The organism is Streptomyces amritsarensis (assembly GCF_001953875.1).
Lineage (GTDB): Bacteria > Actinomycetota > Actinomycetes > Streptomycetales > Streptomycetaceae > Streptomyces > Streptomyces amritsarensis.
Genome location: NZ_MQUR01000024.1, coordinates 1 through 56517 on the forward strand (window position 1 = coordinate 1; position 56517 = coordinate 56517).

Consider the following 56517-nt stretch of genomic DNA (forward strand, 5'->3'; position numbering starts at 1 on the left):
GCGGTAGCGGGAGACGATGAAGAGGGCGTAGTCGATGCCGACCGCGAGGCCGATCATCGTGGCGAGGGTGGCGGTGGTGTTGCCGAGGTCCAGCACGTTGGCGAGCGCGGTGATGGAGGAGACGCCGATGCCGACGCCGATGATCGCCGTCAGCAGCGGCAGGCCGGCCGCGACCAGCGAGCCGAAGGTGATCACGAGGACGATCGCGGCGACGAGGATGCCGATGATCTCGCCGGAGCCCGTCTCGGGGGCCACCATCAGCGCGTCGCCGCCGATCTGGACGTTCAGGCCGGCGGCCTTGGCGCCGTCGCCGGACTCCTTGAGCGCGTCGCGGGTGGCGTCCTTCAGCTCCATGCCGCTGACGGTGTACTTGGCGCTGATGTAGGTGGTGGAGCCGTCCTGGCTGACCGCCTGCACCTCGTAGGGGTTGGCGACGGAGGCGACCTGCTCCGCGCCCGGACCGGTCTTCAGCCCGCTCACGATCTTCTCGACCTCGGCCTTGGGGCCGGGGTCGGTGACCTTCGCGCCCGCGGGGGCCTTGACGACGATGCGCGCGGTGGCGCCGTCGGCGGCCATGCCCGGGAACTTCTTGTCCAACAGGTCGAAGGCCTTCTGGGCCTCCGTGCCGGGTATCGAGAACGATCCGGAGGTCGGGGCGGCCGCGGTCGCGGCGCCGAAGCCGGCGGCGAACAGCAGCGCCACCCAGAGGAGGGCGACGAGCCCGCGGCGCCTGAAGGCGCCCCGGCCGAGTCGGTAGAGGAAGGTGGCCACGTCGTGGTTCTCCCGTTCAGGTCGTGGGATGGATCCGCAGGGATCAGGGCGTGGGGAGCCGGCCCGACGACGAGAGCGGCGTGTCAGGAGCAGCAGGGCGGCACGGAGTGCCGGGTACCGGGGACGGGGAGGTTCAGACGCCGAGGGCGGGGAAGACCACGGCGTCGATGAAGTCACCGAGGAACGCCCGGTCCACCGAGCGGTCCTCGATCAGCGGGAGCGCGATGAACGCCCCGATGAGCATGTGCGGTACGAAATCCAGGGCGGGGCACCCCGGGTCGATCTCGCCGCGGTCCACCGCGCGCTGCAGCATCACCTGCAGGCCGGTGATCTCCGGGTCGACCAGCAGGTCCCGAAGTGCCTTGTGGAGCTCCGGGCTCTCGTGGACGGCATGGGCCAGACCCCGCATCAGCGCGGTGTCCTTGGCCATCTGCGCGTCGTCCGAGTGCTCCACCATGAGCGCGAAGTCCCCGCGCAGGCTGCCCGTGTCGATCTCGCGCAGCGAGACGGGCTGCGTACATCGCAGGGCCTTGGCGACCAGCTCCGGCTTGCTCCCCCACTGGCGGTAGAGGGTGGCCTTGCTGGACTTCGTACGGGCGGCGACCGCGTCCATGGTCAACGCCTCGTAGCCGACGTCACGCAGGAGGTCCAGGACCGCCTCGTGCAGTTCGGCCTGCCGTTCGGGGGTGATCCGGCTGCGCCGGGCCGCCATCGCCTCGGTCATCTCCGTGCCCTCCATCCGAACGAAACTGTTCCGTACGCTCAAGACGATACCCCTCCGCCAAGCGAAACGAAACCGTTCCGTTTCGCTTGAGGGGGTGGCGTGGATCACCAGTACGAGTTGCCGGGGCCCCCTCACACGGAAAGCATTGGGGGGTGAGTCACGACGTCGCGTACCTCCGGTTCCCGCACCTGCACGACGACCTCCTGTGCTTCGCCACCGAGGACGACCTCTGGGTCGCCCCGCTGGTCCCCGACGGCCACACCCCCGGACGGGCCTGGCGGGTCACCGTCGACCGGACCCGGGTCGGCCACCCCCGCTTCTCCCCCGACGGCCGGCACATCGCCTTCACCACCTGGCGCAGCCTCGACCCCGAGATCCACCTGGCGCCCGTCGACGGCGGCCCCGCCCGCCAGCTGAGCCACTGGGGCGCCACCGACACCCGCGTCTGCGGCTGGGACCCCGACGGCAACATCCTCGCCGTCTCCTCGCACGAGCAGCCGTTCTCCTACTTCTCCTGGGCCTACAAACTCCCCACCGACGGCAGCCCCGGCGGACGCCTGCCCTGGGGGCCCGTCTCCGACATCCAGGTCGCCGACATCGACGGCGAGCACCGCAGCCTGCTGCTGACCGGCAAGCCCCCGCACGAGCCCGCCGCCTGGAAGCGCTACCGGGGCGGCGCCATGGGCCGGCTCTGGCTGCACGGGCGCCAGCTCCTGGAGGACCTCGAAGGGCACCTGGACGCCGCGATGTTCGTGGGCGGCCGGATCGCCTTCCTCTCCGACCACGAGGGCATCGGCAACCTCTACTCCTGCCTCCCCGACGGCACCGACCTGCGCCGCCACACCGACCACGACGAGTTCTACGCCCGGCACGCCTCCAGCGACGGCTCCCGGGTCGTCTACCAGTGCGCCGGAGACCTCTGGCTCGTCGAGTCCCTGGCCCCGGGCGCCGTCCCGCGCAAGCTCCAGGTCCGCCTCGGGGGGCCGCGCGCGGGCCGGCGCACCTACCAGGTGCCGGCCGCCAGCCACGTCGACTCCCTCTCCGTGGACGCCACCGGACGGGCCAGCGCGGTCGTGGTGCGCGGCAGCCTGTACTGGCTGACCCACCGCGACGGGCCGGCCCGGACCATCGCCGACACCCCCGGCGTGCGGGTGCGGCTGCCGGAGATGCTCGGCAGCGGCGGACAGGTCGCCTACGTCACCGACGCCGAGGGCGAGGACGCGATCGAGATCGCCTACCTGCCCCGCGCCTCGGGGGACCGGGAGCCGCGCCGGCTGGCCTCGGGCGCACTGGGACGCGTCACCGAACTGCTCGCGGACCCCGACGGGGAGCGTCTGGCCGTCGCCTCGAACGACGGCCGGCTGCTCCTCGTCGACGCCTCGGAGGAGTCCGACGGCGAGGTCACCGAGCTGATCCGGTCCATCAACGGCCCCGTCACCGACCTGGCCTTCTCCCCCGACGGGGACTGGCTGACCTGGTCGCACCCGGGCATCGGGCGCTCGCTGCGGCAGATCAAGATGGTCCGCATCTCCGGGCCCGGCGCGCGCAGCGTCGTCGACGTCACCAACGGCCGCTTCGCCGACGAGAACCCGGTCTTCACCCGGGACGGGCGCTACCTGGCCTTCCTGTCCTGGCGCGGTTTCGACCCCGTCTACGACGTGCACACCGGCGACCTGTCCTTCCCGCTGGGCTGCCGCCCGTACCTGGTGCCGCTGTCCTCCGCGACACCCTCGCCGTTCGCGCTCTCGGCCGAGGGGCGGCCCGCGGCGGGCGGCCTGGACCCCGTCGAGGGCGAGTCGGACAACTCGGGCGAGGGCGGCGCCGTGACCGTGGAGGTGGAGGGGCTGGAGAGCCGGGTCACCCCGTTCCCGGTGAGCGCGTCCAAGTACTCCGCCCTGTACCCGGTGCACGGCGGCGGCCTGGTCTGGCTGCGCTGGCCGATCTCCGGCGCGCTCGGCGAGACCTTCGCCAACCCCAACGACATCAGCGGCAGGCCCACGCTGGAGCACTTCGACCTGACCAAGGCCCGCAAGAGCGAACTGGCCTCGGGGCTGGACTGGTTCGCGGTCAGCGGTGACGGCACCCGGCTCGTGATCAACGACGACGGCGACCTGCGCGCGGTCCCCGCCACCGAGTCGGGCGACAGCGACTCGACGGTCTACCTGGACCTGCGCCGCATCCTGCACGAGGTGGACCCGGCGGCCGAGTGGCGCCAGGCCTTCGAGGAGGCCGGGCGGATCATCCGCGCGTACTTCTGGGAGCCGAACATGTGCGGCATCGACTGGGACGGCGTACTGCGCCAGTACCGGCCCCTGGTCGAACGGGTCGCCTCCCCCGACGAGTTCGCCGACCTGCTGCGCGAGGTCCTCGGCGAACTCGGCACCTCGCACGCCTACGTCTCCCCCGCCCGCCGCAACGAGGGCCCCCCGCACTACCAGCGGGCCATCGGCCTGCTCGGCGCCAACCTGGTCCCCCGGGACGGGACATGGGTGGTGGCCAAGATCCTGCCCGGCGAGTCCTCCGACTCCAAGGCCCGCTCCCCGCTCGCCGGCACCGGCATCCGGGAGGGCGCGGTGCTCACCCACGTGGACGGCCGCCCCGTGGACCCCGTCACCGGCCCCTACCCGCTGCTGGCGGGGGCGGGCGGCACCACGGTCGAGCTGACCTTCCAGCCGGCGGAGAGCTCGGGCCGCTCCCGCCGGGTCGCCGTCGTCCCGCTGATCGACGAACGGCCGCTGCGCTACCAGGACTGGGTGTCCAAGCGCCGGCAGGTGGTCCGGGAGCTGAGCGGCGGCCGGTGCGGCTACCTCCACATCCCCGACATGGGCGGCTCGGGCTGGGCACAGTTCAACCGCGACCTGCGCATGGAGATGTCCCGGCCCGCGCTGATCGTGGACGTACGCGGCAACGCCGGCGGGCACATCAGCGAACTGGTGGTGGAGAAGCTCACCCGCTCCATCCTCGGCTGGGACCTGACGCGCGACGCACAGCCCGTCAGCTACGCCTCCAACGCGCCCCGCGGCCCGATCGTGGCGCTGGCCGACGAGGCGACCTCCTCGGACGGCGACATGATCACGGCGGCCTTCAAACTGCTGGGCCTGGGACCGGTGGTGGGCCAGCGCACCTGGGGCGGGGTGGTCGGCATGACCGGCCGCCACACCCTCGGCGACGGCACGGTGATCACGGTGCCGATGAACGCCGCCTGGTTCCCGGAGTACGGCTGGTCGGTGGAGAACCACGGCGTGGAGCCGGACTTCGAGATCCTGCGCACCCCGCTCGACTGGGCGGAGGGCCGGCACGCCCAGATGGACGACGCGGTGCACCTGGCACTGGAGCTGCTCGAACAGGACCCGGCCGCGATGCCGCCCGGCTACACGGACGTACCGGACCGGCGCCGTCCGAAACTGCCGCCCAGGCAGTGAACGCCGACCGGGCGTACGGCCCGGCCCGGCCCGGGAAGGCCTGATCCGGCAGACCGGGCGGCCAGGCCGGGCAGGCCGCGCCGGTCAGGCCAGGCCGGGCCGGGCAGGCCGGGCAAGGGGGCGCGGCTGCCGGTGGCGGCCGCGGCCCGGCGTCGCGTCCCGGTCAGCGGCGCTGCGTGCGCTGCTGCTCGTCCGCGGCGCCGCCCGCCCCCACCAGGCCCCGGGAGACACCGGCCAGTCGGGGCTCGAAGCGCTTCACGTCGCGCTGCCCGACGGTCGCGATGATCCCGGGAAGGTAGCCGCGCACCCCCTGCATCCCGCGCAGCCACCACTGCGCGTACACGTGCGGCGAGCGCCGCTCGATGCCCGCGACGATCCGGTCGACGGCGGGCCCCAGCGGGTAGGTGCGGTTCGCCGGCCACGGCAGCCGCCGGCGCAGCTCCCGCATGACCTCGTCCTGGTCGGCGCCGCGCACCATGTCCGTGTCGGTCCACGAGAGGTAACCCACCCCGACGCCCACGCCCTTGTGGGCGACCTCGGCGCGCAGACAGTGGGCGAAGGCCTCGACGCCGGACTTGGAGGCGCAGTAGGCGGTCATCATGGGCGCCGGCGTGATGGCGGCGAGCGAGGCGATCTGGAGGAAGTAGCCGCGGCTCTGCGTCAGCACGGGCAGGAAGGCCCGGGCGGTGACGGCGCCGCCGATGAGGTTGACCTCGATCACCCGGCGCCAGGCGTCGGGGTCGGAGTGCGCGAACGGGCCGCCCGCGGCGACGCCCGCGTTGGCGACGACAATGTCGACCTTCCCGAAGCGCTCCTGGACCTCCTGCGCGACACGCGCCATCGCCTCGTGGTCGGTGACGTCCGCGTACCAGTGCTCGCTGTCGGTGTGCAGGCGCTCGGAGACCTCCTTGAGGGCCTCCGGTTCCAGGCCGACGAGCGCGATCCGCGCGCCGCGGGCCGACAGCTTGCGGGCGAGCAGCTCGCCGACCCCGCGGGCGGCGCCGGTGACGACGGCGACCCGGCCTTCCAGACTCCTGCGAGCGCTCACGGTGTCTTCTCCTTCTCGGTGGTGTTGTCGCGATCGTCGAGATGGCGCGCGGTCAGCTCGGACACGGCACGGGTGACGGCTTCGGGGGCCTCGACGGGGGTCATGTGTCCCACGCCGGTGAGCTCGGTGAGGCCCACGCAGTTCGGCAGCGCCGCCGCGAGCCCGCGGGCGTGGACGATCGGGGTGAGCCGGTCGGCGCTGCCGCCGATCACGGCGGTGGGGACGGTCAGCCGCGCCACGTCGGCGTCGAGGTCCAGCCCGGCCAGCACGTGGGACCATGCGCGGCGCACCCCGGTCGGGCAGGCGTGGACGATACGGGCGCACGCCTCGACCCGGTCGGGCGCCGAACCGGGGCCCATGGTGGCGTACTTCAGGACCGCGCGGGCGACGGGCGTGACCGGCCCGAGGGGGGCGCGCGATCCGAGGACCGCGCCGGTGATACGCGTCCGCACCCGCCCGGCGCGCCCCGGCAGCACCGTGGCCCGCTCGACCAGCCGTGAGCTTCCGGTGCTGCACAGCAGTGCGGCCGCGGCGTGCTCGGCGAACTCCGGCCGGGCCGCGGCCGCCATGATCGTCATGCCGCCCATGGAGTGCCCGGCGACGACCGCGCGCTCGCCCGGGGTGAGGGCGGCACCGAGCACGGCCACGAGGTCGTCGGCGAGCGCGGTGGTGCTGTGCTCGCGGGCGGCGGGGCTGCGCCCGTGTCCGCGCTGGTCGTAGGCGACGACCCGGTGGGTGGCGGAGAGCGCCCGTATCTGCGCGGCCCAGAACGCCGTGGAACAGGTCCAGCCGTGGGCCAGCACCACGGCCGGCGCGCCCTCGTCCCCGTGCACCTCGACGTGCAGGCGGGCCCCGTCGGCGGAGACGGCGACGAGTTCGCGCCGCGGGGCGGGCGGGGCGTAGGGGCCGGAGGTCACGTGCGCCGGGCGGCTCACGCGGCGCCCTCGGCCCGCGCGGCGAGCGGGGCGGCGGTGTCGGGGTCGGGGGTCGCGGCGGTTTCGGGGGCGGGGGCAGGGGCGGGGGTGGGGGCGTTCGCCACCGGGGCGGCACCGGACACCGGGGCCGCCGCGATCCGGGTGCGCTCACGCCCCGGTGCCCGCACCACCTCGTACTCCGCCAGGTCGACGCTGCGCGTCTCCCGGCGGAACTCCCCGGTCGTGCCGGGCCAGACCGTCGTGTTGCGGCCGTTCGCGTCCAGGTACCAGCTGGTGCAGCCGCCGGTGTTCCAGACCGTCCGCTCCATCCGGGCCTGTACCTGCCGGTTCCACTTGTTCACGGCGGAGGGGCGTGCGGCGAGCGCGACCTTCCCGCCCAGCATGCCCAACTGCCGCAGGTAGTCGGCCATGTAGTTCAGCTGCGACTCGATCATGAGGATCATCGAGCTGTTCCCCAGCCCGGTGTTCGGGCCGATGATCGTCATCCAGTTGGGGAAGCCGGCCGCGGTCGCCCCGCGCAGCGACTGCATCCCGTCCTTCCACTGCTCGGCGAGGGTGCTGCCCTCCGCTCCCACCACGCGGTCGGCGATCGGCATGTCCGTGACGTGGAAGCCCGTGCCGAAGACGATCGCGTCGACCTCGGTCTCGGTCCCGTCGGCCGCGACCAGGACCGAGCCCCGGATCTCCTTCAGTCCGGAGGCGACCAGGTCCACGTGGGGCAGGGCCAGCGCCGGGTAGTACTCGCTGGAGAGCAGGATCCGCTTGCAGCCGATCCGGTAGGAGGGCGTCAGCTTGGCGCGCAGCGCCGGGTCCTTGATCGACCGGGCCATGTTGGCCTTCGCGAGTGCCTCGATCAGCCCGAGCTGGTTCGGCCGCTTGGTGAAGGCGCTCACCTGGAGCTCCCGGATGCCCCACAACAGCCCCCGGCGTGCGGCGCGGGTGAAGGGGAGCTGCCGGTGCAACCAGCGCTCGACCGTCGAGATCGCCCGGTCGGTGCGCGGCATCACCCACGGCGGGGTCCGCTGGAAGAGCGTCAGGCGCTCCACGTCGGGGGCGATGGCCGGCACGATCTGGATCGCGGAGGCCCCGGTGCCGATCACGGCGACGCGCTTGCCGGCGAGGTCGTAGTCGTGGTCCCAGCGCGCGGAGTGGAAGACCTTGCCGGGGAAGCCGGCGAGTCCCGGTACCTCCGGCAGCTTCGGCTCGGACAGCGGCCCGGTCGCCGAGACCACCACGTCGGCGGTCAGCTCACCCTGCGCGGTCTCGATCTCCCAGTGCAGCGCGTCCGCGTCCCAGCGCATCATCAGGACCTCGGAGTCGAGGCGGATGTGGCGGCGCAGCCCGAAGGTGTCCGCGACGTGCTCCAGGTACTCCCGGATGGCGGGCTGCCCGGAGAAGGTCCGCGGCCAGTCCGGGTTCGGCGCGAAGGAGAAGGAGTACAGGTGCGACGGGACGTCGCAGGCGCATCCCGGATAGCTGTTGTCCCGCCAGGTTCCGCCGACGGAGTCGGCCCGTTCCAGTACGACGAAGTCGGTGATCCCCTCGCGCCGCAGCCGCACGGCGGCCCCGAGCCCGCCGAACCCGGACCCGATCACCGCCACTCGTACGTGCTCGCGCCCCTCGCGCCCGCCCATGCCGCCCATGCCCGCCGCCTTCCGCCTCATCCGCAGTTCCAGCCACGCAACGCCGCAACGCACCACACCATCGAAACACTGCCAGCAATCACTGGCACAATCGGGAGGGTAGAGCAGCCCCGTACTCATGGGTAGGGGTCGGACCCGGAAAGTTACCGCCGGTACACCCCAAGGCGCCTTGCCGATCACGCCGGGCCGACCGCACTAGGCTGCTTCTGTGGCGAAGGACGAGATGGAAGCGAAGCCGGTGCGCGAGTACCGCACCGAGGAGCTGGCCGAGGCGGCCGGCATCCCGGTGCGCACCCTGCGCTTCTACCGCGAGCGCAAACTGCTGCCGCCGCCCCGCCGCGAGGGCCGCATCGCCTGGTACGACGACCACCACCTGGCCCGGCTGCGCACCATCGCCGGCCTGCTGGAACGCGGCCACACCCTGGGCGGCATCGCCGAGCTGACCGCGGCCTTCGAGAACGGCCGCGATGTAGGGCAACTGGGTGAGCTGCTCGGCATCGGCTGGTCGGAGGAGACCCCGGTCCGGCTCACCCCGGAGGAACTGGCCGACTACTTCGAGGGCGAGGTCACCCCGGAGAACCTGGCGGCCTCCCTCGACCTCGGCTACCTCGCCGTCGACGGCGACGCGATCGTCCACGTCAGCCGCCGCCTGCTGGACGTCTCCTCGGCGCTGGTCCGCGAAGGGGTGCCGCTGGCCGCCGTCCTGGAGACGGGCCGCCGCGTCCGCGAGCACGCGGACGCGATGGCACTGCTGTTCACCGAGCTGATCTCGGACCACATCTCACCGGAGGCGCTCACCCGGCTGCGTCCGCTCGCCAAGAGCGTGGTCGAGGCCGAGCTGACGATGGCGATGGACCGCCTCCTGGCGTCCACCGCCCCGCCCTCCGGTCAGACGCCGAGCTCGTAGACGACCGTCACGGGCGCGTGGTCGGACCAGCGCTCGGGGTGCGTCTCGGCCCGCTCGACGAAGGCCTTCACGGCCTTCGCGGCCAGCCCCGGGGTCGCCACCTGGAGGTCGATCCGCCAGCCGGCGTCGTTGTCGAAGGCGCGGCCGCGGTAGGACCACCAGGAGTACGGGCCCTCGGTGTCGGGGTGCAGCTCGCGCACCACGTCGACGTAGCCGGCCTCCGTGTAGACCTTCCCCAGCCACTCGCGCTCCTCGGGGAGGAAGCCGGCGTTCCTGCGGTTGGTCTTCCAGTTCTTGAGGTCGGCCTCCTGGTGGCAGATGTTCCAGTCGCCGCAGACCACGACCTCGCGGCCGTCGGCGGCGGCCCGCACCTTCAGTTCCGCCAGGTACGTCAGGAACTCCCCCATGAACCGGTACTTCTCGTCCTGCTTCTCCGTGCCCGCCTCGCCGGAGGGCAGGTAGAGACTGGCCACGGTCACCCCGGGCAGGTCGATCTCCAGGTACCGGCCGGCGGTGTCGAATTCCTCACTGCCGAAGCCGACCCGCACCCGCTCCGGCGCCCGCCGCGTGTACAGCGCGACCCCGGCCCGGCCCTTCACGGCGGCCGGCGCGAAGACGGTGTGCCAGCCCTCGGGAGAGCGCGCCTCCTGCGGGATCTGCCCCTCCTCGGCCCGTACCTCCTGCAGGCACACCACGTCGGCGTCGGATCCCGCGAGCCACGCCACGAAGCCCTTCTTGGCGGCGGCCCGAATCCCATTCACATTCACGGAGGTCACAGTGAGCATCCCAGCACCATAGCGGGATGGTTCCGTACGATGTTCGGATGTCTCATGGGATCGAGCTCCGCACCGTGCCGTACGACCACCCGGACGCGGTCAAACTCAACGACCAGGTCCAGCTCGAATACCAGGAGCGGTACCAGGGCGAGGGCGACGCCACCTTCCTGGACCCGGCGATGTTCGCCCCGCCGCGCGGCCTGTACCTGGTGGCGTACGACCCGACCGGCGCCCCGGTGGCGACCGGAGGCTGGCGCACCCAGGAGCAGAACGACGAGGGCTACTCGGACGGCGACGCCGAGCTCAAGCGCATGTACGTCGTCCCGCAGGCGCGCGGCCTGGGTCTGGCGCGCCGCATCCTCGCGGCCCTGGAGGCGGACGCCCGCGCGGCGGGCCGCCTGCGGATGGTCCTCGAAACGGGCGACCGGCAGCCGGAGGCGATCGCCCTCTACCTGTCCGAGGGCTACACCCCGTCCCCGAAGTTCGGCTTCTACCGCTTCTACGACTCCAGCCGCTGCATGGCCAAGCCCCTCCACCCCGCGCGCCCCGCCGCCGTCTGAGACACGGCACCCCGGCGTCGGAGGCACGGCGGCCCGGGGGCGGCGGCCGGGGACAGCGGCCACCGGCAGCGGCGCCGCCCTACCGCGGGAGCCAGGCGGCCCGGTCCGTCCCCCAGCGGGAGGGCCCGCCGGGCCATTGCCCGAAGGGGCTGGCGGCGTGCCGCAGCACCCCGTACCCCGACCCGGTCTCCCGGAGCCACGGTTCCGCCTCGTACTCCCGGGCCCCGCCACCGTTTTCGGCCCGGGCGCCGGCCAGCCCGCGGACCAGCCACGACGCCGTCCCGGCCAGGGAGAACCGCAGCTGCCGCCCGCCGCCCTCGGCGATGGCCCGCAGCACGCCGGCCGCCACCAGGTAGCCCGTCCCGTGGTCCAGCGCCTGCGCCGGCAGCACTCCGGGGGTGCCGTCCGGCCCCGCGCACGCGGCGGCGATGCCGTAGCCCGCCTGCACCAGCGAGTCGAAGCCCCGCCGTCCGGCCCACGGCTGCGGCGCCCGCCACCCCCACGCGCACAGCTCGGCCACCACCAGCCCGGGCCACCGCTCCAGCAGGTCCCGCGCCCCGAGCCCGTAGCGCTCCAGCGCCCCCGGCCGGTAGCCGGTGACCACCACGTCGGCCTCGGCCAGCAGCCCCTCGAAGACCGCCCGGTCCGCGGCCCGCGCCAGGTCCAGCAGCGCCGAACGCTTTCCGAAGCCGGTGTCCGCGTACGCGTCGTCCGACTCCGGCAGCGCCGGCGGGTCGATCCGCAGCACGTCCGCGCCCAGCAGGCCGAGCGTGCGCGTGGCGACGGGTCCGGCGATGACCCGTGTCAGGTCCAGCACCCGCACCCCGGTGACGGGCCGGCCCGGCGGGGCCTCGCCGAGCACCCGTCCCCGTTCCCCCGTCGTGCGCACGGTCTCCACCAGCGGCTGCGGATCCCCGTACCGCCCCGCCACGGCAACGGCGAGACCGCCCGCCCCGTACACGGCTTCCTGCACCCCGACGGCCGTCCGCGCGGCGACCGCGGCGCGCAGCGCCTCCGGCGCCGGGGAGGGCAGCCCCAGCGCGCGCACGAGCGCGGCCTCGTGGTGAGGGTAGTTGGCGTGCGTGCGGACCCAGCCGTCCGCGGCCCGCCAGAAGCCGGACAGCGGAGCGAACGCCACCGCGGGCCGGCCCTCGACCCTCAGATGGCGTTCGCTGACGAAGGCCGTCGCCACCGCCCCCTCGTCCACCACGAGGGGAAGGGGGTCACCCGTCGTGCCCGCGGCCCGCACCGCGGCGAGCTCCCCCGCCGCCAGTCCGCAGACGGCGACGGTGGCGCGCGCCAACTCCCGCACCGGGAGCGGCCCCTCCCCGAGATCGCCGGCTCCCGCGAACCTGACCCGTTCCACCAGCTCCGGCGCACCGCCGACGGCCTCCCAGGCCTGGGCCGTCCCGCCGTCCCGTCCCCAACCGATCACCATGGAGGCATCTTCGCCCAACCGCCGCCCCGTGGCGCCGAGACGGCGGGATCCGCCCGGGCGGCCCGTGCGCCCGACCGCCTACGCCTACGCCTACGCCTCCTCGACCAGCAGCCGGGCGTTGATGGTGGGGTTGCCGGCCCGTGCGAGCGGAAAGGCCTCGCCGATCTCCCCGGCGTGCCCGGGCACATCGATACGGACGGACAGTGTCCGGTCGAGGAGCCGCTCCTGCGGCATCCTGAAGTCGATGTTGACGACGCCGTGCTCCACGCAATTCGCGCAGCCCGGCGGATCGGTCGGCTGGAAGAAGAAGCGCTTCGCGACCGGCTCACCATCGGCGAGCAGATTGACGACGAACGATCCGGGAATGTTGAGGCGGTGGATCCCCTTGACCCGCACGGAGACCGGACTGGCACTGCGGAACGCAAAACTGTGGGCGGCGTCGATACTTCCGGAGAGATTCTCCAACGGGCCTTCCACGGGGCTGAGGAGTTCCAGTCGGTCGTAGGAGGCTTCGGTTTCGATGGTCTGGTCCGCGGTCGTGCTGTACGGAGGCAGTGCGTTGAACGGCGCCGACAGCCAGTCGGTGTTCTCCCCCAGCGTGGATCGGAATCCGGTGAGCGTGGTCGCGGAAATCCGCGTCTGCCAGCTCAGCCAAAGCCGGTCGAGATTGCAGTGGAAGAACCAGAACACCGGGTCGTAGGAGGCGACTTCCTGGGTACCCATCGTCGGCCCGATCGATCCGTGGCCGCTGTCGTGCGCCTGGATCGAGAAGTCCTGGTAGCCGTTCACGTTGTACGCGCCCCACAGCGACTGGACCAACGACGTCCGGATGTCCTCCAGGACCTCGTAGGCCGCGACGTTCTGTGCGATGTCGGCGGCCGGGTAGCGCTCGGTGGTGTACGGGAAGAAGCCGGATACGGGCGGTGTCACGGCGGCGCCGGGATCGGCCGGGAGCACGTACTGGTCGAACGGCGGCTGCTGCAGCCGCTCCGGCAGCGGCGTCGAGATGTCCCAGTAGGGGATCGTCACCGCCTCGCAGCCCGGGACGGAGCGCAGGGCGTCCTCGAACACGCGTAGGTACTCGCGGTGCCAGGGGTTGTAGCGGTCCTGATGGTGCAAGCACCAGCTGTCCGGCAGGCCGTGGTGCCCGGCCAGGGAGAAGTAGCTGTCCGGGGCTTCCGGGTCGCGGTCCATGAGGCCCCTGAACGCCGTGGCCAGCAGGTCGAACTCGTCCTCGCTCAGCGTCGTCACGTCTTTGCGCAGCCGGGTGGGGGCGGGCCCGTGCGTCGGCGGCTCGGCGGGCGTGGCCGTACCGAGGGGGAATCCGTTGACGATCCAGTTCCGGAACGTCTGGGAGCGTTCCGCGCTCCACTTCCCCTCCGCGTCCGGGGGCATCAGGGAGTTGGGCGGCGCGGTCTGCGCGTGCACCGAGAGGGCGTTGCTCTTCAGTCCGTCGTAGGTGCCGAGTTCGATGCCCTTGGCGGCCATGTGTGCCACGTCTTCGGGCCGGAAGAAGAATCGGATGTCCGCGAGGTAAGTCGGTGCTGCAATGACTTGCTCGGCAGTCGGAGTGTTCTCGGTCGGGGCCATGATTCCTCCACTGGGCTCCGAACAGGCATTACGGACGACCGGGGTCGGCAGTCGCCGAGAAGTATGCGCCAAACCAAGATGCATGTGAATCATCGACACAGGCGGCCGAGTACCGGCCTGCGGGAATGCACACCGGTCCGGGAGTTGGCCGCCCGAGTCGATGGTTGAATTCACAATCTTCACGCTCGCGCGAATCGCGGGAATTATCGTTTCCGCATTCTTGCCCGGACGCCGGGAATGGCAGATCAGGGGATATGCGGATATCGAGAAAGGTTTCTCCTTTCCCCGGCAGACGGAAGCCCCAGCCGCCGCCCATCACCCCTGAGCGGGACGCTCACCCGGCGGTGCTCAGTCGACGCCTCTGAGATAGACCCGGCTGGTTCGGTCGTCGACCTGCGCCACCGCGACCTTCAGCCAGTTGAGGTTGTCCTCGCACGGCGCGCACACCTGACCTTCGCGGACCCTCGCCAGCAGGTCGGGCTCCGGCAACCCGAGGTGCGAGAACGGCGTCGACGGGTTCGTGTTGCGGGTGAGCGGCTGTTCGCGCAGGCTGAGCGGCTGCTCCGGCTTCAGCTGTGCGACGAACGTGTCCACCTCGTCCGTGGGGAGGACGAACGCCATGATCAGGCCGTCGTCCTGCAGCCCCTCCCAGTGCGCCGCCTTCGCCTCGGTTGCCGCGGCGGGCAACCGCACATGCAGCGTCTTGGCGACCGACTCCACGGTGGCCCCGTCCACCCAGTGCGACACCTGCCCCGCTGAGCGGTCCGCCGCCGGGGTGCCGTTCCCCGTCGCCCCCGAGCATCCGGCCACCAGCCCGGCGAGCATGGCCACCCCGCCGGCCAGCGCCGGACGCCACCTGCTTCGCGGCTCCAAGCTCATCGGGCGTCTCCGTTCCGGCCGATGTCGGTACGCGTGCCGTCCCGTCCCGGTTCCTTCGGATCGGGCCAGGCGCCGCCCGTACTCATGTCGTGCTGCTGCACCGAACTGCTTCCCCTCATGTCGAATTCCCTGGCCTGTCCCGTCGTGTGCATGCGGGCCATATCGGCGTCGGTCACCGTGGTCGGACCGATGGGCGTGGCCTTTCCGGGGTCCCAGTTGTACCGGCCCCATACATTGACCTGGGTGCTGCTGGCAGCCGCCTGGCGGGCGTGCGATGCAGGGGTGAACGGCGCGGGCCAACGGGCTCGCGCCGACCTTCTACGGAGCCCTCCTCGCGATCACGGCAGCGGTGTGGTGGGGGATGCTCAACGGGTACGTAGGACGCTGGAACCTCACGGTCGCCCTCCTGGGCGGCACGGCCGGCGCCGCGGTCATGGTATGGATCTTCGTGGCTCTCCTCCAAGTCCCCGACGGCTACCGCTGCTGACGAGGTCGCCCTCCACCGAGGGCTGGACCGGATCACCTCCGTGCTCGACCCGGCGTGCTGCGACCGGCGTCGGCATCTGGCTCACGGGGAGACGGACATCCACTCCGTAGTCTGGGATGGAGCCACTGGCCGGGAGGCCGCGAACCGGCTTCAGCGGCTGGCGAACGATCTCGTCCTACCGTCCAGCTCACTGACGGCGAGTGGATCGCCCCTCCGCGAAAGGACGAACTGCCCGCTGTCTGCGGCGCATCCGCGATCAGCGACCGCAACCCCGTTCCGGCCGGACTCCCACCACCAAGAACACGGATGATCCAAACGAACACCTGCGAGCCGGCATCACAGCCGCGAGCCGTCATGCCACCGGACGGTCGGAAGGCGCACATCCACGCCGGCCATCGCCCAGGGACCCCCTGCAGCCGATCCCTGGCGCGCCAAGCACCGGGACAGGCAATCGGACACCACCTCGAACACGCCCCGGAAACGCCGAGATCCCGCCCCGCCTTTCGGCGGAACGGGATCTCGTGACGATCCTTGAGAGCTACTCAAGAACTGTCGTCTGTGGACCTGTGGGGATTTGAACCCCAGACCCCCTCGATGCGAACGAGGTGCGCTACCAGACTGCGCCACAGGCCCTTGCGACGTGTGAAACATTAGCACCCCTGCGCCGGTGCTCCAAAACGCGTTCCCGCGAGGGTCCACGCAGGTCACCGATCACTCGTTCGCGGCGCGCGGGCGGTCCTCGCTCTCGTACTGGTCGAACAGCGGCGTGCGGCCGCGGCCCTGGCCGCGGGGGCGCTGGACGGCCCGGTCCTGCGCGTCGTCCTCGGCGGGAGCCGGGGCGGGGACCGCGGGCTGGGCGCGCAGGCGGGGCTCCGTCGGCTCGGCCGTGCTGGAACGGGTCGCGCTCCAGGCGTCCGGGGTCACGGGGCCCGTGGCACGGGGGGCGACCGGGGCCGTCACGTACGTCGGCAGCGGGACCGGGACCGGCTCCCAGCTGTCACCGCGGGCGGGGCCGCGTTCGCGCTCGCGCTGCTGGTCCACCCACTCGGCGTGGTCGGTCTGCTCGACCAGCGCGCGCCGTCCGGCCTCCTGGGGGGAGACCGGTGGAGCGGGGTCCGGTTCGCCCGCCGCGGCCGCGCCCTCTTCGGGGTGGCGGCGGCGCGGGCGGCCCTCGCGCAGCTGCCGTGCGGCCGCCTCCGCGCGGCGGCGGTCCATGGTGAAGGCGTAGCGCCGCCGCTCCTGTACCCGCAGGTGGGCGATGTACGCGCTCAGCAGGAGGGCGGGCACGGCGGGCGCCCACAGGTAGCGCAGGCCGCCCACCGCCGCGACGACCGCGCCGGCGGTGAAGACGAGGAACAGCAGGGCGGTGGTGCGCCGGCGGCGCGCGAGGACCTGGAGGCGCTGTTCGCGCCGGGCCCGCTCCGCGCGCTGCTCCCGCTCGGCGGCCGCCGTTCGCGTCTCCGCCCTGGTCGGGGACACACCGAGGGCCCGGGCGTCGGCGTCGACGGAATTGACCGTCTCCGTCGCGGCGTCCGGGTCCGCGTGGGGCTCCGCCTCCTCGTCACCGCGTTCACGCAGCCCCTTGGCGTAACGGCGCTCCATTCCCGCCCGGCCGGAAAGCAGCCGAATGGCAGTGGAGAAGCGTTCCGTCGGACGGGCTTCGTTCAGCTCGTCCTGCCTCCGGAGCCACATGGGCACCAAGTAGGCGGCCCAGGCCCCGACAATGACTGCGTAGATGAGGCCGCTGCTGCTCACACCTCACACCGTAGAGGGGCGCGGGCGAGGGGATCGGCCAATTGGGCCGGTGTGTCGCGCGATCTCGCTGATATCACGGACTTTTTTTGTGATTCTTCGGATCAGGTTATGGGCGAATCGGTTACCCCGGGCCCCTAATTCGAACACATATTCGTTTACCTGGCCCGGGCGGACACCGCCCGCCCCTCCTCCCTATTTCGGCGGGGACTGCGAGTGGCGCGCGCGGTGCCAGCGGCGCAGCAGCCCCTCCGGGACCTCCTCCGCCGTGATCGCGTACACGAGGTGGTCGCGCCAGGCGCCGTCGATGTGGAGGTAGCGCGGACGCAGTCCCTCCTCGCGCAGGCCCAGCTTCTCCACGACCCGCCGGCTCGGACCGTTCTCGGGGCGGATGCACACCTCGATCCGGTGCAGGCCGACCTTTTGGAAGCAGTGGTCGACCGCGAGCGCGACCGCCGTCGGCATCACGCCGCGGCCGGCCACGTCGCGGTCCACCCAGTAGCCGACGTGCGCCGCGCACATCGAGCCCCAGGTGATCCCGGCGACCGTCAGCTGGCCCACCAGCCGCCCCTGGTATTCGATGACGAAGGGCAGCATCCGGCCGGCGTTCGCCTCCGCCCGCAGGTGGCGGACCATCTGGCGGTACGTGGGCCGCTGGACCACCGGCCCCCACGGCGCGGGCGGCGGGATCGTGGCCTCCCACGGCCGGAGCCAGTCGCGGTTGCGCCGGTTGACCTCACGCCAGTCCTTCTGGTCGCGCAGTTTTATCGGCCGGAGCGTGACATCGCCGTCGGTCAGGACCACCGGCCAGGTGGGGCCGTTCAGCTCGCGCTCCCGGTGGGTCCCGCCGGCCTGGGGTGGTCGCCGCCCCGGAGCTGGTCCACCGCGTGCGGCAGGATGCGGGACAGGACGGCGAGGCCGTCGCGCACCCCGCCCGTGGAACCGGGCAGGTTGACGATCAGGGTGCGCCCCGCGACACCCGCCAGGCCCCGGGACAGGGCCGCCGTCGGGACCTTGGCCAGCCCCTCGGCGCGGATGGCCTGCGGGATGCCGGGGATCTCGTAGTCCAGCACCCGGGCGGTGGCGTCCGGGGTGCGGTCGGTCGGCGAGATCCCGGTGCCGCCCGTGGTCAGGATGACGTCGTAGGCGGCGGCCACCCCCTCGCGCAGCGCCTGCTCGACGGGGTCTCCGTCCGGGACGACCCGCGGGCCGTCCACCGTGAAGCCGAGCTTGTCCAGCGCCTCCGCCAGCAGCGGGCCGCCCTTGTCGGCGTACACGCCCTGCGAGGCCCGGTTGGAGGCGGTGACGACGAGCGCCCTGCCGAGGGGCCCGTCGGGGACCGTGGCGGCCTGCGGCGCCGCCGCCGCGTGGTGGCTGTGCACCTCCCCGCCGCGGGGGGCGTTCACGAGCGGGCCCAGTCGCCGGACTTGCCGCCGGTCTTCTCCTCCACCCGGACGTCCGTGATGACGGCGCCCTTGTCGACCGCCTTCACCATGTCGACCACGGTGAGTCCGGCGACCGCGACGGCGGTCAGCGCCTCCATCTCGACGCCCGTGCGGTCGGTCGTCCTCACGGTGGCGAGGATCTCCACGGCGTCGTCGGCGACCGACAGGTCGACCTTCACGCCCGAGACGGCCAGCGGGTGGCACAGCGGGATCAGGTCCGGGGTCTTCTTCGCGCCCATGATCCCGGCGATGCGCGCGGTGGCGAGGGCGTCCCCCTTGGGCACGCCCTCGCCGCGCAGCAGCTCGATCACCCGGGGGGAGACGAGGACGCGTCCACTGGCGCGCGCCGTCCGGGTGGTGACGTCCTTCGCGGAGACGTCGACCATCCGGGCCGCTCCGGCCTCGTCGATGTGGGTGAGCCTGCTCTCGGTACTCATTGCTGTGCCGCTCCGCTCTGGGCCCCCGGGGGCCTGTGTGGTGCGACACACGCTACCCGCACGGGCCGCCGGAGGAGCGCGCCGGGGGAACGGTCCGGGCGCGCGGCAACGGACGCCGCGGATCAGCCGAGCAGGACCACTTCCAGCTCGGTACCGGGCTCCACCGAGGTGACGTCCTCGGGGACGACCATCAGTGAGTCGGCGTGCGCCAGCGCGGCGATCAGGTGGGAGCCCGATCCGCCGACCGGGCTGACCGTGCCGCTCTCGGCGTCGTACGCGCCGCGCAGGAACTGGCGCCGGCCGGCCGGGGAGCCCAGCGCCTTGTCGGCCTTCAGCACGGCCCGCACGCTGGGCCGCCGCACCTGCGACTCCGGCAGCCCCATGAGGGCGCGGATCGCCGGGCGCACGAAGAGCTCGAAGGAGACGTACGAGGAGACCGGGTTGCCGGGCAGCGCCAGCAGCGGGGTGTGGTCGGGGCCGATCGTGCCGAAGCCCTGCGGCTTGCCGGGCTGCATGGCGAGCTTGCGGAAGTCGATCCGGGTCGCGTCGACCTCCGTGTCGTCCTCGCCCGATCCGGCGGAAGCGGACGGCATGCCCGAGCCGACCGAGGAGAGCGCCTCCTTGACCACGTCGTAGGCGCCGACGCTGACCCCGCCGGTGGTGACCAGCAGGTCGGCCCGGATCAGCTGGTCCTCGATGGTGGAGCGCAGGGTGTCGGCGTCGTCCGCGACGGCGCCGACCCGGTAGGCGATGGCTCCGGCGTCCCGCGCGGCCGCCGCCAGCGCGAAGCTGTTGGAGTCGTAGATCGCGCCGGCGGTGAGCGGCTCGCCGGGCTGGACCAGCTCGCTGCCGGTGGACAGGACCACCACGCGCGGGCGCGGACGCACCCGGACGGTGCCGCGCCCGATGGCGGCCAGCAGGGCGATCTGCGGCGGGCCGAGGACGGTCCCGGCCGCGAGGGCGAGGTCGCCCGCCTGGACGTCGCTGCCGCGGGCGCGGACGTGCGCCCGCGCCTCGGCCGCGCGGTGCACGCGTACCTCGCCGCCCGCCTGCTCGGGGGCGGCGCTGGCCGGGGTCATCCCGGCGGCGGCGCCGCCCCCGGTGCCGCCGTCGGTCCACTCCACGGGCACGACGGCTTCCGCACCGGGCGGCAGCGGGGCCCCGGTCATGATCCGGGCGGCCTCGCCGGGGCCCACGGTGGGCAGCTCACCGCTGCCCGCCGCGACGTCCCCGACGACCGTCAGCACCGCGGGGAACTCCTCGCTCGCACCCTGGACGTCGGCCGTGCGGACGGCGTAGCCGTCCATGGAGCTGTTGTCGAAGGGCGGGAGGGCGACGGGCACGGTGACGTCCTCGACGAGGACACAGCCCTGGGCGTCCAGCAGCTGGAGCTCGATCGGCTCCAGCGGCCGGACGGCTCCGAGGACGTCCGCGAGGTGCTCGTCCACGGACCACAGGCGGTGGCCGCCCTCCGGGCGTGGATGCTGCGGTGCGGAACTGCTCAAGGTGCTACATCTCCTCCGTGACGTAACGGTGAAGCCAGGTGCGGAACTCGGGGCCCAGGTCCTCACGCTCGCACGCGAGGCGGACGATGGCCCGCAGGTAGTCGCCGCGGTCCCCGGTGTCGTAGCGACGGCCCCGGAAGACCACGCCGTGCACCGGGCCGCCCACGCTCTCGTCGGCGGCCAGCTTCTGCAGGGCGTCGGTGAGCTGGATCTCCCCACCGCGGCCCGGCTCGGTCTCCCGCAGTATGTCGAAGATCGCGGGGTTGAGGACGTAGCGTCCGATGACCGCGTAGTTGCTGGGGGCGTCCTGGGGCTCCGGCTTCTCGACGAGGCCGGTGATGCGGACCACGTCCTCCTCGTCGGTGGCCTCGACGGCGGCGCAGCCGTAGAGGTGGACGCTGGCCGGGTCGACCTCCATGAGGGCGATGACGGTGCCGCCGGTGCGGGCGTGGATGTCGGCCATCTGACGCAGCAGCGGGTCGCGCGGGTCGATGAGGTCGTCGCCGAGGAGGACGGCGAAGGGCTCACGGCCGACGTGCGGCTCGGCGCACAGCACCGCGTGGCCCAGGCCCCGCGGGTCGCCCTGGCGGACGTAGTGCATGGTCGCGAGGTCGCTGGATTCCTGGACCTTCTTCAGGCGGTCGTCGTCGCCCTTGGCGATGAGGGCCGACTCCAGCTCGTAGTTGCGGTCGAAGTGGTCTTCCAGGGCACGCTTGTTACGCCCAGTGATCATGAGTACGTCGTCGAGCCCGGCCGCGACGGCCTCCTCGACCACGTACTGGATGGCCGGCTTGTCCACAACCGGGAGCATTTCCTTCGGGGTCGCCTTGGTCGCCGGAAGGAAGCGGGTACCGAGGCCAGCGGCCGGAATGACGGCCTTCTTGATCACGGGGTGCAACATAGTCATGGCCAGAACGATAGTGGGTCCTGCCGAACACCCGACGAGATCGAGGTAGGTAGGTCCATATATGCCCTGATTCGAAGGAAAATTGATTCTCGTGGCAGAGAACCCGCCCACGGCGTCCGCCAAGTCCGAGCTGCGCCGACAACTCCTCGGGGCCCGTCGCGCCTTGTCCCCCGACATCCGCCGCGCCGCGGCCGAGGCGCTCGCCGTCACCGCCCTCGAACTTCCCGAACTGGCCGGTGCCCGCACGGTGGCGGCATACGTCTCGGTCGGCGGCGAGCCCGGCACCCGCGAGCTCCTCGACGCCCTGCGCACGGCCGGCAAGCGGGTGCTGCTCCCCCTCCTGCTGCCCGACAACGACCTCGACTGGGCGGTGTACGAGGGCCCCGGCAGCCTCGCCGAGGCCGCCCACCCGGGGAAGATGCGGCTGCTGGAGCCGTCCGGCCCGGCGCTCGGGCCGGACGCGGTGACGCAGGCCGACGCGGTGCTGCTGCCCGGGCTCGCGGTGGACGGGCGCGGCATGCGGCTCGGCCGCGGCGGGGGCAGTTACGACCGGGTGCTCCAGCGGCTGGAGCGGGCCGGTGCGCATCCGGCGCTGGTCGTGCTCCTCTACGACGACGAGGTGGTCGCGCGGGTCCCGGAGGAACCGCACGACCACCCCGTCCAGGCGGTGGCCACCCCGTCGGGGGTGCGCCGCTTCAGCTCGTGACCCGGCTCACGACCCGGCCGGCTTGAGGGTCAGGGTGTCGACCGTGGCCTTCTCGACGGCGTCCTTGCCGAAGGGCCACTCCAGCAGTTCGCCCTTGGCCCACATCTGCGTCTGGTCCGTGTAGTGGGAGTTGTACGCGTGGCCCGAGGCGCCCGTGAGGTTGATCCAGCGGGACTTGTCGAGGTCGTTGAGGTTGACGACCATCCGCATCGACGGCACCCAGGTGACCCCGTAGCCGCTGGAGGCGTTCCAGCCGGTGGCGTTGACGGTCGCCTCGCCGCCGCCCACGTTCCAGGGGCCGCGGTTGAGGAGCCACTGCATGAAGCCGGGGCCCTCGGTGCCGATCGTCTGGTTCTTCAGGTTCAGCTGGTGCAGCCGGCCCCAGCTCCAGGTGGACTGGTCCTTGCCGAGCTTGGCGGTCAGCTCCCAGCGGGCGTCCGCCATGGCCCGCGCGAACAGCTCGTCGCGGGTGGTGGCGGCCGGCTTGTTCAGGCCCTTGGCGGGCGCGCTCCACCACGGCGACTTCTCGTCCTTGACCAGGCGGCGGACCACCTCGAACCAGCGGTCGCCGCCGTCGGGCTGCGCAGAGTCGGCGTCGCGGGTTCCGCATTCGCGGACGGTCTTGGCGAGGTCGTCGGCCGGGCCGCTGCCGTTGCCCAGGACGTTCATGCAGCTGTCCTCGATCCGCAGCTCCTTGGGCATCTTGTCGCCGAAGGCCAGCTTGAGGATGTTGCGCCACACCGCGTTGAAGTAGGCGGCGGCCGCCGAGTCGGACTCCTGGGTGTAGTTCCAGCCGTCCAGCAGCTTCTGCGCGGCGCGCACGCCCGGGTCCGACACCTGGATCTTCGACAGCATCGGGGTGAGCAGCGCGGCGATCTCGCTGCTGTTGTCCATCTGCATGGTCCGCATGTCGTCGGTCGAGATCTTCCCGCCGTCCTTGATCTTCGCCTCGATGAGGTCGTTGATCCGCTGGCTGCGGGCGCCGTAGCCCCAGTCGGTGGTCAGCAGGTGCGGGTACTTGCCGGCGCCGGTCCCGTTCTCCGCGACGGCCTGGTTGGCGGTGACGATGTAGCCGCGCGAGGGGTTCTGGTCCCAGGGCAGCTCGTTCTGCGCGATGTAGCCGGTGGTGCCTTCCCGGCCGCCCTTCCAGGCGTACTTGGAGTCCCAGCCGGGAGCGGGCATCCGGCCGTCGCCCTGGCCGCGGACCGGGATGCGGCCCGGGGCCTGGTAGCCGATGTTGCCGTTGGCGCCCTTGTTGTCGGCGTAGATCAGGTTCTGGGAGGGCACCTCGAAGTCGGCGGCCGCCTTGCGGAAGTCGTCGAAGTTCTTGGCCTGGTTGAGCTTGAAGACCGCGTCCATGCTCTTGCCCGGGTCCAGCGCCGTCCAGCGCAGGGCGATGGCGTAGCCGTCGCCGCGGTCGGGGGCGGAGCTGTCGACGGGGGCGCGGGTGCCGACCGTGGCGAGCTCCTCGCTGCGGTCGGAGACGAGCGGGCCGTTGTTGGTGGTGCGGACGGTGATCTTCTTGCTGGTGCCGCCCGCGATCTTGATGATCTCCTCGCGGGAGGTGAAGGGGAGCACCCGGTTGTCGTAGACGTAGCCCTCGGGCTTGATCTGCTCGAGGTAGAGGTCGGTGACGTCGGCGCCGAGGTTGGTCATGCCCCAGGCGATGTCGGCGTTGTGGCCGATGACCACGCCGGGCATGCCGGAGAAGGTGTAGCCGGCCACGTCGTACTTGCACTGGGCCGAGACGGCGCGGCAGTGCAGGCCCATCTGGTACCAGACCGAGGGCAGTTGCGGCGACAGGTGCGGGTCGTTGGCGAGCAGCGGCTTGCCGGTGGTCGTGTACTTGCCGGAGATGACCCAGGAGTTCGAGCCGATGCCGCTGCCGTTGGGGCCGAGGATCGCCGGGACCTTCTCCAGGGTGTCGGCGAGGGCGCTCAGCTGGGTGCGCAGGCCCACGGTCGCGCCCTGGGCGGTGGCGTTGCCGGCGAGGCCGGTGGCGCTGCCGGCGCCCGGGGCGGTGGAGGCCGGGTTGGCGACGGTGCCGCCGGAGCCGGAGCCGGAGCCGCTGCCCGAGCCGCTGCCGCTGCCGCTGCCCGAGCCGGAGCCGGAGTTCCCGGTCTGGCCCTGGGGGGTGTACTTGCCGCCGTCGACCTTGCCGCCCTCGACGATCGGCTTGTTCCGGTCGAACGGGTACGGCGGGTAGAGCTCGGCGATCTGCGCCTGCGAGAGCTTGCTCGCCATCAGCGCGCGGTCGATCTCGTCCTGCATGTTGCCGCGCAGGTCCCAGGCCATCGCCTTGAGCCAGGCCACCGAGTCCACCGGGGACCACTGCTCGGGGCGGTAGCCGTCGCTGAGCTCGATGGCGGCGTGCTCGACGGAGAGGGACTTGCCGGACTTCCCCTTCAGGTACGCGTTGACCCCGTCGGCGTAGGCCTGCAGGTTCTTCTTGGTCTCGGCGGAGAGCTTGGTGTCGTACTCCTCCTGCGCGACCTGGCGCCAGCCCAGCGTGCGCAGGAAGGCGTCGGTCTCGACCTGGCCGGCGCCGAACATCTCCGAGAGCCGCCCCGAGGTCATGTGGCGGCGTACGTCCATCTCCCAGAAGCGGTCCTGCGCGTGTACGAAGCCCTGCGCGCGGAAGAGGTCGTCGTCGCTGTCCGCGTAGAGCTGGGGAATGCCGTTCGCGTCGCGCTTCACCTCGACCGCCCCCTTCAGGCCGGGCACGTCGAGGGAGCCGGTGGTCTGGGGGAAGGAGGCGCGCACGCTGTCCACGCTCCAGTACGCCCCGTAGCCGAGGCCCGCGAGGAGTCCCAGGACCAGTACGAGCGCGATCAGACGGGCGCGTCGTCCCTTCTTCTTGGCGGGAGGAGCGGTTTCGTTGGCGGGCATCGCTGTCCTTAGAGGGGCAGGGTGGTCCTGGGAGTGCTGGGAGCAACCATAGGCGCAGGACCGACTCCGTTGATCCGCCAGGGGTGGAGGCCGTGTGGAGGGCCTGTATCCCGCGGCGGTCCGGGAGGCGGCGCGAAATGGATCTACGACGGGCCCAGCGGTCCCGAGGACAGGGGCGAACAGCCGTTTCACAATGTGGTTATCGCGTAAAGGGCGCGTCAAAGATTAGGTAAGGTAACGAACTACTTGCCGAACTTGTCGCCGGGAGGATCGATCCGCCGGGCGCATTGAGGAGGGCCGCCCGCTGACTGTCCACACGCTCAATGAGCTTCTGCTGGTCTGCTCGCTCGTACTGCTCGTCGCCGTGGCCGCGGTGCGGGTCTCGTCGCGCAGCGGCCTGCCCAGCCTGCTCATCTACCTGGGCATAGGCGTCGCCATAGGCCAGGACGGCATCGGGAACGTCGTCTTCGACAATGCCGAGCTGACCCAGGTCATCGGCTACGCGGCCCTCGTCGTGATCCTCGCCGAGGGCGGTCTGGGCACCAAGTGGAAAGAGATCAAGCCGGCCCTGCCGGCCGCGATCATGCTCTCCCTGGTGGGCGTGGCGATCAGTGTGGGCGTGACGGCGGCGGGGGCGCACTACCTCGTGGGACTCGAATGGCGGCAAGCGCTGCTGATCGGCGCGGTCGTCTCCTCGACCGACGCGGCGGCCGTCTTCTCCGTGCTGCGCAAGGTCCCGCTGCCGCCCCGGATCACCGGCGTCCTGGAGGCCGAGTCCGGCTTCAACGACGCACCCGTCGTGATCCTGGTGGTGGCCTTCTCCACGGTCGGCCCGGTGGACGAGTGGTACGTCCTGCTCGGCAAGATCGCGCTGGAACTCGCGATCGGCGCCGCGATCGGCCTGGCCGTCGGCTTCCTCGGCGCCTACGGCCTGCGGCACGTCGCCCTGCCCGCCTCCGGCCTCTACCCGATCGCCGTGATGGCCATCGCGATCGTGGCGTACGCGGCCGGTGCGATGGCCCACGGCTCCGGCTTCCTCGCGGTGTACCTGGCGGCGATGGTCCTGGGCAACGCCAAGCTCCCCCACTGGCCGGCCACGCGCGGCTTCGCCGACGGGCTGGGCTGGATCGCCCAGATCGGCATGTTCGTGCTGCTGGGCCTGCTGGTCACGCCGCACGAGCTGGTCCGCGACTTCTGGCCCGCGGTCGTCATCGGCCTGGTGCTGACGACGGTGGCGCGCCCCCTGGAGGTCTTCGTCAGCCTGCTGCCCTTCCGGATCCCCTGGCAGGAGCAGGTCCTGATGTCGTGGGCGGGTCTGCGCGGCGCCGTGCCCATCATCCTGGCGACGATCCCGATGGTGTCCGGGATCGAGGGCAGCGACCGCGTCTTCAACATCGTCTTCGTGCTGGTCGTCGTCTACACCCTGGTGCAGGGGCCGACCCTGCCGTGGCTCGCGCGCAAGCTGGACCTCGGGCGGGGCATGGAGACGGCGTCCGACCTCGGCATCGAGTCGGCGCCGCTGGAGAAGCTGCGCGGGCACCTGCTGTCCTTCGCCATCCCGCCGGCCTCGCGGATGCACGGCGTCGAGGTGAGCGAGCTGCGACTGCCGCCCGGAGCCTCGGTCACGCTGGTCGTCCGGGACGCCAAGAGCTTCGTGCCGGCGCCGTCGACCGTCCTGCGGCGCGGGGACGAGCTGCTGGTGGTGGCCACGGACCCGGTGCGGGACGCGGCCGAGGCGCGGCTGCGGGCGGTGGCCCGGGGCGGCAAGCTGGCGGGGTGGCTGGGGACCGGAAACGGACCGGCCCCCCATTAGAGCGGCGCTCTAATTCGGCCGGATTGGCGGAGATCTGACCTCTCTTATCCGGATATAGAGGGGTCTTCATCTGCGAAGTTCCCGTTAATCGCAGGCGAAGGCACGGGTTGTCGGCGCAATCACAGGGCGTGGTATCGGCTTCCCCTGTACGATGAAGGCACAACAGATCGAACCAACTCTGCCTGACGCAGAGCTGGCGCGACCGCAAAGCGGCCGTGGCACTCCCGCAGTGGGCGCCCAGGTATCACTCGGTTCTGCGCAAGAGGACAGCTCTCGGGGCTCCCACCACGTACGGGTGCGACCGCTCACAAAGCACGGCACCGTCCGCAGACGGGGAGTTCTACCAGGCAGCGGAAAGGCAAGGCCGTGACATCCGCGGTCACGACCGACACGTCCGCCCGCCCCGGCTACGGGCAGCTCCTGCGCACACCCGGCGCTCTCGGCTTCGTACTCCCTGGCTTCGCAGCCCGGCTCCCCTTCGGCATGCTGACCATCAGCATCCTGCTGCTGGTCCAGCACACCACCGGCTCCTACGGCAGCGCCGGCATCGTCGCCGCCGTCACCGGCATCTCGATGGCCCTCTCCGCCCCGCTGATGGGCATCTTCACCGACCGGTTCGGCCAGAGCGCCGTGCTCGTCCCCGTGGTCCTCGCGCACGCCGCCGCCGTGGGCGGCCTGGCCGCCCTCGCCCTGGCCGGCGCCCCGGTCTGGGCGCTGGCGCTGGCCGCCGTGCCCACCGGCGCCTCCGTGCCGCAGGTCGGCCCGATGGTCCGGGCGCGCTGGGCCGCCAGGCTGGAGGGCTCGCCGCTGCTGCCGACGGCCGCCGCCTTCGAGTCCGTCACCGACGAGTTCACCTTCGTCGTCGGCCCGGTCCTGGCGACCGCGCTGTGCACGGGCGTCCACCCGGCGGCCGGCCTGGTCACCGAGGCCACGCTGACGCTGCTCGGCGGTCTGCTCTTCGCGGCCCGCCGCGCCTCCCAGCCCACGACGCACGCCCCGACGGCCACCGGCGAGAAGCGCGCCTTCGCGCTGTCCCACCCGGGCCTGCGCGTCCTGATCTTCGCCTTCCTCGGGATCGGCGCCGTGTTCGGCGGCATGCAGGTCTCCCTCGCCGCCTTCTCCAACGAGATCGGCAACCCCGGCGCCAACGGTCTGCTCTACGGCGTCTTCGCGGCCGGCAACATGATCGCGGGCATCGCCATGGGCGCCGTCGCGTGGAAGATCGGCCCGCGCCGCCGGCTGATCCTGGGCTACATCGGCCTCACCGCCGCCGCGTCCGTCCTGTGGGCCGCGCACTCGATGATCCTGCTGGGTGCGCTCGGCCTGGTCGTCGGCCTGTTCATCGCCCCGGCCCTGATCACCGGCTACACGATGGTCGAGCAGCTGGTCCCCGCCAACGCGCGGACCGAGGCCTTCACCTGGCTGACCGGCTCGATCGCCTTCGGGCAGGCCATCGCGGTGATCCTGGCCGGCCGCCTGACCGACGCGCACGGGTCCTCGTACGGCTTCATGGTGCCGATGGCGGCCACCGCGCTGGCGCTGGCCACCCTGCTGGCGATGCGCGCGAAGCTGGCCCCGAAGGCCCCGAGCCGGATCGTGAACGCGTCCGCGGCCGCGGCCGCGTCCGCGTCCGGCACTGAGGCCGCCGCCCGCACGGCGGCCGCCGCTGGTACCGAGGTCACCGCTCGCAGCGAGGCCGCGCCGCGTACCGAGGTGCGTACCGAGGCCGCGTCGCGTAGCGATGTCGCGCCCCGTAACCGGGTGAACGAGCGTGGGATGGGTCACCGCGTGCCGGTGACGGTGGACTGATCCGCCGGAATACGTCACCATGGAGCGTCGTTAGCACTCATTGAGTGAGAGTGCCAGGAGGAAATTCGTGCCGACCTACCAGTACCAGTGCACCGAGTGCGGTGAGGGCCTTGAGGCCGTGCAGAAGTTCACCGACGACGCGCTGACCGTATGCCCGAACTGCGACGGACGCCTGAAGAAGGTGTTCTCCGCGGTCGGCATCGTCTTCAAGGGCTCCGGTTTCTACCGGAACGACAGCCGTGGCGCCTCGTCGAGCAGCACCCCTGCATCGAAGCCCGCGTCGAGTTCGACGTCGTCCTCGACGCCGACCGCCGCAGCCGCTCCCGCCGCTTCGTCCTCCTCGACGTCGTCGAGCACGAGCAGCAGCTCCACGTCGGCCGCCTGATCGCTTTCCCCCGAGGCCCCGCCCGCCCCTACCGGGCAGCGGGGCCTCAGGCATGCCCGGTTAGGGTGAGCGCCATGGCGAACGCAGAGATCGGTGTCATCGGCGGCTCGGGCTTCTACTCCTTCCTGGAGGACGTCTCCGAGATCCAGGTGGACACCCCGTACGGCCCTCCCAGCGACTCCCTGTACCTGGGCGAGCTGGCCGGCCGCTCGGTGGCCTTCCTGCCCCGGCACGGGCGCAGCCACACGGTCCCGCCGCACAGGATCAACTACCGGGCGAACCTCTGGGCCCTGCGCTCGGTGGGGGTCCGCCAGGTGCTCGGGCCGTGCGCGGTCGGCGGCCTGCGGCCCGAGTACGGGCCGGGCACCCTGCTCGTTCCCGACCAGCTGGTCGACCGTACGCAGAGCCGCGTGCAGACCTTCTTCGACGGGGTGCCGCTGCCGGACGGCTCGGTTCCGAACGTCGTGCACACCACCTTCGCCGACCCGTACTGCCCGGTGGGCCGGTCCGTGGCGGTGGCCGCGGCCCGCGGGCGGGACTGGGAGCCGGTGGACGGCGGCACCATGGTCGTCGTGGAAGGGCCGCGTTTCTCGACGCGCGCCGAGTCCCGCTGGTACGCCTCGGCGGGCTGGTCGGTGATCGGCATGACCGGTCACCCGGAGGCGATCCTCGCCCGTGAGCTGGGGCTCTGCTACACCTCGATGGCGCTGGTCACGGACCTGGACGCGGGCGCGGAGACCGGTGAGGGCGTCTCCCACACGGAGGTGCTGAAGGTGTTCGGCGAGAACGTCGGCCGCCTGCGCGAGGTCCTCTTCGACGCGGTGGCGGCGCTGCCCGCCACCGGGACCCGCGACTGCCTGTGCACGCACGCGCTGGACGGCTGGGACCTGGGCATCGAGCTCCCCTAGCGCGCGGGGCACGGCCCGGGCCGTACCCGCGGGCCTGCGGCCCCGGGCTGCGCGGACTGTCACATCCGGGGCGGCCGTCCTGTCTTCCTCTGTGAAGGCCCAGTAGGGACAGACCGCCGCTCCGGGAGACGACAGTCATGCCGCGTATCTCGCTCACCCCGCCCCGCACCCTGCTGATGCGCATCGGCGCCTGGTACTCGCGCCGCACCTACGGCAAGGTGCTCGACCCCGGCCAGGCCTACGGGCACAACCCGCGCGTGCTGTTCTCGTACGTCCGCCTGGAACAGCGGGCGGCGAAGTGGAACGCCCTGGACGCCGGTCTCAAGCACCTCGCCGTGATGGCATCGGCGGCCCGCATCAACTGCTCGTGGTGCATGGACTTCGGCTACTGGGAGGGCCACGAGCAGGGGATGGCGGTGGAGAAGATCGAGAGCGTGCCGCGGTGGCGGGAGGCGCGTGAGGTGTTCACCGAGCTGGAGCTGCTGGTCATGGAGTATGCCGAGGCCATGACCGAGACCGAGCCGGCGGTCACCGACGAACTGGCCGCGGCGCTGATCCCACGGCTCGGGGAGGCGGCCTTCGTCGAACTGACGGCGGTCGTCGCGCTGGAGAACTGGCGCTCGCGCGTGAACAGTGCCTTCGGCCTGACCAGTCAGGGCTTCTCGGAGTCCTGCCAGGTGCCGGCGAAGGGGTGACGTCCACCGGACGGGACGGCGTGGACGACGGCCACCCCGGCTACGGCTACGGCTACGGCTACGGCTACGGCAACAGGGTCGTCGTCGCCCTCGACCTCGCGGGAGGCCGGCCGGGAGGTGCTGGGGTCGGGGTTCGTCACTCGGGCGGGTGATGGGGTTTTCCACAGACTGGGGACCGTCCACAGGCGTCAGCGGGATGCGGGCGGGAGGCCGGATCGTGGAGTGTGTCCGGGCGGTGGGTCCGGGCACAGGAACTCACTCCGTTTGGTGGTGCTCGTCATGTCCCGGACTTCCGCGGCCCCTTCGCCCTCATCCGCGACCCCGTGTCCGTCCTTCTCTCGGACTTCGCCCCAGGCCTCGCCTCCTGCCTCCTCCACGTGTCCGCCGTCGCGTCCCGTTCCGCCGTTCCCGCCGCTACGTGTGGGGCGGGGGTCGGGGCGGCTGCGCCGGGCGGTGCGGCGCCGGCGGCGGGCCGCCTCGGCCGCCCTGGCCGTCGTCGCGGCGGCGCTGGCCGTGGGAGGGACCGAGGCGCAGGCTTCCCGGGGCGCGCCGCAGCCCGTGGTGAAACCGCCGCCGGCGGCCGTGCGGATGGTCTCGGCGCCCGTGCGCATCGCTGACGCCGCGACGGTGCGGCTGCTGCGGCCCGGGGACCGCGTCGACGTGGTGGCGGCGGAGCGGGCACAGCAGCCCCGGGTGGTGGCGGCGGGGGCCAGGGTCGCCGAAGTCCCCCGTACCGACGAGAGCGTTGGGGACGGCGGGGCGCTCGTCGTCCTGTCCGTACCGCGGGACACCGCGCGGGCCCTGGTGGGCGCGGGCGCGACGGCGCGGCTGGCGGTGACGTTGTGCTGACCCGTACGAACGATCAGTCAATTCACCTCAAAGTGATGGCCGATTGGACACACCTCTCCCGGACTGCCGTAGCTTTCGGAACCGTTGGCTCCGTGTTTGGCTCCCGTGAAGAAGGACTCAGTGATGGGCGAGAAGAAGAAGGAAAGCGTGCTGGCGGGCTTCAAGGCCTTCCTGATGCGCGGCAACGTGGTCGACCTCGCGGTGGCCGTGGTGATCGGCGCCGCGTTCACGAACATCGTGAACTCGGTGGTCAAGGGGATCATCAGCCCGGTGGTGGGCGCGGTGGGCACGAAGAGCCTGGACGGCTACACGTCCTGCCTGAAGGCCCCGTGCGAGATCGGCCCCGACGGTCAGCCGACCGGTGTCGAGATCCTCTGGGGGTCGGTGCTGAACGCCACGCTGACCTTCGTGATCACCGCGGCTGTCGTGTACTTCCTGATGGTGCTGCCGATGTCGAAGTACCTGGCGCGCCAGGAGGACCGCCGCAAGGCCCGCGAGGGCGTCCAGGAGATCGTCGAGATCACCGAGCTGGAGGTCCTCAAGGAGATCCGGGACCACCTGGTCGCGCAGCGCGCGGGCGGCGGCGGTGTCGGCGGCCAGGCGGGTTCGCGCGACGGCTTCTGACCGCGCCGGCCGCCCGGCCGGTCAGATGTGGTGCGGCGGCTTCTCGTCGAGGAAGCGCGCCAGATCGGCCGCGCTTCCCCCGGTGGACGGCCGCTCGCCCCAGCCCCGGTCGGTGTCGTCCGACGACTGCTGGTCCAGCGGGTCGTCGAAGACGATCCGCGGCTTCGGCCGGGGCGGCCGGGCCTCGGGGGCGGGACGCGGGGGCTGCGGGTCGGATGCGGGGGTGCTGCTCATGCCACCAGAGTACGGCCGCCCCCGGTGGCGGCACCGCTCAGCTGGGCGCCCCGGCTCCCCCGCGCCGCCGCCTGCGCCTCGGACCCCCGGCCCCCGGCTCCCGGCTCCCGGCCCGGTGTCGACGTGGTCGTCGGCCCTTGGGGGCGAGGAGTCGCAGTCCGAGCCTGGAGACCGCCCTGGCCACCGCCTTCTGCTCCGCCGTGGGCGAGGGGGTGGCGCGGAGGGTGGAGTCCGTGCCCAGCGCCTGCCACGTGATCTCGCCCCGCCTGTGGCAGGCCAGGGCGCCGTCCCGCGAGACACTGCCGAGGGGCCGGGCGAAGGCGGTGCGCCCCCGGCGTTCTCAGAGCGGTCCGTCAGGCCCGGCCTTGTGTGGACGCATTCACACCGTCTCGGGTCGGTCCTGGCCGCCGACCTCGCCCGGAGGGGTTTGCGCCGCCACGTGGAGGACGTCGCGGGCCTGCTCCGCGGCGCGGGCGAGGCTCTCGGCGACGAAGTCGAGGAAGCGCGCGACGTTCTCCAGGCGGACGGCGGCCGGGGTGCCGGGGCCGAGGACACCGGCGCCCTGGCGTGCGATGTCGACCTGTTGGTTGAGGGAGCGGACGCTGGCGACCATCGACTGGTACCAGAGGTTCTCGTCGATGACGTAGCGCTCACGGCGGCCCTCGTCGCGCTCGCGGCGGACGAGGGCCTGACTCTCCAGGAAGGCGATCGACTTCGAGATGGACGCCGGGCTGACCTGGAGGCGCCGGACGAGTTCGGCGGCGGTCATGCTGCCGGAATCGGCGGTGAGGAGGCAGACCATCACCCGCGCGGTCATCTTGTTGGACAGGCCCGACTGCATCATCACGGCGGTGAACTGCTCTTCGTACTCGGCCACGGCCTCCGGGTCGCGGCCGTGCGGCAGGACGGCCGGGGCCGCGCCCCGGGGCTCGGCGGGCCGGCGCCGGCGGGCACGGTGCTCGGTGGCGCGGTGGGCCTGGTCCGCGCGATAGCCGGCGGGGCCGCCGTTGCGCATGACCTCGCGGGTGACCGTGGAGGTCGGACGGTCCAGGCGCCGGGCGATCTCCGCGTAGGCGAGGCCGTCGGCCACCCCCAGGGCGATCTGCTGGCGTTCCTGCTGGGTGAGCCTGCCTCCCGGCATCGCGGCCTCCTTCTGTGGGCGTGAGGCCTCCACCATAGCCTTCACCCTCATACCATTGCAACGCAACGCGGCCCATCATTGCTTTAACCGCGAGACCGTTGCAATGATTTTGTGGCTTTGACCTGCAAAAACAACGATTGCACGCAACGAATCTGTTGCCTGGGATGCGAACGCAACGTAGCTTTTCATTCATCGGAAACAGCGGGGCCGCAAGGGCGCCGCTGACGCAGAAGGAGAAGCACCATGCAGACGTTCGCCACCGCCACCCCGATCGCCGCCGTCCTCGACGTCCCCGCCGGACGCATCCGCTTCATCGCCGCCGACCGTGCCGACACCACCGTGGAGATCCTCCCGGCCGACGCCGCCAAGGGCCGCGACGTGAAGGCCGCGGAGCAGATCACGGTCGCGTACGGCGACGGCGTCCTGCGGATCGCGGCCGCGGAGCCGAAGAACCGGATCCTCGGCGCCTCCGGAGCCGTCGAGGTGACGGTCCAGCTCCCCGCCGGATCGCGTGTCGAGGCCAGGACCGCCAGCGCCGAGATCCGCGGCGTCGGCCGGCTCGGCGACGTCGCCCTCGACAGCGCGCACGGCGAGGTCAAGCTCGACGAGACCGCGAGCGCCCGCCTCACCCTCCAGGCCGGCAGCATCACCGTCGGCCGCCTCGGCGGCCCCGCGGAGATCAGCACCCAGAAGGGCGACCTGCACGTCACCGAGGCCGTCCAGGGGGCGGTCGTCCTGCAGACGCAGGCCGGCGACATCTCCGTCGGCGCGGCCCGCGGATCCGACGCCACTCTCGATGCGGGCACCTCCTACGGCCGTGTCCACAACGCCCTCAAGAACACCGGCGGCGGCACGGACCTCGCCATCCACGCCACCACCGCCTACGGCGACATCACCGCCCGCAGCCTCTGACCGCCCGCAGCCTCCCGATCCGCAGCCCCCCAAGGAGCTCCCCCATGACCACCCCGGCCATCGCAGCCCGCGGGCTGCGCAAGTCCTACGGCGACAAGACGGTCCTCGACGGCATCGACCTGGCCGTACCGGCCGGCACGGTGTTCTCCCTGCTCGGCCCCAACGGGGCCGGCAAGACCACCGCCGTCAAGATCCTCTCCACCCTCGTCACCGCCGACGCCGGCGAACTGCACGTGGCCGGCCACGACCTGGCCGCCGACCCGCAGGCCGTGCGCGCCGCGATCGGCGTCACCGGCCAGTTCTCCGCCGTCGACGGACTGATCACCGGCGAGGAGAACATGCTCCTGATGGCGGACCTGCACCACCTGTCCCGGAGGGAGGGGCGTCGCGTCACCGGCGAACTGCTGGAGCGCTTCGACCTGGTGGAGGCCTCGAAGAAGCCCGCCGCCACCTACTCCGGCGGCATGAGGCGCCGCCTCGACATCGCCATGACCCTGGTCGGCGGCCCGCGCGTCATCTTCCTCGACGAACCGACCACCGGCCTCGACCCCCGCAGCCGCCACACCATGTGGCAGATCATCCGTGAGCTCGTCACCGGCGGCGTCACCGTCTTCCTCACCACCCAGTACCTCGAGGAGGCCGACCAGCTCGCCGACCGCATCGCCGTGCTCCACGGCGGCAGGATCGCCGCGGAGGGCAGTGCCGGCGAGCTGAAGCGGCTCGTCCCGGGCGGGCACGTCAGGCTCCGCTTCACCGACCCGGCCGCCTACCGGTCCGCCGCCCTCGCCCTGCCCGGGACCACCCGCGACGACGAGGCCCTGTCCTTGCAGGTCCCCAGCGACGGCAGCCAGCGCGACCTGCGCTCCGTCCTCGACCGGCTGGACTCCGCCGGCGTCGAGGCCGACGAGCTGACCGTGCACACCCCCGACCTCGACGACGTCTTCTTCGCCCTCACCGGCGGCGCCGCCATCCCCCACCAGCCCAAGGAGAACGCCCGATGAGCTCCCTCCCGCTCGCCGTCCGCGACTGCTCGACGATGCTGCGCCGCAACCTCCTGCACGCCCGGCGCTACCCGTCCCTGACGCTGAACCTGCTGCTCACCCCGGTCATGCTGCTGCTGCTCTTCGTCTACATCTTCGGCGACGTGATGAGCGCGGGCATGGGAGGCGGCGGAGCCGACCGCTCCGAGTACATCGCCTACGTCGTCCCGGGCATCCTGCTGATGACCATCGGCTCCACCGTCATCGGGGCGGCGGTGTCCGTCGCCACCGACATGTCCGAGGGGATCGTCGCCCGTTTCCGCACGATGGCGATCCACCGGGGCTCCGTCCTCATTGGGCACGTCGTCGGCAGTGTGCTGCAGTCGGTCGCCAGCGTGGTGCTCGTCGGCGCCGTCGCCGTGGCCATCGGCTTCCGCTCGAAGGACGCCACCGCCCTGGAATGGCTCGCGGCCTTCGGCCTCCTCGCCCTGTTCGCCCTCGCGCTCACCTGGATCGCGGTCGGCATGGGCATGGCCAGCCCGAACGCCGAGGCCGCCAGCAACAGCGCGATGCCGCTGATCCTCCTCCCGCTGATCTCCAGCGCGTTCACCCCGATCGCGGCGATGCCCGGCTGGTTCCAGCCGATCGCCCGGTACCAGCCCTTCACCCCCGCCATCGAGACCCTCCGCGGTCTCCTCCTCGGCACCGAGATCGGCAACAACGGGTGGATCGCGATCGCCTGGTGCGTGGGCCTCGCGGTCCTCGGCTACCGCTGGTCGGCCTCGAAGTTCGGCCAGGACACGAAGTAGTCCGCGACCGGCCCCCGCACCGAGGGCGGCGTACTTCCGACACCGTCGGCGTACGCCGCCCCGTCCGCGCGCCGGGCCGCTGCCCTGGGCACCGCCTCGCGGCAGGGGAGAAGGCGTCGCGGGCGACGGCACAAGGTCCCGTCGCCCGTGGCGCGTTGGCCGGGGTCGTGCACGCGACCGTACGGGCCACCGCGCACGGACCGTACGGGCCGCCGTGTCCGTACGGGCCGCAGCGGCCGCCCGGGGCACAGTGGCCGCCCGCGGCAGCGCGCCTGAGCTGCGGCGCGGCACCGCCCTGGTCTGCTGGCCGGTATGGCCTACACCCCCATGACCGCCCGCAGCCGGGACGAGGACCACCGCACGGCGACCCCGCTCGAGCTGTTCTTCGACCTCTGTTTCGTCGTCGCGGTCGCGCAGGCCGGCGCCCGGCTCGTGCACGCGCTCGCGGAGGGCCATCCCGGAACCGGGGTGATCGGCTACTTCTTCGTCTTCTTCGGCGTGTGGTGGGCCTGGATGAACTTCACCTGGTTCGCCTCCGCCTACGACTGCGACGACGTGCCGTACCGGATCGCGACGCTCGTGCAGATCGCCGGCGTCCTCGTCTACGCGGCGGGGGTGGGCGCGGCCTTCGACGAGAACGACTGGACCGTCGCCGTCATCGGCTACATCATCATGCGTGTCGCGCTGACGGGTCAGTGGCTGCGGGCCGCCGCCGGGGAGCGCGGCCCCGCCCGCACGGCGGCCCTGATCTACGCTGCCGGGCTGGTGATCTGCCAGATCGGCTGGGTGGCCCTGCTGTTCGCGCCGGACGACGCCAAGCGCTGGCTGTTCCTCGTCCTCGTCGCGGCGGAGCTGCTGGTCCCGGTGATCGCCGAGCGCGGCCACCGGACGCCGTGGCACGCGCACCACATCGTCGAGCGGTACGGCCTGTTCACCATCATCGTGCTGGGCGAGACGATCGCGGCGAGCACGGTGGCCGTGAAGTCCGCGCTCGACGAGCACGAGGCCCTCGACCTGCTGCTCCCCATCGCCGCGGGCGGGCTGCTGATCGTGTTCGCCGCGTGGTGGATCTACTTCGCCGTACCGATGCACCAGCACCTGAACTCCAACCGGGAGGCCATCCCGTGGGGTTACGGCCACCTGCTGGTCTTCGCGTCCGGTGCGGCGATCGGTGCGGGCATCGAGGTCGCGGTCGAGCACGCCGTCGGCAAGGCGCACATCTCCCAGGTCGCCGCGAACGCCTCCGTCATGGTCCCGGCCGCGGCCTTCCTCTTCATGGTGTGGCTGCTGCACTCGCGCCACTTCAAGCGCGGCCTCGCCCAGCAGCTGGTGCTGCCGGTCGCCGCCCTGGTCACCCTCGCCTGCACCTGGACGGGCGCCTACGCCGTCCTCTACGCGGGGCTCGTCGCGGCGGCCACGGTCACCGTCGGCGTGGTCCTCGCCGAGCGACGGGGCGTCGGGGCCCCGTAGCGGCCGGCCGGCCGGACCGTCACCCCCACGCCCCCGCCGCCGTTCTCCACCGCGGAACGAGCAGAGCGAACAGGACGCACCGCACCGACTGGAGGCCACGGCCATGACACTCCCGGCGCAACGCCACGGCACCGACCCCGGCAGGGAGTTGGCCGAGCCGGGCTTCTGGCAGCAGCCGCCCGCCCACCGGCTCGCCGTCTTCGCCCGCCTGCGCGCCGCCGAGGGCCCCGTGTTCGTGCCCGAGGGGGCCGGTCACTGGGCCCTCGTCCGGCACGCCCACGTGCAGGAGGCCAGCCGGCTGCCCAAGGTCTTCGCCAGCGCCCCCGGCGTGACCACCCCCGAGCCGGCCCGCTGGGTCCGCGCCCTGTTCGGCGACTCGATGGTCAACCTCGACGGACCGGACCACGCCCAGCTCCGCAAGATCGTCCAGCGGGCCTTCACCCCGCGGCTGCTGGCCGCCGCCGAGGCCGACATCCACGCCGTGGCCGCCCGCATCGTGGACGACGTACTGGCCGACCGGCCCGACGAGTTCGTCTCGGCGGTGGCCTCCCGGCTGCCGCTGGAGGTCATCTGCAACATGATGGGCATCCCGGAGCGCTTCCGCGCCGAGATCGCCGACCGGGTCAACCACGCCTCGGAGAACATCGGCGTGGAGCGCGGCCTGGCCTCCCGGCTGCGGATGCCCGGCCGCGGGCTGCGCGCGCTGGCCCGGATGCAGCGGATGGTGGCGGGCATCGGCCGGGAGCGCCGCAAGAACCCCACCGACGACCTGATCTCGGCGCTGGTCTGCGCGAACGTCGACGGCCAGGCCCTCGGGGCCCGCCAACTCGGCGCCTTCTTCTCCCTCTTGATGGTCGCCGGGGTGGAGACCACCCGCAATGCCATCACCCACGGGCTGACCCTGCTGACCGACCACCCCGACCAGCGGGACCTGCTGCTCTGCGACTTCGACAGGCACGCGGACGGCGCCGTCGACGAGATGATCCGGCACTCGACGCCGATCATCCAGTTCCGCCGGACCGTGGTCGCCGAGCACACCCTGGGCGGCCGCACCTTCCGGCCCGGCGAGAAGGTGGTCCTGTACTACGCCTCCGCCAACCGCGACGAGTCGGTCTTCCCCGACCCCGACGCCTTCGTCATCACCCGCTCACCCAATCCGCACCTGGGCTTCGGGGGCGGCGGACCGCACTTCTGCCTGGGCGCCCATCTGGCCCGGGTGGAGATGAAGGCGCTCTTCCGCGAGCTGCTGACCCGGCCGGTGGGGCTGCGCGCGGTGGGCCTGCCGGACCTGGCGGGCTCGAACTTCGACAACCGGGTCCGTTCGCTCAGGTTCGCCTTCGAGCGGCCCTGAAGGGCGGCCCCGCAGGGCGGCACCGAGGGGCGGCCCCGCGGGACGGGCCGTGGGAGGGGCCGGCCACCGGGCGGGCTGGGAGCCCGGCGGCCGGAGCGGGTGGGGTGGGCGGAGCGGGTGGGGCGGGCGCCCGGCGGGCGGCTACTTCTGCAGGCGCCGCACGGAGAGCACACAGTGGGCGCTGCCCGTGAGGACCTCCTCGTCGCCCGCGAAGGCCTGGAGGGTCTTCGCGTCGACCGGCCGCCCCGGGACCGCCTCGGGCCAGGCGCGCGTGGCGAAGAGGAAGTAGGCCTGCCCGCTCTCGTCCGCCGCGGCGACCCACTCGTCGGGGGCGGTGCACTGCGCGTTCATCCCGGGCAGGGTGAGCGCGATCTGGTTGCCCTCCAGCAGGATCTGCACCGGGAAGCCGGCCGGGTTGCGGGTGCCGTCCATGACGACGTCGCCGATGGGCAGGCCGATCTCCTCCAGCAGCCCGCGGGCCGCCGCCTCACCGGCCTCCCTGCCACCCGGGCCGTCGCCCAGGGTGTAGGCGAGGAGGTAGGGGATGTCGTGCGCCTCCGAGGGGTCGCCGATCCAGGCGAGCACCGAAAGGGTGCCGAGCTGGGACCGGTCGATTTCGGCTTGAGTAGAAGTCATGCGCCGCACCCTAGTGGTCCCGCGCCCGGGCCTTTCACGGCCTTTCACCCGGGCGGGCTAGACGGCCCAGAATCCCTCTCCGGTATTCGCCCTGATGTTCGCGTCCTGGTATTCGAGCCGCACAATGCGCGCGTTTTCCGGGATTTCGAACACCACCCACCCCTCTGCCCGCTCACCGACCTCCAGGGAATCGAAGACGATCGGTTTGCCGGTCGTCAGCTCACCGGTGGGCACCACCGGGTGGCGCTGCCCCGCGCCGTCGTGCGCCCACATGCGTCCGAGCGCCCCGTACGAGGCACCGCCCACGTTGACGAAGGACATCGAGGCGGCCACCCAGCGCCGGCCGGCGGGCGGGGCGTAGTTCTTGTCGACGCTGATGGCCGGGTCCACGTAGGCGCCGAGCACGACTTCCAGATGGCGGCCGACCTGCGTGCCGTGCACCCGTACGGCGTCACCCACATGGGCATCCTTCGCGCCCGGCCGTCCGGGAGCCGCCCCACCCCCCGGAGCACCGTCGTCCACCGGGACGGCCGGCGCCGCGGCCGGAGCGGGGGCGGCCGACCCGGGAACGCTCTGGCAGCCGGAGGCGCCGAGCAGCAGCAGCGGGAGGAGGGCGAGGGCGGGGAGGGCGGGCTGGCGCATGAAAGATCCCTTCGGGGACGTATTGCGGCCAGTTTCACGCGCCCGGGCAGGCAATTGCACACACCGACACGAGTGCGGGGAGCGAGTGCGTACGGCCACCTGCCAGCACAATGCGTTCCGGCGGAATACCGCCGCCCGCACCCCCTGGAGGAAGAATGCGCATCTCCCCGCACCGAATGGCCCTCGCGGCCTTCTCCGCACTGGCCGCCACCACGCTGTTCTGCGCCCCGGCCGGCGCCACCGTTTTCAATCAAGGTATTTCCGTACACCACGACGCGTACGTCGCGGGCGACGGCACCGTCACCCTTTCCGGGTCGTACCGCTGCGAGCAGGCTTCACCCAGGGGGGCGATGCAGATCAAGGCGACCGTCGAGCACGAGGGCGGCCGGCTGAGCATCGGCGCGGAGCAGCCCGTCTGCGACGGCACGGAGCGCCGGTGGGTGGCCACGGCCCCGGGCCGCTGGGTGAACGTGCGGCCGGGCCACGCGGTGGTCACCGCCGAGCTCCAGGAGGTCCGCCTCTCGGGCCTGATGCCGAGGTCGGTCGCCACCGTCGCCCAGGACAGGCAGGACGTCGAGGTGCGCAGGCACTGAACCGTGCGCGGCCGTGGCGTCTTCCCGGTAGCCGCCGCTACCGGGACCGGCACTCGGGCGCGACGCCCGTCATCGACATGAAGGCCACCGCCTGGCAGCCGGGGTCCGCGTGCGGCCGTCCCGTCGTCCGGTCCACGACCGCCGGCACTCCGGCGGCCAGCAGGAGCGCGGCGAGGATGCCGGTCACGGCACCCCTGCTCAGCCTGCGCACAGCGCGTTCCGTTCCATGGTCGGCATCATCACCCCGGCCCCGGCGGCCCACAACTCGGCGTGTCCGTCCGGTCACCCCGCGCCCCGGGGGCCGCCGCCGACGTCGAACTCGCACCACACCGCCTTGCCGTCGCCCCGGGACTCCACGCCCCAGTGCGTGGCCAGGGCGTCCACCAGCAGCAGCCCGCGCCCCGTGGTGGCCGCCTCGCCGGGGCTGCGCCGGCGCGGCCACACGCTGGAGCGGTCCTTGACCCACAGCCGGATCCGCCGCACCGGCTCCGGCAGCACCTCCATGGTCAGCACCGCCCCGCCGTCGGTGTGCAGCAGGGCGTTGACCAGCAGCTCCCCCGCCGCCACCTCCACGTCGTCGGCGAGCTCCGGCACACCCCAGTCGCGCAGGGCCTGCCGCAGGGCGTAGCGGGCCTCCGAGAGGCCCTCCGGGTCCGCCTGGTGGATGTACTGGTGGATGCGCGGCGCCCGGTGGGTGCCGGGGTCGGGGGCCCTGCGCAGCACCAGCAGGGCCACGTCGTCCCCGGAGCCCCAGCGCTCCCACAGCCGGTCCGAGAGGTGGTCGGCGAGCGCCCCGGCGCCCTGGGGGCCGCTGCGCACCGCGTGGGCGAGGGCGTCCATGCCCGCGGTGATGGTCGTACCGGGCTCCTCCACGAGGCCGTCGGTGCACAGGACGAGCGTCTCGCCGGGTACCAGGTCGAGCTGGGTCTCGGGGAACTCCTCCTGCTCGAAGGCCGAGGCCAGGCCCAGCGGCAGGCCTCCGCGCACGTTGGGCCAGCCCGTCCGCCCGTCCGTGTGGCGGATCAGCGGGCCGAGATGGCCCGCGCGGACCGCGCGGACGCCGCCCGTCTCCAGGTCCACCTGCGCGTACATGCAGGTCGCGAAGCGCTCGGTGTCCAGCTCGGCGAGGAAGCGCGAGGCGCGTGCCAGCACCGTGGAGGGCGGGTGGCCCTCCCCCGCGTACGCCCGCAGCGCGATCCGCAGCTGGCCCATGATGGCCGCCGCGTGCGTGTCGTGGCCCTGTACGTCGCCCACGACGACGCCGACCCGGTTGCGGGGCAGCGCGATCACGTCGTACCAGTCCCCGCCGACCTCCCGCCCGCTCCAGGCGGCGTGGTAGCGGACCGCGATCTCCCCGCCGGAGATCTCCGGGATCCGGCGCGGCAGCATGGCCGCCTGCAGGCCCGTCGCGAACTCCCGTTCCTGGTCGAAGAGGAGGGCCCGCTGCAGGGACTGGGCCACGATGCCGGCCAGGCCCAGGCAGAGGTTGCGCTCCTCCGGGCTGAACTCCTCCCGGTGCCGGTAGAAGAGGACCAGTCCGCCGATGGCCTTGGCCTGGGCGATCAGCGGCAGGTAGGCGGCGGCGTCGAAGCGGATGCGGGCCAGGTAGTCCGCGAGGAGCGGGAACTCCCCGCCGAGCTCGGTGAGCGAGGTGACGAAACGTGCCTGCCTGGTCAGCACGGCGTGCGAGAGCGGCAGCGACCCGTCCATCCGGGTGAACCGGCGCTCGCTGAGGATCTCCAGCGACTCCCCGCTCAGCGCGATGATCTTCATGGTGCCGCCCTCGACCAGCCCGAGGGCCAGACCGTCCGCCCCGAGCCGCTCCAGCGCACCCGCCCCGGTCAGCGCGGCCGTCACATCGTCCACCGTCACCGCCCGGGACAGGGCCTCGGTGGTCCGCTGCACGATCGTCGTCTGCTGGGCGCGCGCCGCCTCCAGCTTGCGCAGCAGCGTCGCATGGGCCAGCTCCGCCGCCGCGTCCCGGACGATCCCGGCGATGTGCAGGGCCTGGCCCCCGGCGTCCCGCACCACCCGGCCCGTGGTGTGCGTCCACTGGTCGCGGCCGTCGCGCCGGTGCACCGTGAAGTAGGCGCCGAACGACTCCCCGCCCTCCTCCAGGACGCCGGCGATGGTCTCGCGCAGCCGGGCCGCGTCCTCGGGCCGCACGCGCAGCGCGGCGCCCTCCGCGGTGCCGTCGTACTCCTCGGGCTCCAGGTCGAACACGGCCATGGCGGCCGCGTCCAGCGCCACCGTCCCCGTGGCCAGGTCCCATTCGAAGCTGCCCATGCCGTTCAGCGCGAGCCGCTCCCCGGCGTCGGTCACAGGGGTCCGCCGGCCCGGCCCGGGTCCGTCGCGCTCCGCCGCTGCCACCGTCCGCACCCCCTAACGGCCGGGCCAGCACGGCTGGGAAATCAGCCGCTCCCACTCCTCGTCGGGATGCCCCGGCAGGGTGCGTCCGGCTTCCCGCCAGCGCCGCACGACGGAGAGGTAGATCGTGGCCGGGTCGGTGGCGGCGGCCGACGCGTACGGACCCGGGTACGGGCCCGCGTACGGTCCTGGGTGCGCCGGCCGGTCGTGCCCGGCGGGCGTGGCGGACTGTTCGCCGCGGCTGGCGGGAATGCGTACCCAGCCGCGGCCCTGCGCTCGCTCCGTGCTCATCACGGACCCCTTCTCACCGCGGCTCTCGCCGCAGGTACGTCTTCGGATGCCCTGGGGGTGCACCCGGGCCCGGCCCGGGGGAAGCAGCCCGGACGAGCCGGGCGACACCCGGGGAGCCCGGCCGCGGACCCCTGGCACCGAGGCGCTTGCGGACTCCTCTCACCAGTCTCCCCGCCGTGAAGCCCGCGCCGTGCACGAATCGCATGGAAGGGCCGAATGAGGGAGCCGCCAGCAGCCCCGCGAAGAACAGTCCGGGCCACGAGGACTCGAAGCCGGGGCCCAGCTCCGGGGCTCGGCCGTTGCCCACCGTCTTCAGGGCGGCCCGCAGCCCCGCGTCGAGCATGCCGAGCCGGGCCAGGTCCGGGGCGAAGCCGGTGGCCGCGATGACGTGGGCGACGTCCAGCACCACCGATTCACCCGCGGGTGTGGTCAGCCCGAGCCGGGTCCGCTCGCCCGCCGCCACCGCTCGGTGCAGCCGGTGGCCGAGCAGCGCCGGCACGCGCCGCTCGAAGCGGTCCCGCAGCCACCAGGCGCCGGCCGGGCCCAGCGCGGTCGCCGCGATCCGCTCCCGGGTGTGCGCGGGCAGCCGGCGCACCGCCCAGGGCAGCTCCGACCACACCCAGCTGCGCCAGCCCGTGCCGAGGCCGCTGTGCGGATCGCGCAGGGCGCGCAGCGGGGGCCGGCTCAACGGCTGCGGGACGGTGTTCCAGTTCAGCCGGGAGCGCCGGGCCACCAGGCAGGGCCTGGCACCCTGCTCGGCCAGCAGGGCGGCGGTCTCCAGGGCGGCCTGCCCGGCCCCGAGCACGGCGACCTCGCGGCCGGCGAAGCCGGACAGGTCCCGGTGGCCGCTGCTGTGCGAGTAGTGGGCGGGCGGGAGGTCCCGCAGCGCCTCGGGGTGCTGGGCGAAGGGCATCACCCCGACGGCGACGGCGACCGTACGGGCGAGCAGCGGCGGTCCCTCGGCCGTGCGGACGCGGAAGCCGCCGCCCTGCGGGGTCACCTCCGTGACGGTCACCTCCTCCACCTGCGGCCCGGCGTGCCGGGCGAACCACATCCCGTACGCGCTGAACGTGCCGATGGGCAGCGGAGTGCCGTGTTCCGCGACGGTTCCGAGGGAGGCGCAGTATTCGGCCAGGGTGTGCCGCCCGTCCGGCGCGGACAGGTTGGAGGACCAGGGCTCGGACTTCAGGTACATGCCGTCGGGCATGTGGTCGCGCCACGACGCCATGGGCCGCCCCAGCACCCGTACGCCCAGGCCCGCGCCGGCCGCGTGGGCGGCGATCGACAGCCCGTACGGGCCCGCGCCGATCACCACGAGGTCGTCGATCCGCGTCACACCCGCTCCTTCAGCACCGTGGTCACCTGCCCGGCCCCGGCCGCCGGTCCCCGCCCGCTCAACGGGTCACCAGTTCGTCCGGCTCGGCCGAAGCCCCGGGCGGGCGGGGGCAGGAGACCGCGGAGGTCACGCCCGACCGCTCCCGTCCGCGCTGCCGGGGCGTACGGACGACCGCGCGCGCGGTGCGGCGTCCCTGCGCCGGGACACCGCGCAGGACCCGTACCCCCTTGGCCGCGCCGCGTCCCAGGAACGCCGCGAGCATCGCGAGGAACGGCCGGAGGTCGTCGGAGGCGAACCAGGCGGCCTCGACCCGCCCCCGCTCCGGGGCCGGTCCCGGCTTCGGGGAGGCGGTGTCCGCCGCCGGGCGGCGGCGCGGCAGCGTACGGCCCCGTACGGCCGCCAGCAGGGCGTAGTTCTCCGCGACGAAGACGCGGCCCGCGCCGCCCGACGCCTGCGGCACCCGCTGGCCCGTCAGATCCAGGTACATCGCCTGGACCACGTCCAGTCCCGCCGCGTCCGCGAACAGCCTGAACTGCGCGCCCGGGCGGGGGTTGAAGTCCACCAGCCGGAAGACCCCGCGCTCGTCCCGGCGGAAGTCCAGGTCCAGGATCCCCTCGTAGCCGAGGTGTTCGGCGAGCCGCAGCGCCGCCTCCTCCACCGCCGGGTCGGGCAGCCAGCGCCCCACCGCCGTCAGCCCCGTGCGCACCGGCCAGGACAGTTCCTTGCGGCCCGATCCGACGAGCAGCGGGTGCCCGCCTCGGGTGAAGGCGCCGTGGAAGAACCAGTCGGTGTCGGGGCCGGCCGGCAGGAACCGCTGGAGCAGCAGCCGGCTCCCCGCCTCCGCGGAGCGCTCGTACAGTCGGCGCGCCTCGGCGGTGGTGTGCACGAGCGTGGTGCTGCGCAGGCCGTCCGCCCCGGCGGGCAGCAGCCACGGCCGGCTCCACTTGGCCACCACCGGCAGGCCCAGCCGCCAGGCCGCCTCCGCCGCCTCGGCTCCGCTCGCCGGGACGACGGTCTGCGGGTGCGGGACCCCCCACCGCGCGCACAGCCGCGACAGCTCGGCCTTGTCGGCCACCCGGGCAGGCAGGTTGTCGGGCTGGTGGGGGATCCGGAAACGCTCGCGGAGCATCGGGGCGACCCGGGACACGGCGATGGCGCTCAGGTCGTCCATCGCGATGAGCACGGCCGGGCGGCCGATCCGCTCCGACACCCCGGTCAGGCACTCCAGCAGGGCCTCGGGCGTCTCCGGATCCAGCCCGCCGGGAGGACCGGGGTGTACGGCGTGCAGGTACCGCGAACGCCCCATGGGACCTCCCCCGGCTTCGACGACGGCATGGACCTCCACGCCCTTGCGGCCAAGGGATCTGACGGCGCCGAGGGTCCCGTGGTGGAAGGGATTGCGGTCGAGTCTGAGCACAACGGCGGGCACATGGTTGGCGAACGCGTGCATGGCAACGGTGTCTTTCACCTAGTCGGACCAAGCGGGGGTGGTGTGCAGCTGCTAATGGCCTACGTGGCAGTCACCGGACAGGCCATTCGTCAGATTTGATGCCTAACGTCTCTGGTAAGCACACCGATTCAGGAAAGCCCGGGAGACGCCATGCCCACACCACGCCGCCGACTGGCGAGCACCTGCATCGGTACGGTCACGGCCGGACTGCTCGCCACCGGGGCCGCCCTCGCGACGCCGGACGAGAACCGGACCGAGGACTCCGGCACCGCCATGGGCGCCTATCTCGCCTACGGCCCCGACGGGGTGGCCCGCATCCCGCACCTCTCGCGCTGGCTCGGCGGCAAGGAGATCCGGGTCGGCCACACCTATCTCCCCGGCGACCAGTGGGCGGGCATCGAGGGCCGGGTCTCCTTCCTGGAGGACTGGGCCCGGTGGCGCCTCGCGGACGACGACCGGATGTTCGTCCTCAACGTGCCCATGCAGGCGCGCAACGAGGCGCGGGTGCCCGACCAGCAGGTGGCCCGGCTGATCCGGGCGGGCGCGGAGGGCGAGTACGACGTGCACTTCCGCAGGCTCGCCGAGCGTCTGGTGTCGCTGGGCGTGCCGGACACCGTCATCGTGCTCGGCTGGGAGATGAACGGCGTCACCTACACCCACCGCTGCCGCCCCGACCCGGCGAACTGGAAGGTGTACTGGCGCCGCATCGTCACCGTGATGCGCGCCGTGCCCGGCCAGAAGTTCAAATTCGACTTCGCCCCGAACAGGGGCACGGACGCGATCGGCTGGACGAAGTGCTACCCGGGCGACGACTACGTCGACATCATCGGGATGGATTCCTACGACCAGGGGCCCGGACAGACCTTCGACGACCAGATCTCCCAGCCGTACGGCCTCCAGAAGCACGTCGACTTCGCGCGGGCACACCGCAAAGCGATCTCCTACCCGGAGTGGGGCCTGTTCCGGCGAGGCGACAATCCGGAGTACGTGCGGCGCATGCTGCAGTGGATCGCGCAGCACAAGCCGCTCTACCACACCATCACCGACTACTGCCCGCACGGCGTGTGGCAGTGCAAGCAGAACCCGCAGTCCACGAGGGTGTTCCGGGACGCTCTGACACCCGAGGTGCCCGGCCCGGTGGTCCCGACGCCGGTCGTGCCGACGCCGGTCGTGCCGACGCCGGTGGTGCCGACCCCCGTGGTGCCCACGCCGGCCGTTCCCACCCCGGCCATCCCGACCCCGCAGGTCCCGACCCCGGCAGTCCCGACCCCGCAGGTGCCCACCCCGGCCATCCCGACCCCGCAGGTCCCGACCCCGGCAGTCCCGACCCCGCAGGTGCCCGAGCCCTCGCCGGTGGAAACGAGCCCGGTCGCGCCGACCCCGGTCGCGCCGAGCCCGGAGGTCCCGACCCCGGTCGCGCCGAGCCCGGAGGTCCCGACCCCCGTCGCCCCGAGCAGCAGCCCCAGCCCCAGCCCGCTGGAGCCGAGCCCCGCCGTCCCCGAGCCCGTCACCCCCAGCCCCGACGTGCCGAAGCCCTCGCCCGTGACTCCCTCGCCCGTGGCGACGGCTCCCGTCACGCCGGGCCCGGTCGTACCCGTGCCCGCGCCCACACCTGCGAAGCCCCTGCCGCAGCCGCAGCGGCCGCCGCTCAACAGCATGCAGTGGTGCGTACCGATCAACTTCGGCGAGTGGCTGTCCAAGCTCGTCGGCAAGCAGTCGGTCTGCATCAAGCTCGACCTGGGCGACGACTCCGGCTTCTGGCCCTTCTAGACGCGTCATCGCACCCGCAGTTCGTTGAGCCGCGCCCGCCAGTCCCTGGCGGCCGGCAGCGCCTCGCGCAGCGCGTCCACCGCCCGCTCGCGCCCCGTCACCTGCGACTCGTGGAGCCGCAGCAGGGGCGCGAGCGCGCTCGTGGACATCAGGAAGCGCTGGTTGACGACCGTCCGGGGCCGCCAGTGGTTCTTGTACGGCTCGTTGCCCCGCAGGAAGCTGACCACCGGCCGGCCTTCGGCCAGCGCCCGCCGGGCCTCGTGGCGCAGCAGCAGCGTCGCCACGTCCACCTTGCGCGCCCGCAGGTCCGGGTCGGCCCCGTAGAGGTAGCCGCCGCTGAGGCCCGCCGACAGCAGCGTGACGTTGGCCGCCACCACCTTGCCGTCCAGCCGGAACTCCGTCAGCCGGCCCTCCCCCGCCCGCACCATCCGGCGGGTCGCCCGGGTGAGGTGCTCGGCGAAGCGGGGACGCAGGTGCTCGGGGGTCACCCCGCGGCCGCGCCACTGCTTCTCGTGCAGCCGCAGCAGGTTCCGTACCGCGCGCGGCACTTCGTGCTCGGTGGCCTCGTGCTCCTCGATCCCGGCCGCGTCGGTCTTGCGCAGCTTCGCCCGCACCCGCTGGGCGCCGGAGGCAGGCATCCGCTTGACCAGTTCGTCGAACGGCAGGGTCGGCAGCTCCATGCACGTGGAGTCGGCGAGCCTGCTGCCGATACCGGGCCACTGCCGGTACACCTCCTCGGCGGCGGCCCCCGGACGGACCTCCCGCAGGTCGACCACCGCGCCGCGGGCGGCCCGGTGCAGCCCGTGGGCCAGCGCCGGGACGACCTGGGCGGCGTGCTCCGCGGCCACGAGCACGTCGAAGTAGTCGGTGATCGGGCCGCCGAGGGGCACCAGCAGCGGAAGCGGCCGGTGCACGAGCATCAGGGCGGCCGCTCCGACCAGTTCCCCGCCGCGCCGGACGAGGACGATCCGGAGCCGGCCGTCCTTCCCGTACGACAGCCACCAGGAGTGCAGCCAGGCGTGGCTCTGGAACGGGGTGGCGGTGGGACAGGCGCGGACGAGCCGGTTCCACGGCTCCTCCAGCGCGGCGAACTGCCGGGGGTCGCGGCACAGCGTCACCGACAGGGCCCCGGCGGAGCCCGAACTCATCGCACGGACTCCTTCTCCTTGGCCGAGACCGGCTCACCCTGCGCGGGAAGCGTGGCGTACTCCTCGGCCACGCGCTCCGCGACCGGTTCGGCCGCCGGACCGGCCGCGGGCGCGGCCCCGCCCTCCTCGGGGCGTCGGGCGCGGCCGGGCCGGGCGAGCAGCCACAGGCCGCCCAGCAGCCCGCCGGCGCACAGCCCCACGGCGCCGCTGATGGCGGCGGACGGGGAGGCCGGGTCGGTGGGGGCCACGGCCTGGTTGAAGAGCAGGAGCTGGACGCCGGTGTTCTTGGCGGCCTGGTTGCTGCTCAGCGACAGGGCGTCGGCGACGGCGTTCGCGATGTCGGCGGCCTCGGCGGGACTCTTGGAGGTGCCGGTGATGGCGATCATCGGGGATTCGGGGGAGGTCTCGGCCCGTACCTGGGTCCGCAGCTGCCGCGCGGTGATGCCGGCGCGGGGCTGTGCGTAGGCGAGGGTGGAGCTGCTGGTGGCGATACGGGCGTACGCCTGCGCGAAGCCGAGGGCGGTGGCGGGCTCGGTGGTGTCGTCGGGAACGGCGACGACATAGCTGGTCGCGGCGTACTCGGGGGCCTTGAGCACCCCGTACGCGCCGCCTGCCGCCAGCCCCAGCACGGCGCAGGCGGGCAGCGGCCACCACACGGGGGGCCGGGTGAAACGCCGCCTGGGCCGCTTCCCGGACCGGTGGTCGCCCTTGCGCTCCGGCTTCCGGTCGGGGTTCTCCGGCTTCTCTGACTTCTTCGCCGCGGTGTCGGACATGGTCGTGCTCGCTTCCTGGAGGGAGGTGGGTTGCTTCGGGTCCCGGCCGGGACCCCTTCGGGGGTGCGGATCAGCCACGGGCGCCCGGCGTCTTCCGGGGGGAGCCGGGCCCGGGGACGGTGAGTCCCGCCGCCGGCCGCGGCGCGGGGTCCGGGGCCGCAGCGCCGGCCGGATCCGGTGCGGGGTCCGCGGCGGTGCCCGGCGTCCGCCGGTCCGGCGCGGCGCCCCGTGCCGTCGGCGCCGCTCCCGGCGCGGCCGACAGGGCGAGGTCGTAGACGTCCAGCAGCCGGCTCGCGCTGCGGGCGATGTCGTAGCGGCGCACGACCGGGGGCGGGGGCAGCCGGCGGGCGCCCGCCTCCATGTGGCCGCGCAGTGCCGCGAAGAGTTCCTCCGTGCCGGTGCCGATGCGGCGGGCCCCGGGGGCCTCCGCGGCGGGCAGGTCGTCGATGGCCGGACAGGTCACGTGCAGGACCGGAAGTCCGGCGGCCAGGGCCTCGACGACCGCGAGCCCGAAGGCCTCCTCCCGCGACGGCGAGACGAAGACGTCCATGGCGGCCAGCAGGGCCGGGATGCCGGGGGTGCGGCCGTCCGCGCTGTCGCCCAGCGGGTCCCGCTCGCCCAGCAGGTGGATGCGGCTCTGGGCGCCGAGCTCGGCGGCCAGCCGGCGCAGCCCCGCCCGCTCCGGGCCGTCCCCGGCCAGCAGCAGGTGGGCGCCCGGCAGCGCGGCCACGGCCCGCACCAGCACGTCGAACCGCTTGCCGGGGACCAGCCGGCCGACCCCGCCGACGACGAAGGCCCGCTCGGGCAGCCCGGTGCGGGCCCTCGTGGCCCGGCGGACGCCCTCGTCGAAGCGGAAGCGGACGGCCTCGATGCCGTTGGGGACGACGTGGACCCGCGCGGCCGGCACCCCCCATCCCTCCAGCCGGGCGGCGACGGTGTCGGAGACGGCCACGGTCGCCGCGCCCAGCCGCTCGCTGGCCAGGTACAGCGCGCGCACCCCGCCCGAGAGCGGCCGGCCCTCGATCTCGCCCTCGCCGAGGGAGTGCTCGGTGGCGACGGTCGCCCCGGTGCCCGCGAGCCGGGCCGCGAGGCGCCCGTACACGCAGGCCCGGTACAGGTGGGTGTGCACGAGGTCGTACCGGCCGCGGCGGATGAACCGGACGAGCCGCGGCACCGCCCCCAGGTCCCGGTTGCCGCGCATGCCCAGGTGCACGACCCGTACGCCGTCGGCGCGCAGCCCCTCGGCCACCGGGCCGGGGTTGGTCAGCGTCAGGACGTCGCACCGCATCGGCATGTGCCGCAGCAGCAGCCGCAGTTGCTGCTCGGCGCCGCCGACGCCGAGGCCGGTGATGACGTGCAGGGCCTTGACGGCCTCGATCGGCTTCACCGGTGCACCGCCCGCCGCAGCTCCCGGACCCGGTGGCGCACCTGCTTGACGCGCAGCCGAGTGCCGCTGTCGGCCTGGCTGACGTGCGTGCGCGGCAGGGCGTGCGGGCCGGCGAGCCGCCCGGGGTCGATGGCGCAGGCGTATCCGTAGCCGGCGGCGCGCGTCGCGTCGACGACCCGGGCGTCGAGGTGCCCGTACGGGTAGCAGAAGCCCTCGGGCAGGGTGCCGGTCAGCTCGCGCAGCAGGTCGCGGCTGCCGCGCAGTTCCTGCTGGAGCACGTCGTCGGCGGTGGCGGTGAGGTCCTGGTGGAGCAGGCCGTGCGAGCCGATCTCCTGTCCGGCGGCGGCGACTTCGCGGATCCCCTCGGCGGTGAGCAGGGACTTGCGGGGGCCCAGCGGGTCCCACACGTTGTGCACGCCGAGCCGTCCGGGCAGCACGAACAGGGTGGCGGTGCAGTCGTGGCGCTGGAGCAGCGGCAGCGCGTGGGTCAGGAAGTCGGTGTAGCCGTCGTCGAAGGTCAGTCCGACGAGCCCGGCTCCGCGTCCGGCGGCGCGGGCCCGCAGCAGTTCGCCGACCGACACCCCGCGCAGGCCCCGGGAGCGCAGCCACAGCAGCTGCGCCTCCAGGGCGAGCGGGGTCACGGTGATCCCGTACGGGTCCTCGGCGGGGTCGGTGAACTCGGCGACGGAGTGGTACATCAGGACCCACGGCGATGCGGTCCGGCGGGCGGGGACCACCACGGCGGCGGGGGCCGTGTCGGTGTCAGCGGGCATTGCGGAACCTCTGCGTGAACTGGGAGATCTGACCGGGCAGGGCGGTGACTTCGAGGGCGCGTATGGCCATGCCGGTGGCGCCGAACATGGCCGGGACGAGCAGGCAGCCGAGGCCGGCGCTGAGCAGCGGATCGGGGATCATCGGCCCGGCGATCCAGCCGGTGGCGCAGGCGGCGACGGCGGCCACCGCGAGCCGTCCGATGCTGACGGCGACCCGGCGGACGTGGATGGCGATGATCCGCGGGCCGAGACCGGTGAGCAGCAGGACGGCGGCGGTGGAGATGCCGGCGGCGTTGGCGGCGGCGATCCCGTAGGTGCCCCACCAGCGGACGGCGAAGGCTCCGGCCACGATGTTGACGAGCAGTCCGGCACCCATCGCGAGCGCCGGGAACCAGGTGGGCCGGGCGGTCGAGAAGAAGGGCCGGGACAGTGCCCCGACGAGGCAGTGGCCGAGCAGTCCGAGTCCGTAGACCCGCATGACGGAGGCGGTGGCGAGGGTGTCGTCGTGGGTGAAGGCGCCGCGTTCGAAGAGGACCTGGATGATCTGGGGGGCGTAGCCGATGACGAGTGCGGTGCCCATCAGGACGGCGAGGGAGGCCAGTGCCAGGTCCCGCTCCACACGGCGGCGGGCCTTGTCCCGCTCTCCGCCGGCCATGGCCTGGGCGACGACGGGGAAGGTGACGGTGCAGATCATCAGCGACAGCACCATCGGCATCTGCGCGACCTTCTGCGCGTAGTTGAGGTGGGAGATCGCCCCGGAGGGGAGCGAGGCGGCCAGGAACCGTTCGACGAGTACCTGCGACTGGCGGAAGACGGCGAAGAGGATGACGGGGGCGATGACCCCGAAGGCGATGAGGGTGGGGCGGTCGCGGTCGCGCTGGCTGCGCGGGGCGGCGGCCCGTCTGGCCCGGGGCGGGCCGAAGCCCACATGGCGGATGAAGGCGGGGAGTTGGACGAGCGCCATCAGCAGTCCGCCGACGGCGACGCCCGCGGCGGCGGCCCGCACGCCCCACAGGGAGTGGAGGGTCACCATCGTGGCGATGATGCCGATGTTGTACGAGACGTAGATCGCGGCGGGCGGCAGGAAGGAGCGGTGCGCGCGCAGTGCGGCACTGAAGTAGCCGGCGATTCCGAAGGAGAGCACGGTCAGCGCGGTCAGGCGGGTGCACTCGACGGCCAGTGCGGGGTCGGGCAGGCCGGGCGCGAGCACGGCGACGACGGCGGGCGCGGCGGCGACGAGGACGGCGGCGACGACGGCCAGGAGCAGCACCAGCCGCGGCAGGGTCGCCCCGACCAGCAGCCGTACGGGGTCCTGTGCGCGGGCCTGTCTGCGGGTCAGCCCGGCCCGGGCGGAGGCCCGCCGGGCCAGTGCGTGGCTGAAGGCCGGGACCATCAGCAGCGCCATGGCGTCCTCGATCAGCAGCGTCGAGGCCATCTCCGGGACGGTCCAGGCGATGAGGAAGGCGTCGCTGTCGTGCCCGGCGCCGAAGAGGTGCGCGATGGTCTGGTCGCGCACCAGCCCGAAGATGGCCCCGGCGGCGGTGAGCCCGGCGGTCACGGCGGCCGCCTTGGCCAGGAACCGCCCGAGCGGGGCGCCTGCGGCGGGCTCGGCGGACCGTCCGGCCGGCCCGGTGGACCCGCCCCGGCGGCGGCCGCGTCCGAACCGGCTCACGCCGGCCCCGACCGGATCACCGCCCCGGCGGACGCCCGGGGTGGAGCGTACGGAGGCCGCGGCACGGGGCTGTTCCCCGCCCGGTCCGGCGGCCCCGTCCTCGTGGCGGACATCGCCGAGCCCGTCGGCCGAAGCCCGGGCTCGGGACGCGTCGGCGGATGCGCCCGTGGGGCGCGCCGCCACCCGTACGCCGAGCCCCGCCGGGGCGCCGCCGGGATAGCCGGCGGCGCCGAACAGCGGCGTCCGCACGGCGGGAGCGCCGCCCGGCAGGCTCCCGGCGACGAACCCGGGGTCCGCCGGAACCGGTGCGGCCGCACCGCGGGACGGCCGGGCTCCGCCCCCGAACCGCGCAGCGGACCGTTCCGGGCCCGCGGTGACCGGCGCCGCGCCGCGGCCGGTGCGGCCCGGCCGGCCGGAGGCCGTCGGACCGGCCGCGCCGGCCGCGGGGGCCGGCTCGCCGCCCGGGGACGCGTCCGCGGGTGCGTTCGGCGCGTACCCGGCAGGGGCGGGGGCGGCCGGGACACGGGTGTGGCCCGCTCCGGCCGGAGGGCCGGAGGCGGGCCGCCAGGGCGTGGTGTCCGTCACCGGCCGCTCGAACTCTCGGGGACGGGGCCCGGTGCCCCGGGGTCGGCGCCGGTACCGCGCAGCGGACCGGCACCGCGCAGCGGACCCGCGGCGCCCGGGGAGGGCAGCGCCCACCAGGCCGCCAGGCCGACGATCACGCCCGTCAGGACGGTGGACGGGCCGCCGATGTCCGCGTAGAGGAAGTCGGTCAGCTGCCACACGAACAGCCCGGTCGCGATGAGCCCGCAGTCCCGCATCCGCGCCCCCGCACCGAGACCGGCACCGGCACCGGCACCGGCACCCGCACCCGTGGCGAGCCGCCGCAGTCCGGCGACCAGCAGGGCCGCCCAGCCGCCCGCCAGCGCCACCAGCCCGATCAGTCCCTGCTCGCTCAGGATCAGCAGGTACATGTTGTGCGGGGAGAGCAGCGGCTGGCGGATGTACGCCTGGCCCGCGCCGGCGGTGTCGCTGCCGGAGGAGAGCCCGAGGGAGGCGTGGCCGTCGCGGTGGGCGGGGAAGCCCTTGAGTCCCACGCCCGCCGCCGGCCGCTCGCGCCACATCGACTCGGCGGCGGCCCACATCGTGTAGCGGTCGGTCACCGACTGGTCGGGGGCGCTGGAGACCTGGGTGATGGAGGTCAGGCGCTCGCCGACCATCTCGGAGCCGACGCCGAGCCCGCCCACCAGGACCACCCCGGCCGCGGCCAGCGCGGCGAGCACGGTGAGCGCCCGCCGGATCCCGGCCAGTGCCATCACCAGCACGGCCGCGGCGAGGGTGGCGATCCACGCGCCGCGGCTGAAGGACAGCACCAGCGGCAGGACGAGCACCAGGGCGCAGCCCGCGGCGATCCGGCGCAGGCGCGCGGGCAGGCCGGGGGCGAGCGCCGCGGCGGTCGCGACGATCAGCCCGTAGGCGACGACCGTGGCCATGCCCATGACGTCGCCGGGGCCGAAGGTGCCGACGGCCCGGATGTACTCGCCCTGGTAGGAGGCGCCGGTGTGGGTCGCGTACTGCACGACCCCCACCGCGCCCTGCACCAGGGCCAGGACCACGAAGCAGCCGGCGGCGAGCCGGAACTCCCGTGCGTCGCGCACCAGCAGCACCACGGCCGCCGGGACGAGCACGAAGACCTGGAGGTAGCGGACGAAGCCCGGCAGGGCGGCGTACGGGTCCCCGGCGGTCGCCGTGGCGACCGCGAGGCCCACGGCCGGCGCGCCGAGGACGGCGGCGGCCAGCGGGGTCAGCGCCCGCACCCGGCCGCGCAGCGCCTGCACGGCGCAGACCAGGACCAGCAGCAGGGAGGCGGCGTCGGCCGGGCCGACCTTGCCGGAGGCGGTCGCGTCCCCGGCGGGGAGCGGGGCGAGCAGGAACAGCACGGTCGCGGCGAGCGGCAGCAGCGGCCAGTGCCGGCGCAGCGTGCCCGCCAGGTCCGGCCGGGCCCAGTACCCGGGGGCGGCGAGGCTCATCAGCTGCCCCCCAGCCGGAAGCGGAAGAAGGAGGCCGCGGTGCGGGCGAGGATCCACAGGTCCTGCCACAGCGACCAGGTGTCGATGTAGTGGTTGTCGAAGCGCGCCCGGTCCTCGATGGAGGTGTCCCCGCGCAGGCCGTTGATCTGGGCGAGGCCGGTGATGCCGACGGGCATCCGGTGGCGGGCCTCGTAGCCCGGGTGGACGGTGGAGAACTTGGCGACGAAGAAGGGGCGTTCGGGGCGGGGGCCGACCAGGCTCATGTCGCCCCGTACGACGTTCCACAGCTGGGGCAGTTCGTCGAGGGAGGACTTGCGCAGGAAGGAGCCGACCCTGCTCATCCGGCAGTCCCCGGCGACGGTCCAGCGGGTGGCGGACTCGTGTGCGTCGGCGCGCAGCGTGCGGAACTTCAGCAGGGTGAAGGGGCGTCCGTACAGGCCGACCCGCTCCTGACGGAAGATCACCCCGGGTCCGTCCCAGAGGCGTACGGCCGCCGCGCAGAGCAGCATCACGGGTGCGGCGGCCAGCAGGGCCACCAGGGCGAGCGCCGAGTCGATGGCCCGCTTGGCCCAGCGCTCCAGCGGCCGGGCGGGGCGCGGCAGCAGCGGCTGCACGGCGTACCCCCACAGCTGGTCGGCGGGGTGGGCCAGCCGCATCCCGGTGACCTTGGCGGTGCCGGCGGGGTCCGCGAGCCACAGCCGGCAGCCGTGGTCGTGGAAGAGCCGGACCAGGGAGGCGGTGCGCTCGTCGGCCTCGGGCGGGCGGGTGAACACCGCGTGCCGGACGGAGTTCTGGATGACCGCGCGCCGGATGTCCTCGTGGGTGGACAGGAGCGGGAGGGCCCCGGT

Annotated in this window: 52 protein-coding genes and 1 tRNA gene (1 of these 53 only partly in view); 20 read left to right on the top strand and 33 right to left on the bottom strand. The window is 73.2% G+C overall.

What is annotated here, in order from left to right; translation table 11 throughout:
- Positions 1-771: MMPL family transporter (locus AVW11_RS13100; protein ID WP_158076132.1), on the bottom strand; the 771-nt coding region annotated here is incomplete at its 3' end.
- A gap of 133 nt (positions 772-904) precedes the next feature.
- Entirely contained in the window at positions 905-1495 is a 591-nt protein-coding gene (locus AVW11_RS13105; protein WP_030855604.1) for a TetR/AcrR family transcriptional regulator, read from the bottom strand.
- A 152-nt stretch (positions 1496-1647) separates the two neighbouring features.
- Here AVW11_RS13105 and AVW11_RS13110 point away from each other — a divergent pair, with 152 nt between their 5' ends.
- Complete coding sequence (locus tag AVW11_RS13110) at positions 1648-4917, top strand: S41 family peptidase (protein WP_060179403.1); 3270 nt, start codon at positions 1648-1650, stop codon at positions 4915-4917.
- A gap of 163 nt (positions 4918-5080) precedes the next feature.
- On the opposite strand, the gene AVW11_RS13115 is transcribed toward AVW11_RS13110, so the two are convergent.
- Genes AVW11_RS13115 through AVW11_RS13125 form a run of 3 tightly spaced genes read right to left on the bottom strand, consistent with a single transcriptional unit; the run spans position 5081 to position 8534 of the window.
- A complete protein-coding gene (locus AVW11_RS13115) occupies positions 5081-5965 on the bottom strand; it encodes an SDR family oxidoreductase (protein WP_030855606.1) in 885 nt (294 codons plus the stop codon).
- The gene (locus tag AVW11_RS13120) at positions 5962-6900 is read right to left on the bottom strand and encodes an alpha/beta fold hydrolase (RefSeq protein WP_060179405.1); all 939 of its coding nucleotides are present in this window, start codon (positions 6898-6900) and stop codon (positions 5962-5964) included. The genes AVW11_RS13115 and AVW11_RS13120 overlap by 4 nt, the downstream gene beginning before the upstream one ends.
- Positions 6897-8534, bottom strand: coding sequence for a flavin-containing monooxygenase (locus AVW11_RS13125; RefSeq protein ID WP_076044082.1), 1638 nt, complete (start codon positions 8532-8534; stop codon positions 6897-6899). Before AVW11_RS13125 ends, AVW11_RS13120 begins: the two co-directional genes overlap by 4 nt.
- A 232-nt stretch (positions 8535-8766) precedes the next feature.
- On the opposite strand from AVW11_RS13125, the gene AVW11_RS13130 reads away from it, so the two are divergent.
- On the top strand, positions 8767-9450 hold the full coding sequence (locus AVW11_RS13130; RefSeq protein ID WP_037834101.1) for a MerR family transcriptional regulator: 684 nt from the start codon (positions 8767-8769) through the stop codon (positions 9448-9450).
- Here AVW11_RS13130 and AVW11_RS13135 read toward each other — a convergent pair.
- Positions 9432-10235, bottom strand: coding sequence for an exodeoxyribonuclease III (locus tag AVW11_RS13135; protein ID WP_076044063.1), 804 nt, complete (start codon positions 10233-10235; stop codon positions 9432-9434). The two genes, AVW11_RS13130 and AVW11_RS13135, sit on opposite strands and share 19 nt — an antisense overlap.
- 38 nt (positions 10236-10273) lie before the next feature.
- Between AVW11_RS13135 and AVW11_RS13140 the strand changes: the two genes are divergently transcribed.
- A complete protein-coding gene (locus AVW11_RS13140; protein ID WP_060179407.1) occupies positions 10274-10786 on the top strand; it encodes a GNAT family N-acetyltransferase in 513 nt (170 codons plus the stop codon).
- 79 nt (positions 10787-10865) lie between these two features.
- Here the strand turns inward: AVW11_RS13140 and AVW11_RS13145 are convergent, their stop codons facing one another.
- The 3 genes from AVW11_RS13145 to AVW11_RS13155 form a co-directional block, all read right to left on the bottom strand.
- Positions 10866-12224, bottom strand: coding sequence for a CoA transferase (locus AVW11_RS13145; RefSeq protein WP_076044064.1), 1359 nt, complete (start codon positions 12222-12224; stop codon positions 10866-10868).
- Between the two features lie 90 nt (positions 12225-12314).
- Positions 12315-13712 carry a tyrosinase family protein gene (locus tag AVW11_RS13150; protein ID WP_079250612.1) on the bottom strand — a complete coding sequence of 466 codons (1398 nt, stop codon included), beginning with the start codon at positions 13710-13712 and terminating at the stop codon, positions 12315-12317.
- Positions 13713-14162: 450 nt separating this feature from the next.
- Positions 14163-14693 (bottom strand): hypothetical protein, encoded by a 531-nt coding sequence (locus tag AVW11_RS13155; protein ID WP_076044066.1) that lies wholly within the window; start codon positions 14691-14693, stop codon positions 14163-14165.
- Between the two features lie 361 nt (positions 14694-15054).
- Between AVW11_RS13155 and AVW11_RS38960 the strand changes: the two genes are divergently transcribed.
- On the top strand, positions 15055-15180 hold the full coding sequence (locus AVW11_RS38960) for a hypothetical protein (RefSeq protein ID WP_276209073.1): 126 nt from the start codon (positions 15055-15057) through the stop codon (positions 15178-15180).
- 559 nt (positions 15181-15739) lie between these two features.
- Here the strand turns inward: AVW11_RS38960 and AVW11_RS13165 are convergent.
- From AVW11_RS13165 to galU, 7 genes are all read right to left on the bottom strand, one after another.
- A tRNA-Ala gene (locus tag AVW11_RS13165) sits at positions 15740-15813 on the bottom strand.
- A gap of 78 nt (positions 15814-15891) precedes the next feature.
- Positions 15892-16935 carry a divisome protein SepX/GlpR gene (sepX, locus tag AVW11_RS13170; protein WP_030852495.1) on the bottom strand — a complete coding sequence of 348 codons (1044 nt, stop codon included), beginning with the start codon at positions 16933-16935 and terminating at the stop codon, positions 15892-15894.
- Between the two features lie 192 nt (positions 16936-17127).
- Positions 17128-17736 carry a GNAT family N-acetyltransferase gene (locus tag AVW11_RS13175; protein ID WP_060179411.1) on the bottom strand — a complete coding sequence of 203 codons (609 nt, stop codon included), beginning with the start codon at positions 17734-17736 and terminating at the stop codon, positions 17128-17130.
- 17 nt (positions 17737-17753) lie between these two features.
- Complete coding sequence (locus AVW11_RS13180) at positions 17754-18314, bottom strand: MogA/MoaB family molybdenum cofactor biosynthesis protein (RefSeq protein WP_413081792.1); 561 nt, start codon at positions 18312-18314, stop codon at positions 17754-17756.
- A 20-nt stretch (positions 18315-18334) separates the two neighbouring features.
- Positions 18335-18814, bottom strand: a complete 480-nt coding sequence (gene moaC / locus AVW11_RS13185) for a cyclic pyranopterin monophosphate synthase MoaC (RefSeq protein ID WP_030852504.1) — start codon at positions 18812-18814, stop codon at positions 18335-18337.
- Positions 18815-18936: 122 nt separating this feature from the next.
- Complete coding sequence (gene glp / locus AVW11_RS13190) at positions 18937-20319, bottom strand: molybdotransferase-like divisome protein Glp (protein WP_076044068.1); 1383 nt, start codon at positions 20317-20319, stop codon at positions 18937-18939.
- Between the two features lie 4 nt (positions 20320-20323).
- Positions 20324-21226, bottom strand: coding sequence for a UTP--glucose-1-phosphate uridylyltransferase GalU (gene galU / locus AVW11_RS13195; protein ID WP_030852510.1), 903 nt, complete (start codon positions 21224-21226; stop codon positions 20324-20326).
- A 91-nt stretch (positions 21227-21317) separates the two neighbouring features.
- Between galU and AVW11_RS13200 the strand changes: the two genes are divergently transcribed.
- A complete protein-coding gene (locus tag AVW11_RS13200; protein ID WP_076044069.1) occupies positions 21318-21932 on the top strand; it encodes a 5-formyltetrahydrofolate cyclo-ligase in 615 nt (204 codons plus the stop codon).
- A 6-nt stretch (positions 21933-21938) separates the two neighbouring features.
- On the opposite strand, the gene AVW11_RS13205 is transcribed toward AVW11_RS13200, so the two are convergent.
- Complete coding sequence (locus tag AVW11_RS13205) at positions 21939-24821, bottom strand: penicillin acylase family protein (RefSeq protein WP_030852516.1); 2883 nt, start codon at positions 24819-24821, stop codon at positions 21939-21941.
- Between the two features lie 286 nt (positions 24822-25107).
- Here AVW11_RS13205 and AVW11_RS13210 point away from each other — a divergent pair, with 286 nt between their 5' ends.
- The 8 genes from AVW11_RS13210 (at position 25108) to mscL (ending at position 31904) form a co-directional block, all read left to right on the top strand.
- The gene (locus AVW11_RS13210) at positions 25108-26634 is read left to right on the top strand and encodes a potassium/proton antiporter (RefSeq protein ID WP_381784316.1); all 1527 of its coding nucleotides are present in this window, start codon (positions 25108-25110) and stop codon (positions 26632-26634) included.
- 366 nt (positions 26635-27000) lie between these two features.
- Positions 27001-28443, top strand: a complete 1443-nt coding sequence (locus AVW11_RS13215) for an MFS transporter (RefSeq protein ID WP_079250613.1) — start codon at positions 27001-27003, stop codon at positions 28441-28443.
- 67 nt (positions 28444-28510) lie between these two features.
- Positions 28511-28828, top strand: a complete 318-nt coding sequence (locus AVW11_RS13220) for an FmdB family zinc ribbon protein (protein WP_030852524.1) — start codon at positions 28511-28513, stop codon at positions 28826-28828.
- Positions 28829-28902: 74 nt separating this feature from the next.
- Positions 28903-29736: an S-methyl-5'-thioadenosine phosphorylase gene (locus tag AVW11_RS13225; RefSeq protein WP_030852527.1), complete on the top strand. Its 834-nt coding sequence runs from the start codon at positions 28903-28905 to the stop codon at positions 29734-29736.
- Between the two features lie 137 nt (positions 29737-29873).
- Positions 29874-30431 carry a carboxymuconolactone decarboxylase family protein gene (locus AVW11_RS13230; RefSeq protein WP_030852530.1) on the top strand — a complete coding sequence of 186 codons (558 nt, stop codon included), beginning with the start codon at positions 29874-29876 and terminating at the stop codon, positions 30429-30431.
- Positions 30428-30583 (top strand): hypothetical protein, encoded by a 156-nt coding sequence (locus tag AVW11_RS37390; RefSeq protein ID WP_158076133.1) that lies wholly within the window; start codon positions 30428-30430, stop codon positions 30581-30583. The genes AVW11_RS13230 and AVW11_RS37390 overlap by 4 nt, the downstream gene beginning before the upstream one ends.
- A gap of 127 nt (positions 30584-30710) precedes the next feature.
- Positions 30711-31280 (top strand): hypothetical protein, encoded by a 570-nt coding sequence (locus AVW11_RS39260; protein ID WP_063898551.1) that lies wholly within the window; start codon positions 30711-30713, stop codon positions 31278-31280.
- 123 nt (positions 31281-31403) lie between these two features.
- Positions 31404-31904 (top strand): large conductance mechanosensitive channel protein MscL, encoded by a 501-nt coding sequence (mscL, locus tag AVW11_RS13240; RefSeq protein ID WP_173675228.1) that lies wholly within the window; start codon positions 31404-31406, stop codon positions 31902-31904.
- 21 nt (positions 31905-31925) lie between these two features.
- On the opposite strand, the gene AVW11_RS13245 is transcribed toward mscL, so the two are convergent.
- Positions 31926-32138, bottom strand: a complete 213-nt coding sequence (locus AVW11_RS13245; RefSeq protein WP_030852535.1) for a hypothetical protein — start codon at positions 32136-32138, stop codon at positions 31926-31928.
- Between the two features lie 379 nt (positions 32139-32517).
- On the bottom strand, positions 32518-33279 hold the full coding sequence (locus tag AVW11_RS13250) for a helix-turn-helix domain-containing protein (RefSeq protein ID WP_037834104.1): 762 nt from the start codon (positions 33277-33279) through the stop codon (positions 32518-32520).
- A gap of 243 nt (positions 33280-33522) precedes the next feature.
- Between AVW11_RS13250 and AVW11_RS13255 the strand changes: the two genes are divergently transcribed.
- The 5 genes from AVW11_RS13255 to AVW11_RS13275 all read left to right on the top strand — a co-directional run bounded on the left by AVW11_RS13255 (position 33523) and on the right by AVW11_RS13275 (position 38801).
- Positions 33523-34191 (top strand): DUF4097 family beta strand repeat-containing protein, encoded by a 669-nt coding sequence (locus tag AVW11_RS13255; protein ID WP_060179417.1) that lies wholly within the window; start codon positions 33523-33525, stop codon positions 34189-34191.
- A gap of 44 nt (positions 34192-34235) precedes the next feature.
- A complete protein-coding gene (locus tag AVW11_RS13260; RefSeq protein WP_060179418.1) occupies positions 34236-35192 on the top strand; it encodes an ATP-binding cassette domain-containing protein in 957 nt (318 codons plus the stop codon).
- Positions 35189-35980, top strand: a complete 792-nt coding sequence (locus tag AVW11_RS13265; protein ID WP_030852546.1) for an ABC transporter permease — start codon at positions 35189-35191, stop codon at positions 35978-35980. The genes AVW11_RS13260 and AVW11_RS13265 overlap by 4 nt, the downstream gene beginning before the upstream one ends.
- Positions 35981-36292: 312 nt before the next feature.
- On the top strand, positions 36293-37450 hold the full coding sequence (locus AVW11_RS13270; RefSeq protein WP_076044071.1) for a low temperature requirement protein A: 1158 nt from the start codon (positions 36293-36295) through the stop codon (positions 37448-37450).
- Between the two features lie 103 nt (positions 37451-37553).
- Positions 37554-38801, top strand: a complete 1248-nt coding sequence (locus tag AVW11_RS13275; RefSeq protein WP_076044072.1) for a cytochrome P450 — start codon at positions 37554-37556, stop codon at positions 38799-38801.
- A gap of 141 nt (positions 38802-38942) precedes the next feature.
- On the opposite strand, the gene AVW11_RS13280 is transcribed toward AVW11_RS13275, so the two are convergent.
- Positions 38943-39437: a DUF5949 family protein gene (locus AVW11_RS13280; protein WP_030852554.1), complete on the bottom strand. Its 495-nt coding sequence runs from the start codon at positions 39435-39437 to the stop codon at positions 38943-38945.
- Between the two features lie 57 nt (positions 39438-39494).
- Positions 39495-40079, bottom strand: coding sequence for a DUF4352 domain-containing protein (locus AVW11_RS13285; RefSeq protein ID WP_060179421.1), 585 nt, complete (start codon positions 40077-40079; stop codon positions 39495-39497).
- A 155-nt stretch (positions 40080-40234) separates the two neighbouring features.
- On the opposite strand from AVW11_RS13285, the gene AVW11_RS13290 reads away from it, so the two are divergent.
- Positions 40235-40672, top strand: coding sequence for a DUF6299 family protein (locus tag AVW11_RS13290; protein WP_143568837.1), 438 nt, complete (start codon positions 40235-40237; stop codon positions 40670-40672).
- Positions 40673-40709: 37 nt separating this feature from the next.
- Here the strand turns inward: AVW11_RS13290 and AVW11_RS37395 are convergent, their stop codons facing one another.
- The 5 genes from AVW11_RS37395 to AVW11_RS13310 all read right to left on the bottom strand — a co-directional run bounded on the left by AVW11_RS37395 (position 40710) and on the right by AVW11_RS13310 (position 45972).
- Positions 40710-40859: a hypothetical protein gene (locus AVW11_RS37395; protein ID WP_158076134.1), complete on the bottom strand. Its 150-nt coding sequence runs from the start codon at positions 40857-40859 to the stop codon at positions 40710-40712.
- 95 nt (positions 40860-40954) lie between these two features.
- Positions 40955-42958, bottom strand: coding sequence for a SpoIIE family protein phosphatase (locus tag AVW11_RS13295; protein ID WP_079070724.1), 2004 nt, complete (start codon positions 42956-42958; stop codon positions 40955-40957).
- A 96-nt stretch (positions 42959-43054) separates the two neighbouring features.
- Positions 43055-43330, bottom strand: a complete 276-nt coding sequence (locus tag AVW11_RS13300) for a hypothetical protein (protein WP_030852563.1) — start codon at positions 43328-43330, stop codon at positions 43055-43057.
- Between the two features lie 13 nt (positions 43331-43343).
- Positions 43344-44657 carry an NAD(P)-binding domain-containing protein gene (locus AVW11_RS13305; protein ID WP_060179496.1) on the bottom strand — a complete coding sequence of 438 codons (1314 nt, stop codon included), beginning with the start codon at positions 44655-44657 and terminating at the stop codon, positions 43344-43346.
- 67 nt (positions 44658-44724) lie between these two features.
- A complete protein-coding gene (locus AVW11_RS13310) occupies positions 44725-45972 on the bottom strand; it encodes a carboxylate--amine ligase (RefSeq protein WP_420856379.1) in 1248 nt (415 codons plus the stop codon).
- Between the two features lie 294 nt (positions 45973-46266).
- Here AVW11_RS13310 and AVW11_RS13315 point away from each other — a divergent pair, with 294 nt between their 5' ends.
- Entirely contained in the window at positions 46267-47886 is a 1620-nt protein-coding gene (locus AVW11_RS13315; RefSeq protein WP_076044074.1) for a glycoside hydrolase family 26 protein, read from the top strand.
- Between the two features lie 5 nt (positions 47887-47891).
- On the opposite strand, the gene AVW11_RS13320 is transcribed toward AVW11_RS13315, so the two are convergent.
- From AVW11_RS13320 to AVW11_RS13350, 7 genes are all read right to left on the bottom strand, one after another.
- Positions 47892-49034, bottom strand: coding sequence for a GNAT family N-acetyltransferase (locus AVW11_RS13320; RefSeq protein WP_060179426.1), 1143 nt, complete (start codon positions 49032-49034; stop codon positions 47892-47894).
- Entirely contained in the window at positions 49031-49807 is a 777-nt protein-coding gene (locus AVW11_RS13325; RefSeq protein ID WP_051700635.1) for a YveK family protein, read from the bottom strand. The genes AVW11_RS13320 and AVW11_RS13325 overlap by 4 nt, the downstream gene beginning before the upstream one ends.
- Before the next feature lie 70 nt (positions 49808-49877).
- Complete coding sequence (locus AVW11_RS13330; RefSeq protein ID WP_240528169.1) at positions 49878-51194, bottom strand: glycosyltransferase; 1317 nt, start codon at positions 51192-51194, stop codon at positions 49878-49880.
- Positions 51191-51967 (bottom strand): polysaccharide deacetylase family protein, encoded by a 777-nt coding sequence (locus AVW11_RS13335; RefSeq protein ID WP_076044075.1) that lies wholly within the window; start codon positions 51965-51967, stop codon positions 51191-51193. Before AVW11_RS13335 ends, AVW11_RS13330 begins: the two co-directional genes overlap by 4 nt.
- Positions 51957-53639, bottom strand: coding sequence for a murein biosynthesis integral membrane protein MurJ (gene murJ, locus AVW11_RS13340; RefSeq protein ID WP_167389224.1), 1683 nt, complete (start codon positions 53637-53639; stop codon positions 51957-51959). The genes AVW11_RS13335 and murJ overlap by 11 nt, the downstream gene beginning before the upstream one ends.
- 581 nt (positions 53640-54220) lie before the next feature.
- Positions 54221-55669: an O-antigen ligase family protein gene (locus tag AVW11_RS13345; RefSeq protein WP_079250614.1), complete on the bottom strand. Its 1449-nt coding sequence runs from the start codon at positions 55667-55669 to the stop codon at positions 54221-54223.
- Positions 55669-56517: the 3' portion of an exopolysaccharide biosynthesis polyprenyl glycosylphosphotransferase gene (locus AVW11_RS13350; RefSeq protein WP_413081444.1), read on the bottom strand. The gene runs 684 nt beyond the window's last position; the window shows 849 of its 1533 coding nt (coding positions 685-1533); its start codon lies off the right edge, out of view — the gene reads right to left on this strand; it ends in the stop codon at positions 55669-55671. Before AVW11_RS13350 ends, AVW11_RS13345 begins: the two co-directional genes overlap by 1 nt.

Bases quoted from the DNA above. Each gene is read 5' to 3' on its own strand.
- AVW11_RS13105 (WP_030855604.1), bottom strand. From the start codon at position 1,495: ATGACCGAGGCGATGGCGGCCCGGCGCAGCCGGATCACCCCCGAACGG.
- AVW11_RS13125 (WP_076044082.1), bottom strand. From the start codon at position 8,534: ATGGGCGGGCGCGAGGGGCGCGAGCACGTACGAGTGGCGGTGATCGGG.
- AVW11_RS13130 (WP_037834101.1), top strand. From the start codon at position 8,767: ATGGAAGCGAAGCCGGTGCGCGAGTACCGCACCGAGGAGCTGGCCGAG.
- AVW11_RS13135 (WP_076044063.1), bottom strand. From the start codon at position 10,235: ATGCTCACTGTGACCTCCGTGAATGTGAATGGGATTCGGGCCGCCGCC.
- AVW11_RS13140 (WP_060179407.1), top strand. From the start codon at position 10,274: ATGTCTCATGGGATCGAGCTCCGCACCGTGCCGTACGACCACCCGGAC.
- AVW11_RS13145 (WP_076044064.1), bottom strand. From the start codon at position 12,224: ATGGTGATCGGTTGGGGACGGGACGGCGGGACGGCCCAGGCCTGGGAG.
- AVW11_RS13150 (WP_079250612.1), bottom strand. From the start codon at position 13,712: ATGGCCGCCAAGGGCATCGAACTCGGCACCTACGACGGACTGAAGAGC.
- AVW11_RS13155 (WP_076044066.1), bottom strand. From the start codon at position 14,693: ATGAGCTTGGAGCCGCGAAGCAGGTGGCGTCCGGCGCTGGCCGGCGGG.
- AVW11_RS38960 (WP_276209073.1), top strand. From the start codon at position 15,055: ATGCTCAACGGGTACGTAGGACGCTGGAACCTCACGGTCGCCCTCCTG.
- moaC (WP_030852504.1), bottom strand. From the start codon at position 18,814: ATGAGTACCGAGAGCAGGCTCACCCACATCGACGAGGCCGGAGCGGCC.
- galU (WP_030852510.1), bottom strand. From the start codon at position 21,226: ATGACTATGTTGCACCCCGTGATCAAGAAGGCCGTCATTCCGGCCGCT.
- AVW11_RS13205 (WP_030852516.1), bottom strand. From the start codon at position 24,821: ATGCCCGCCAACGAAACCGCTCCTCCCGCCAAGAAGAAGGGACGACGC.
- AVW11_RS13225 (WP_030852527.1), top strand. From the start codon at position 28,903: ATGGCGAACGCAGAGATCGGTGTCATCGGCGGCTCGGGCTTCTACTCC.
- AVW11_RS13230 (WP_030852530.1), top strand. From the start codon at position 29,874: ATGCCGCGTATCTCGCTCACCCCGCCCCGCACCCTGCTGATGCGCATC.
- AVW11_RS39260 (WP_063898551.1), top strand. From the start codon at position 30,711: ATGTCCCGGACTTCCGCGGCCCCTTCGCCCTCATCCGCGACCCCGTGT.
- mscL (WP_173675228.1), top strand. From the start codon at position 31,404: ATGGGCGAGAAGAAGAAGGAAAGCGTGCTGGCGGGCTTCAAGGCCTTC.
- AVW11_RS13245 (WP_030852535.1), bottom strand. From the start codon at position 32,138: ATGAGCAGCACCCCCGCATCCGACCCGCAGCCCCCGCGTCCCGCCCCC.
- AVW11_RS13250 (WP_037834104.1), bottom strand. From the start codon at position 33,279: ATGCCGGGAGGCAGGCTCACCCAGCAGGAACGCCAGCAGATCGCCCTG.
- AVW11_RS13255 (WP_060179417.1), top strand. From the start codon at position 33,523: ATGCAGACGTTCGCCACCGCCACCCCGATCGCCGCCGTCCTCGACGTC.
- AVW11_RS13260 (WP_060179418.1), top strand. From the start codon at position 34,236: ATGACCACCCCGGCCATCGCAGCCCGCGGGCTGCGCAAGTCCTACGGC.
- AVW11_RS13265 (WP_030852546.1), top strand. From the start codon at position 35,189: ATGAGCTCCCTCCCGCTCGCCGTCCGCGACTGCTCGACGATGCTGCGC.
- AVW11_RS13270 (WP_076044071.1), top strand. From the start codon at position 36,293: ATGGCCTACACCCCCATGACCGCCCGCAGCCGGGACGAGGACCACCGC.
- AVW11_RS13275 (WP_076044072.1), top strand. From the start codon at position 37,554: ATGACACTCCCGGCGCAACGCCACGGCACCGACCCCGGCAGGGAGTTG.
- AVW11_RS13280 (WP_030852554.1), bottom strand. From the start codon at position 39,437: ATGACTTCTACTCAAGCCGAAATCGACCGGTCCCAGCTCGGCACCCTT.
- AVW11_RS13285 (WP_060179421.1), bottom strand. From the start codon at position 40,079: ATGCGCCAGCCCGCCCTCCCCGCCCTCGCCCTCCTCCCGCTGCTGCTG.
- AVW11_RS13290 (WP_143568837.1), top strand. From the start codon at position 40,235: ATGCGCATCTCCCCGCACCGAATGGCCCTCGCGGCCTTCTCCGCACTG.
- AVW11_RS13295 (WP_079070724.1), bottom strand. From the start codon at position 42,958: ATGGGCAGCTTCGAATGGGACCTGGCCACGGGGACGGTGGCGCTGGAC.
- AVW11_RS13300 (WP_030852563.1), bottom strand. From the start codon at position 43,330: ATGAGCACGGAGCGAGCGCAGGGCCGCGGCTGGGTACGCATTCCCGCC.
- AVW11_RS13310 (WP_420856379.1), bottom strand. From the start codon at position 45,972: ATGGGGCGTTCGCGGTACCTGCACGCCGTACACCCCGGTCCTCCCGGC.
- AVW11_RS13315 (WP_076044074.1), top strand. From the start codon at position 46,267: ATGCCCACACCACGCCGCCGACTGGCGAGCACCTGCATCGGTACGGTC.
- AVW11_RS13320 (WP_060179426.1), bottom strand. From the start codon at position 49,034: ATGAGTTCGGGCTCCGCCGGGGCCCTGTCGGTGACGCTGTGCCGCGAC.
- AVW11_RS13325 (WP_051700635.1), bottom strand. From the start codon at position 49,807: ATGTCCGACACCGCGGCGAAGAAGTCAGAGAAGCCGGAGAACCCCGAC.
- AVW11_RS13335 (WP_076044075.1), bottom strand. From the start codon at position 51,967: ATGCCCGCTGACACCGACACGGCCCCCGCCGCCGTGGTGGTCCCCGCC.
- AVW11_RS13345 (WP_079250614.1), bottom strand. From the start codon at position 55,669: ATGAGCCTCGCCGCCCCCGGGTACTGGGCCCGGCCGGACCTGGCGGGC.